31 protein-coding genes and 1 pseudogene are annotated in these 46,433 nt (G+C 54.1%); 22 read left to right on the forward strand and 10 right to left on the reverse strand.

Features of this window, described 5'->3' with window-relative positions; genetic code table 11:
- The 8 genes from BXP70_RS25865 to BXP70_RS25900 form a co-directional block, all read right to left on the reverse strand.
- On the reverse strand, nucleotides 1-299 hold a 299-nt coding region (locus tag BXP70_RS25865), incomplete at its 3' end, for a hypothetical protein (protein ID WP_143436696.1).
- An 80-nt stretch (nucleotides 300-379) separates the two neighbouring features.
- Entirely contained in the window at nucleotides 380-1,255 is an 876-nt protein-coding gene (locus BXP70_RS25870) for a hypothetical protein (protein ID WP_086597028.1), read from the reverse strand.
- Nucleotides 1,256-1,331: 76 nt separating this feature from the next.
- Nucleotides 1,332-1,742, reverse strand: coding sequence for a response regulator (locus BXP70_RS25875; RefSeq protein WP_086597029.1), 411 nt, complete (start codon nucleotides 1,740-1,742; stop codon nucleotides 1,332-1,334).
- Between the two features lie 9 nt (nucleotides 1,743-1,751).
- Entirely contained in the window at nucleotides 1,752-3,854 is a 2,103-nt protein-coding gene (locus BXP70_RS25880) for a sensor histidine kinase (RefSeq protein ID WP_086597030.1), read from the reverse strand.
- A gap of 224 nt (nucleotides 3,855-4,078) precedes the next feature.
- A complete protein-coding gene (locus tag BXP70_RS31140; protein WP_086597031.1) occupies nucleotides 4,079-4,336 on the reverse strand; it encodes an ATP-binding protein in 258 nt (85 codons plus the stop codon).
- A gap of 114 nt (nucleotides 4,337-4,450) precedes the next feature.
- Entirely contained in the window at nucleotides 4,451-5,356 is a 906-nt protein-coding gene (locus BXP70_RS25890) for a manganese catalase family protein (RefSeq protein WP_086597032.1), read from the reverse strand.
- A 1,983-nt stretch (nucleotides 5,357-7,339) separates the two neighbouring features.
- Nucleotides 7,340-7,693, reverse strand: a complete 354-nt coding sequence (locus BXP70_RS25895; protein WP_086597033.1) for a hypothetical protein — start codon at nucleotides 7,691-7,693, stop codon at nucleotides 7,340-7,342.
- A gap of 199 nt (nucleotides 7,694-7,892) precedes the next feature.
- The gene (locus BXP70_RS25900; RefSeq protein ID WP_086597034.1) at nucleotides 7,893-8,093 is read right to left on the reverse strand and encodes a hypothetical protein; all 201 of its coding nucleotides are present in this window, start codon (nucleotides 8,091-8,093) and stop codon (nucleotides 7,893-7,895) included.
- Nucleotides 8,094-8,727: 634 nt separating this feature from the next.
- Between BXP70_RS25900 and BXP70_RS25905 the strand changes: the two genes are divergently transcribed.
- Nucleotides 8,728-9,120, forward strand: coding sequence for a VOC family protein (locus BXP70_RS25905; protein WP_086597054.1), 393 nt, complete (start codon nucleotides 8,728-8,730; stop codon nucleotides 9,118-9,120).
- Nucleotides 9,121-9,298: 178 nt separating this feature from the next.
- Here BXP70_RS25905 and BXP70_RS31145 read toward each other — a convergent pair whose 3' ends face one another.
- Together BXP70_RS31145 and BXP70_RS25915 are read right to left on the reverse strand one after the other, a co-directional pair.
- Nucleotides 9,299-9,454, reverse strand: coding sequence for an XdhC family protein (locus BXP70_RS31145; protein WP_086597035.1), 156 nt, complete (start codon nucleotides 9,452-9,454; stop codon nucleotides 9,299-9,301).
- A gap of 207 nt (nucleotides 9,455-9,661) precedes the next feature.
- Nucleotides 9,662-10,702 carry an MBL fold metallo-hydrolase gene (locus tag BXP70_RS25915; protein ID WP_086597036.1) on the reverse strand — a complete coding sequence of 347 codons (1,041 nt, stop codon included), beginning with the start codon at nucleotides 10,700-10,702 and terminating at the stop codon, nucleotides 9,662-9,664.
- Between the two features lie 353 nt (nucleotides 10,703-11,055).
- On the opposite strand from BXP70_RS25915, the gene BXP70_RS25920 reads away from it, so the two are divergent.
- The 21 genes and pseudogenes from BXP70_RS25920 to BXP70_RS26020 all read left to right on the forward strand — a co-directional run bounded on the left by BXP70_RS25920 (nucleotide 11,056) and on the right by BXP70_RS26020 (nucleotide 46,090).
- Nucleotides 11,056-11,967 (forward strand): helix-turn-helix domain-containing protein, encoded by a 912-nt coding sequence (locus BXP70_RS25920; RefSeq protein WP_086597037.1) that lies wholly within the window; start codon nucleotides 11,056-11,058, stop codon nucleotides 11,965-11,967.
- Nucleotides 11,968-12,045: 78 nt separating this feature from the next.
- The gene (locus tag BXP70_RS25925) at nucleotides 12,046-14,370 is read left to right on the forward strand and encodes a xanthine dehydrogenase family protein molybdopterin-binding subunit (protein WP_179197846.1); all 2,325 of its coding nucleotides are present in this window, start codon (nucleotides 12,046-12,048) and stop codon (nucleotides 14,368-14,370) included.
- Between the two features lie 18 nt (nucleotides 14,371-14,388).
- Nucleotides 14,389-14,919 (forward strand): (2Fe-2S)-binding protein, encoded by a 531-nt coding sequence (locus BXP70_RS25930; protein WP_179197847.1) that lies wholly within the window; start codon nucleotides 14,389-14,391, stop codon nucleotides 14,917-14,919.
- Nucleotides 14,916-15,905, forward strand: a complete 990-nt coding sequence (locus BXP70_RS25935; protein WP_086597057.1) for an FAD binding domain-containing protein — start codon at nucleotides 14,916-14,918, stop codon at nucleotides 15,903-15,905. The genes BXP70_RS25930 and BXP70_RS25935 overlap by 4 nt, the downstream gene beginning before the upstream one ends.
- Before the next feature lie 456 nt (nucleotides 15,906-16,361).
- Nucleotides 16,362-16,931 (forward strand): DDE-type integrase/transposase/recombinase, encoded by a 570-nt coding sequence (locus tag BXP70_RS25940; protein ID WP_086597038.1) that lies wholly within the window; start codon nucleotides 16,362-16,364, stop codon nucleotides 16,929-16,931.
- 78 nt (nucleotides 16,932-17,009) lie between these two features.
- Nucleotides 17,010-17,177: pseudogene (locus tag BXP70_RS25945) on the forward strand (IS110-like element ISCaa14 family transposase); the annotation flags it as partial.
- 616 nt (nucleotides 17,178-17,793) lie between these two features.
- Nucleotides 17,794-18,231, forward strand: a complete 438-nt coding sequence (locus tag BXP70_RS25950) for a response regulator (RefSeq protein WP_086597040.1) — start codon at nucleotides 17,794-17,796, stop codon at nucleotides 18,229-18,231.
- Between the two features lie 39 nt (nucleotides 18,232-18,270).
- The gene (locus tag BXP70_RS25955; RefSeq protein ID WP_086597041.1) at nucleotides 18,271-18,999 is read left to right on the forward strand and encodes a polysaccharide biosynthesis/export family protein; all 729 of its coding nucleotides are present in this window, start codon (nucleotides 18,271-18,273) and stop codon (nucleotides 18,997-18,999) included.
- A complete protein-coding gene (locus BXP70_RS25960) occupies nucleotides 18,996-21,116 on the forward strand; it encodes a GumC family protein (protein ID WP_086597042.1) in 2,121 nt (706 codons plus the stop codon). The genes BXP70_RS25955 and BXP70_RS25960 overlap by 4 nt, the downstream gene beginning before the upstream one ends.
- Nucleotides 21,091-22,368 carry a lipopolysaccharide biosynthesis protein gene (locus BXP70_RS25965; RefSeq protein WP_143436697.1) on the forward strand — a complete coding sequence of 426 codons (1,278 nt, stop codon included), beginning with the start codon at nucleotides 21,091-21,093 and terminating at the stop codon, nucleotides 22,366-22,368. Before BXP70_RS25960 ends, BXP70_RS25965 begins: the two co-directional genes overlap by 26 nt.
- Nucleotides 22,365-23,489 (forward strand): glycosyltransferase family 4 protein, encoded by a 1,125-nt coding sequence (locus BXP70_RS25970; RefSeq protein ID WP_086597044.1) that lies wholly within the window; start codon nucleotides 22,365-22,367, stop codon nucleotides 23,487-23,489. Before BXP70_RS25965 ends, BXP70_RS25970 begins: the two co-directional genes overlap by 4 nt.
- Nucleotides 23,482-24,765 carry an O-antigen ligase family protein gene (locus tag BXP70_RS25975; protein WP_086597045.1) on the forward strand — a complete coding sequence of 428 codons (1,284 nt, stop codon included), beginning with the start codon at nucleotides 23,482-23,484 and terminating at the stop codon, nucleotides 24,763-24,765. Before BXP70_RS25970 ends, BXP70_RS25975 begins: the two co-directional genes overlap by 8 nt.
- Before the next feature lie 909 nt (nucleotides 24,766-25,674).
- The gene (locus tag BXP70_RS25980) at nucleotides 25,675-28,149 is read left to right on the forward strand and encodes a hypothetical protein (RefSeq protein WP_086597046.1); all 2,475 of its coding nucleotides are present in this window, start codon (nucleotides 25,675-25,677) and stop codon (nucleotides 28,147-28,149) included.
- On the forward strand, nucleotides 28,146-28,877 hold the full coding sequence (locus BXP70_RS25985; protein WP_086597047.1) for an acyltransferase: 732 nt from the start codon (nucleotides 28,146-28,148) through the stop codon (nucleotides 28,875-28,877). The genes BXP70_RS25980 and BXP70_RS25985 overlap by 4 nt, the downstream gene beginning before the upstream one ends.
- Nucleotides 28,874-30,109 (forward strand): glycosyltransferase family 4 protein, encoded by a 1,236-nt coding sequence (locus tag BXP70_RS25990; RefSeq protein ID WP_179197848.1) that lies wholly within the window; start codon nucleotides 28,874-28,876, stop codon nucleotides 30,107-30,109. Before BXP70_RS25985 ends, BXP70_RS25990 begins: the two co-directional genes overlap by 4 nt.
- Complete coding sequence (locus BXP70_RS25995; protein ID WP_086597049.1) at nucleotides 30,106-31,254, forward strand: glycosyltransferase family 4 protein; 1,149 nt, start codon at nucleotides 30,106-30,108, stop codon at nucleotides 31,252-31,254. The genes BXP70_RS25990 and BXP70_RS25995 overlap by 4 nt, the downstream gene beginning before the upstream one ends.
- 61 nt (nucleotides 31,255-31,315) lie before the next feature.
- Nucleotides 31,316-32,530 carry a DUF1972 domain-containing protein gene (locus BXP70_RS26000; protein WP_086597050.1) on the forward strand — a complete coding sequence of 405 codons (1,215 nt, stop codon included), beginning with the start codon at nucleotides 31,316-31,318 and terminating at the stop codon, nucleotides 32,528-32,530.
- Nucleotides 32,531-32,648: 118 nt separating this feature from the next.
- Nucleotides 32,649-38,063: a T9SS type A sorting domain-containing protein gene (locus BXP70_RS26005; protein ID WP_086597051.1), complete on the forward strand. Its 5,415-nt coding sequence runs from the start codon at nucleotides 32,649-32,651 to the stop codon at nucleotides 38,061-38,063.
- Nucleotides 38,064-38,752: 689 nt separating this feature from the next.
- Nucleotides 38,753-40,111 carry a sigma-54-dependent transcriptional regulator gene (locus BXP70_RS26010; RefSeq protein ID WP_086597052.1) on the forward strand — a complete coding sequence of 453 codons (1,359 nt, stop codon included), beginning with the start codon at nucleotides 38,753-38,755 and terminating at the stop codon, nucleotides 40,109-40,111.
- Nucleotides 40,111-43,716 (forward strand): PAS domain-containing hybrid sensor histidine kinase/response regulator, encoded by a 3,606-nt coding sequence (locus tag BXP70_RS26015; RefSeq protein ID WP_086597053.1) that lies wholly within the window; start codon nucleotides 40,111-40,113, stop codon nucleotides 43,714-43,716. The genes BXP70_RS26010 and BXP70_RS26015 overlap by 1 nt, the downstream gene beginning before the upstream one ends.
- A 1,243-nt stretch (nucleotides 43,717-44,959) precedes the next feature.
- Nucleotides 44,960-46,090: a glycosyltransferase family 4 protein gene (locus tag BXP70_RS26020; protein ID WP_245849755.1), complete on the forward strand. Its 1,131-nt coding sequence runs from the start codon at nucleotides 44,960-44,962 to the stop codon at nucleotides 46,088-46,090.
- Nucleotides 46,091-46,433 lie beyond the last annotated feature (343 nt).

Here is a 46,433-nt window from a genome sequence, read left to right on the forward strand (position 1 = left end):
AGGTGCTGGTGCCCGGCGTAGCTGCCCGGGGTCTGCTCAGCGTTCAGCACCCTGCTTTCTACTTCCGCTATCTGCTCCAGGAACTGCTGCCGGGTGAGCGCCAGGCCGTGGATTTGCCGCCGAGACAGCGATTCCGGCGGCTGTCTTACCGGCCAGTCGTCTGCTGGCCAAGCTTGCCCCACGTAGTCCAGCTGTTGGGTGATGCGCAGTAGCCGGGAGTAGTAGTAAGGGGCGGTTACCGACAAAGAAAGGAGCTGGAGACGCAAGGTCTCCAGCATAGCGCGTAAGTCAGCGGGCATAAACACAAGCGTAACAAGCGTACCTACGTACCCCAACCGAAGGGCGGATTTTGGCTGTTCCCCATTCGGCGATTCGGCCCCTACCAGGATATTCCTGGTGACTGATCCGGCTTTGCTTCTTGTTCTCGTTCCCGTTCGAGCATGGAAGCCGCTCGCGTCCGCTCGTGCCGCGTCGTGCTCTCCTCCTGCAGGTGCACCCCCGGTGTGCGCCGCACCTCGTCCAGCGCGTGGCTGATGCCTTCGATGAGCTTCCAGTCAAATCGGTAGCTCACCCGCATCTCTAGCGGCTGATCGGGCAAAGCCTGCACCTGCCATACGTTCGCACCCGCTTGCGTTAAGAGGGCCCCGAAGTGCTGTGCTTGTAACAGATCAACGGCTTGAATAACGGCGTGTATGGCTTGGGGATGCTGCGCCAGGGCGAGTCGGCGGGCTTGCTCCTGCTCGCGCTGTGTGCGCTCGATCGCTTGCTGCAGCTGCTCAGCCAAGGGGTGTCCGTTTGGCTGTAAAGACGCGAGCGCAAACAAGGCATGCGATTGTTGTCCTCGTACCAGAACCTCCCCGCTCGGTAGCTCCTGCACGGAGTAGCCATTCTCTTGTAACGCAGTGTGCACTTGCTTCGACTCGGTCACTGCTCCTGGCAAGGTTTGCGCAATAATCGCGGTAGCCTTCTGCCGGCTACGTTCTTGTGTTTGGGCGGCCAGCTGCTTTTTCAGGATCTTGGCCCGCTCGCGCTGCAGGGTGTTGGCCGTGGCGATGGTGGCTACTTCGGCGAGCTTGGCATTGACTAATCCTACTTGCTGGGCGAGGTGCTCGTTCATGCGAGCCAGTTCCCGCTCGATATACGCCCGCGGGTTCAGATGTTCGCGCCACTTCTTCTCCCCCAGCACGAAGGGGGTATATTCCAGGGGAGCGGCTGTTTGGGCGAGCTGTTCCTTAGTGGCACATACGCTATACATACTAATCGCTACATGGCCACTCATTGATCAACGAGACGGTCATACCAGAGTATCGATTTAGCACTCCAGCCGCAGTTTACTCACCCGGCAACTGCCGCTGAAAGTGCAGTTGCAACAGCGTACTAATTTTCTCCCGGTTCAGGGGCTTACTGACTAAGCCCGCAATGGGCAACTCATTGATGCGCCCTAGGTCCTGAGAATCCATCGAGGTTGTCAGCATGACGATCACCGTGGCCTCTTGCTGCGCTTGGGGCAGGCGCAAGTAAGCTTCTAGAAACGCTATGCCGCCCATGCCCGGCATAGCTACATCTAGCAACAAGAGGGTGGGCACACAAGGCAGGGGTTGGGTCAGCAGGGTTAACGCCTCTTCCCCACTGGCGGCGACCTGCACCTGGTCGGTCACTTTTAGCTTTTTGAGCAGGTGCTCGTTGAGAAAGTTGGTCGTGTCGTCATCATCGACGAGCAAAATGCAGGGAAGTTTTTCCATCAATGGAGACTAACACGAGGCGAGTGGTAAGGTTACGGTAAAGGTGGAGCCTAGGCCCAGTTGGCTGTACACGGTGATGGTGCCACCCGCGTTTTCAATCAGGCGTTTAATTAAGTACAGACCCACGCCAGAGCCTTCCACGTGGGTATGCAGGCGGCGGAACATGGTGAACAGCTGGCTTTGTTGCTGCTCGCTCAACCCTAAGCCATTATCCTGTACCGTCAGCACGAGGTGCTTGTCCGTACACTGAGTACGCACCTGTACGAGGGGAGTGCGGTCGGGAGCTCGGTACTTCACGGCATTGCTGAGCAGATTGAACAGGATACTGCGTAGGTCTTTGGTCGAGAAGTGGCTGCTGGGACAGTCCGTTACCGTACTGTGCACCTGCGCACGGGTGCTTTCTAGTAGGGGCAATAGATCGAGGAGGGCCTCCTCCAGCACGCGGGTCAGGTCGAGGGCTTCCGCTGGCTCCTCGGGCGCGAGTTGCAGGCGCGAGATGGCGTTGAGGTGACCCACCGTCTGCTGGAAACGGGTGATGGCCCCCTGCATCATGCTTACTAGGCGCGCCACCATCGGCTCGTGGTCTTCTGGGGGCAAGTACTCGCGCAATGCGTCTAGCAGCCCTTCAATATTAGCAATGGGGGCTTTCAAATCGTGCGAGGCAGCGTAGACGAACGTGTCCAAGTCCACGTTGGTGTGCCGGAGTTGCATGTTGGTGCGATGGAGCGCTTGATTAGTAACCTGCAATTCCTCATTGAGGACCGCTAATACTTCGTTCAGTTGGTGCGTTTGGTGACGACCCTGCACCAGCACGCTCACCTCAAAGGCGAAAATGACCAAGCCGTCAATGGCGCCCGCCGCGTCGTAGCGAGCCTGGTAGATGAGATTGAAGTAGCGATCCTCTAGCTGCCCATCGCTCGGGCGCGCAAAGGACATAAGCACTTCATTGCCCTCGAAGGTGACCCCAGTCTGGTACACCCCGCGCAATATCGTCTCCACTGGCCCGCCCGCTAGCTCAGGTAGGCCTACCAGCACGGGCTTACCGAGCAGGATTCGGTCTGGGAATAGCTGTTGATAGCTTGGGTTGACTAACTCAAACACCATTTCCGGTCCATCCAGCATGCAGATGGCGGCTGGGGCCTCCTGAAGCAGCCGCCCTAAGCGGGCACTTTGCTGCACTAGCTGCTGGGTGCGCTCCTGCACCTGGGTTTCTAGTTCTTGGTTAAGCCGTTCGACCTGGCGACGGGCAAGTACCTGTTCGGTAACGTCATACGAGAAATCTAATACCCCATCCACCTCGCCCTGGGCGTTGCGCAACGGGTGGTAAAACGTGTTGATAAATACTTGCTGATCCCGGCCTGTAGCAGTAAAGTCTAGGTTCACTACCTCTTCGTGCCCGTAATACGGCTCTCCGGTGACATATACATGCTCCAGTCGCGCAAGGAACCCTTGTGCCGCCGTCTCCGGGAATGCTTCCCGGACTGGGTAACCGAGCAGCTCATGCCTAGGAAAGTAAGCTTGGTAGCGTTGGTTGACCAAGGTGTAAACATGATCGGAACCATAGTAGGTAGCTACTTGCGCGGGCAAGTCCATCAACACTTGGTACAAGCGTTGGCGTTGCGCTTCCGCATCGGCCCGCGCCGCCTGCTCCGCCGCTTGGGCCTCCCGCAATGCTAGTTCTACGGGACTACGGGGCTGGTCAGCCGTATCTGTGAAGCTGACCAAAAGGCCCGCGCCTACCCGGCGGGCGGCCAGGTGATAATAGTTGTTGTAGCCATCAGCCTGGTAGTTGATGGCGTAGTGGCGGGGCTCTCCTATTACAAAAGCCTGCACGTGGAAATCAAACGTGCCGTGCTCTTTGCTGTGGGGCCACTGCTCTAAGTGGGTACAGGTCGGCCGCTCAGACATGCGCATCATGCGCTGGGCAGTGGCGTTGAGGTATTCGAAGGCGAAATCGATTATTTCTCCTGAACCGGCCGGGTCGTAGAGCGGGGTGTAGAAGATGACACCTGTTAGGGAAATAGCTAACAATTCGTGTAGCACGTCAGTGGCAGAGCCAAAGGGGGCGAGGAAGGCAGGATCAGTAGGGGACGAAGCTGGAAGTAGAGGCATTACAGCATGATGACTAGAGGGCTGAACGAACAAAGTGATAAAACGTTGTTAATAAAGGTTTTATCTCGCAATATTTTCTGCTTCCGCCCAAGTACAAGCAAGGCGAACTTGAGTTACCAGAGGGCCTAACCAGCGAGTTGATCTTTTGGTGCTTGAAAGCTACCTGCGTCCTCACCTAGTGTAGGGCTTTGGTGCTATACTAGAAAGCTAAGCGCCTTGTCTAATTAGACAGGGCGGCAACTCGATCGTAAAGCTGGTACCTTTTCCTTCCTGGCGAAAGTGATATGGCCTTGGTGCAGCGCAACAATAGGCTGAGTGATGGACATGCCTAATCCGTTGGTCTTCTCTCCCCGCAGACCAGGGCGTCGAGCTTTCGTAAACTTGTCGAAAAGCACAGGCTGTGCTGCTGCGGGAATGCCTACCCCCGTATCTGTCACAGTGACCACGGCCGAGGCTCCTTGCTGCGCCAGGGACACAAGGATGCGTCCGCCATCAAGGAAAAAGAGGTGATTTCCCTTAGGAAGCCACCTCTTTTATGATCCAGGCGAAAGAAGATGGGTAACCTAGCTCCCCAGAGTAATAAGGAAGTCGAGGTGTTACAGGGTAATGCCCAGCTTTTTAGCGATGTCGGCGAACATTTGCGGATCGTAGTCGTCAGCCCCGGGGGAGTTGAGTTGGGGCTCTTCCTCCAACACCGGGTACGGCACCCCCTCAAAGCCCCCCTGGATCAGTTCCAGCGGCTGCCCGTCTTCCGGGTGCGTGCCATTCCAGATAATACCCGCCTGCTTGTAGTCCTGCTCACTGAAGGTGTAGAGCTTCAGATGGAGCTTTTGCTCGTCCTGCAGCTTCTTGGCTTCGGGGAAAGCATCGTTGCTCAACTCGGGCACCGGTACCAACTTGGTTACTGCCACCCCCGTCAGGTGCTCAAGCGCTTTGGCATACGCCACCACGTGCAGCCCTCCGCGCACCAGCAAATAGCCGATCATAGTGCGGGCGCACGGATCGGTTACCATTTCGTAAACCCGCATCTTGTTGGCCCGCGCGCCGCACTCCAGAAAGAAGTTATGCAGCAAGTCCAACTTCAGGTTGCCGCTGGCGTGCACATTTTGACCCGTCCAGGGGTTGCCCATCGAATCGACGGGTAGGGCGGCCTGAGCACTGCTGAGGAAATGATAACTGTTGCGCGCATCTTTGGCCTCCGCCAGGGGACCCGGTACCGGGTCTTTGCCCCGCGCCGTCTGGCCGGTAAGCAGCAAGTTAATGGCGTAGGAAACGGCTTCAATGTGACTGTATTCCTCGGCGGCAATACTGCAGGTCAAGTCGTAAAAGGGGCGCAGGCGGTTGCGGCCCCGGAAGTTGAACGACTGAAACGTATAGTTCATCAACGTCGACATCTCCCCGTACTTACCACCGAGCAATTCCTGCAAGGCGGCCGCATCGTTGGGCGAAGGGTTTTTGGGTTTGGGCAGCTCGACGGCCAGCCGGTCGTAACGCAAAATCATGAGAAAAAAGTAAGAGGTGAACGTCGGGCGGGCCAACACCCGGCCCGCCCGATTACCCGCTCTACGGTCCCGCCAGGTTCGTGTTGTAGGCCGCGGGAAGGGCGGCAAGCCCGTCGGGTCGCTTTACGCCTCCTAGTAGCCGGTAGATAAGGGGTTGAAAGCAAGTCACTTGCCAGGTAAACGCAGTGCTTTTGGCGGCGCTCTACGTAGCAGCTACCGGCCTAGCTGCCGCTCTCCGGGCCCGTATGTTGTTGAAACTTATAACTCGGTACAGGTCTGGTAGCCTGCTCCGCTGGTGTAACTAGCCACGCGGGTGGAGCTGCACGCGCTTCCTGCGACAGGATGCCTACGCCGCTTGCATCTCCGGCGAAGGGTAGTAGAGAAAGATTCGAAATCGTTGAGTTGAAAAGGGCGCAGACGACGGAAGAGCAACCGTGCTCCTTGCGCTTGCTTCGGTGGCAAACAGCCTGATGCGGCTAACGCCTGGTACTAAGGTGTGGGTGAGCTGACCACGGGTTTGCTGGCGGGATTGCGGCAAGTGGCTAAGGAGCCGCCTGGCCTGAGCGCGTAGCGGCTGCACGGGGGTAGGCACTGCGGAGTCAGTAGCCTGGTCAGGGGTGAGTAGTTCAGCAGTGAGAACGGCCCAATTCCGTAGGATGGCACCAAGGGCACTGGTTTGCGGCTAGACGGGTTAGCAGTTAGGTCAAGCTTACTCCCAGCGCCTCTAACTCCTCCTTCGCTCAAAGACTACGTTTTGCTCGGTCAGCGTTCCTTCTACGTAGCCATCGGCTCCCGCTACACTGCCCTATAAAAAAGCCTGTGGGTAGTACCCACAGGCTTTTCAGACCTCAAAATGAAGTAGACACCTGTGCGGGGGCCGTTACCTTCTACGCGGAGCCGCGAGCGTGGTTCAGCAGGACCAGAACGATCCCTACTTCCAGGGCTGTTAGGTTGATGCAGTTCTTAGCCAAGTCGTTAAGCAGGATGTCGATGTTTCGCTCCTCGTTCAGCGTTTCGCCCAGCCAGGCGGCGGCTTTCGCTAGGCGGATACTCTCGGTCTAGGAAGCGGCGGTGCTGTAGCCCGCAAGCTACTAAAGCAGATCATTCTTCTACCGAAGCGCTAGCAGACTGGACCCCGCTAACGCTTCGGTAGGAACTTCCTAGAGTTCAGGCCGTACAGCGAACGCAGCATCTCTTTTAGCTTAGGTCCTGCGTTTTGGTAGGGAAAGCCTACTGGTCCTGTCAGTAGGCTTTTTGCATCGCGGCCCCCTACCTTCTACTCAGGCGCCGTACCCTAACATTTACCGTCCTGGCCCGCGTCATGGACACCCGGTAACCCGAAGTAGCCGCCCGCCAGGAAATTATTGGCTTGCTTGTGCCATGTGGAGCGTCCCGGAAGCCTGCTAGAGAGGTGCTGACGGTATTCGTGCGCAACCGCGGCGCGGTAGAAGAATCTTGCGCTGCCCTCAGGCGACCGTGTCCGCCCGTAACGCCTGACGCGTGGTCATCCGTGAGGTAGCCAACTATAGTATCTCCTGCTGATCTTTATACCGTTGACGACGGTACCTGGGCAGAAATGGAAAGCGGTTTGCACTACCAAGGGTGCATTACGACCAACTATTGATTGCTGATGGCCTTGGGCGGCCTCAGTACCGCCGTAGGGCTGGCGTTCTAGTGGTTGGCGAGCGGTTCCAGCCGCTGACGGCGCAGCAGGCTACGTCGTAGCGTCTGCTGTGGCCGAGCATGGCAGCAAGAATCCAGCGTTTTTAGCTGTGTAGTCCGTAAAAGCGCAGATCGAACCCAAGAAGGTTGACCCCGTGCCGCTCGACCCACGAGAAGCCTACCAGGACTACAGGCCAGCTGCAAAGACACTTGCCGGAGAACCTGGAAAGGTGACGCAGGTGCTGCAGCTGCCACTTGCTGCTGACCTGGACTTGATGATGATCTCAACGGCACAACGAAAGAAGCGATTGGCACGAACACTCACCGTAAGTAGAGCACAATGTCGAGTAATTGCTGCTGCCTGTAATACGCCCATCGGGATTGGTCACCCTCATGTAAACAAGCGGTAAGCTGCTGCAGCGGCGCTAGCACTTGGTGCTGGGCGGGAACCAGCGGTTGGGCTTGCCGCAATAAGCGGGGCGGCGCCACCTGTTGCGCGGCAGGCCATCGCGCCGCGGGCCAGCTGCGCACCACCCACGCGAGTTGCTCGGCAATACGCAACAGGCGGGCGCGGTAGTAAGGCGTTGTAGCCCGTAAGGAGAGCAAGTGCAGGCGCAACGTATGCAGCATCGCTGCCAGGTCGGCGGGAATAGCAGGGCGAGAAGATGTAGGCATGGTACCGCAATAACAGCGCTTGCCATACGCACCCGGCCGCGAAACGTTCCCTTACCAAAACCCTGCGCCGAAGCGCTTGAGCGAGCGAACTCGGGGGTTGTGTTTATAAACGGAGCTAAGCTGCCGTTAAACAGTCAAAACGCACAGTAGGCTCTTTAAAGTAATTAGGTACGTAAGCGTGTCAATAACACCTGGTTAGCTAGTGGTTGGAATAACGGTCAAGTAAGGTGCTACTTGGCTTCCGCGAGGGCTCCTGTAAGCCTTTCAGAAATGGCCTGTTAGTTAGCCTCAGGAAATGGCCGTTACGGCCTAGCGTCAACTTAGATACGTTTACAAACAGCGCCTCGAGTTGCGCCAGGGCCGGGTCAAGGTGGCCCATGGCGCCCAGAAGGAGGTGCATAGGCAGGTTGCGTAGGTGAAACACTACGGCAAAGCAACTTCCCCCGGTGACAGCCCTATGTCACACGGGGGTCCCGTACATAAGCCGAAGTCTAGGAGGCGCCCCTGCCGCCTGCAGGGTAACAGGCAGCATGGTCGTTCCTACCGCCGGCTCCAAGACAGGAGTCAATGGTGGTCGAGATCAAAGTAAAGTCTGCCCAAGAATAAGCGGTAGAAAGGAGAAAAATATTTCATGTAGCGTGGGAAGCTAGATAAAAGAGTATGGAAACAGTCGCCTCGACAACGCCGCTATACGCGACCAGTGCCGCTAATGTCGAGCAGGCAGCCGGTGCATTATTTTACGGGAATCATAGCAGTAAGAAAGAAGTATGAGCTACGCGCAGGTAAGTGGACCAGTTGATCGGCAATTCTCTACGTATAGGGTGGTTGGGAAGAATATGCTCGTGGACACCTTCTAGGAGACCCTTTGTCCTCTGGACTGCTGGAGCTTAGGCGCATGCTACGTATACTTGCGGTATCCTGTGCCGCAACCCAGCTAGCGGCGCAGGCACGAGCTAACTGTTTGTTTCGTAGACTGGCTAGCCAAGGTGTCCGCTTTACCGTTTAATAAGGCCAACACTTTCTTTTCTTTCGGCATGGCCATTCACCCCAAAACCAAGGGCTTAGCGCACGTCGCCCTGCGCACCACTGACTTTGCCCGCGCCAAGGCGTTTTATCATGACCTGCTGGGCTTCCCTATCGCGCTGGAAACGCCCGAGATCCTAGGCTTTCTGATCGGGACCACCTTCCTTGGCTTTAAGCAGGCGCAGCCCACCCATGCCGGTGGGGGCACATTCACGCCCTTCAACGTGGGCCTGGACCACCTCGCCATTGCCTGCGAGGACGAGGACGAGCTGTATCGGGTCGCCGAGGCCTTGCAAGCAGCTGGGGTGGAGAACACGGGGGTAAAAGTAGACACCGTGGCTCCGTTGAAGTATGTGGCGTTCAAAGACCCTGACCGCATCGCTTGGGAGTTTTACATGGTGTAGGCGAAGTGGGACCACTCCGTTGACGTGGAGTCGCGGTCGGTCGTGTGGTGACGCCAATAATTATGGCGCTGGGTTTTAACAGCGTGGGGCCAGAACATTTGCTTAGTTCACCGAAATTGTGGTTTAGGAAGACCGAGCGACGCCAGCGTATAAGGAAAGGTTGGGGCTTAGAGTAATTTTACCCCCTTGCTGCTATAAGAGGGCATACCAGCATCCGGGCACCCCGCCGCCGGTATGCAGAGCCTGACACATCTACTACCGACGCCAGCGCGCACGCTTGGCCGACGGTGCGGTGCGCGTCATAAGCAAGCAAAAGGCGTTGCAATTCGGTCATGTGGAATTGATTTGCTGTAGTCCCTCACATGTGCTTGGTCGTCCGCTTGCCGAAGCAACTCTGTCGCTTCGTTGCAGCGCTACTTCGGCGAAGTGGTGGTAAGATATTGAATAATTCAGGCCAAAACGTTCTGTCAGGTTGTTGGGCTTCCGGCTCAAGGCAACACTCTGTCAACTGAATTTAGCACGGCAGTTTTCCGCCCTTATTTTAGGACAACTCCTGAATCCACCACGCTGCTTGCGGGTACGATGTGCCGAGTACCATCGGCTCCCCAATGCGCGGAGTAGTGACGGCAAGGTTGTCCTGCTCCGCCTTTTTCATGAGCCGTCGGATGGGCTCGTCCCAAGAATGCGACGCGAGGGCAAATTTGGCCCAATGAACGGGCAGTAGCATCTTAGTCCGCAACTCCTGAGCGGCCTGGACTACCTCTTCAGGAAACATATGGATGTTCGGCCAATCTTTACCATACTGGCCGCATTCGAGAATAGCCAAATCAAACGGCCCGCACTTCTCGCCAATTTCCCGTATGTGCGGGCCGTAGCCTGAATCGCCGCCCAGAAAGAGCGTGTAGCCGTGTAATTTCAGGACGAAAGAACTCCACAAGGTTTTGCCGCGGGTGAGGCCCCGCCCGGAGAAATGCCGTGCCGGAGTAGCCGTTAGCTGCAGACCCGGCACGAGGATTAGCTGCTCCCACCAATCCAATTCAGTAATGCGGTCGGCAGGCATGCCCCAGCTTTCCAAGTGGGCCCCCACGCCCAATGCTGTATAAACTCTTTTGACTTTGGGCAGTAACCGGGTAATGGTTTTGTAGTCCAAGTGGTCGTAGTGGTCGTGCGAAATAAACAGGTAATCAATGGGGGGCATGTTATCGACCCCGTACACATCGGTTCCGGGAAACGATTTGCTGAATCCAGGTACCGGCGCCGCATTACCGCTAAACACCGGGTCCACTAGGATGGTAGTATCTGCCGATTTAATAAAATACGAGGAGTGACCGAACCACACGATGGTTGGTTGGCTGGCCGGTAATGTGTGCAAATCAGTGCTGACCGATGGGAGCGCGAAGGACGGCACGCTGTCTTTTGGTCGATGAAAATAGTCCGTGACCATCTCGCGGTAGGAAGCATCCTGTCGGGTGACGGCTGTACGCTCTAAATTTTGGAAGGCCCCATCGCGGTAATGAGGGGAGTCTTTTACTCGTTCCAGACGAGTGGCAGTAGGATTGCTGCCAAAAATGGATAGCCACATACTTCAAGGAAGAAAATAGCCCTCCACTCCCCACATGCCAGTGAGTGCGGGAGTGACAAGGCTTCAGGTTGGCGTTTTGCTGATTCTCAACGACAATAAATTTGGTCGTGTTACTCTCTGCGAATCCAGCCATTAGGTGTCGAATACCGCCGCCATTGTTGTGCTATACCTCGTAATAGCCCTAGCAGCGGGTTTATCCATCGAAGCAAAATACACCGCGTCAAAGCGCATCAGTAGAATGTATTCAACAAACAGGAGTTTGTGTATTTTTTATCTGCTCGTTAGTTCCAAACATTGTAGAGCGTAAGCAAGGGTCGCCGTAAACTATCCCCACCTGCCTTCCCTGTAGCTGTATGAGCGAATTTCAAACTATCAACAGCATCAGCCAACTGCATGGGTTGCTCGGCCTGGGCCCACCTATGCATCCACTGGTATCCGTTATTACCAAAGACCAACGGCGCTCAGATAAAGAATTAGACAGCGTAAAATATATATTTAATCTATATATAATCGCTCAAAAGTCAGGCGAGTCCGGTTCATTTGGATATGGTCGCCACTCCTATGATTTCCAGAATGGAACGCTGGTGTTCACCAGTCCCGGCCAAGTAGTCAACAATCAACAATTGGTAACACAGGCTTCGCAGCGCGCCGCCTGGGTCTTACTGTTTCATCCGGACTTACTGCGCAAATCAGCGTTAAGCACGACTATTGAAGCCTACAGCTTCTTTTCATATCAAGCTCGCGAAGCCCTGCCTATTTCCCAAGAGGAAGGCGCGATACTGCAGACGTTACATCAGCAGATACAACAAGAATACAGCCGGCCTTGTGATGACTACACATCCAAGCTCCTGTCTTCCACCATCGAACTGCTCCTGGACTACTGCGCCCGCTACTTCGACCGACAGTTTGCCCGGCGAAGCCCTTACCATCAAGACACGTTAAGCCAGTTTGAGACCTTTCTCAAAACCTATTTCGCGTCCGACCAGCTCTCGAAGCGGGGCCTACCAACTGTCCAATACTGCGCTCAAGAACTGGGAATGGCACCTAACTACTTAGGCGACATTCTGAAGAAAGAAACCGGTCAAAACGCGCAGTATCACATCCACGCCCTGCTACTGGAGAAAGCTAAAACACTGCTCATCAGTTCCTCACTGCCAATTAGCCAGGTGGCCTATGCGCTGGGGTTTGAGTATCCTCAGCACTTCAGCAAGCTGTTTAAACAGAAGACGGGAGTAAATCCATCCGCTTACCGCAATGCCAGCTGAAATCCTGAGTTGGTTGGCAAGGCGCTGTTGCTATTCTACGCATTTCCCTTCACTCCCTGGTACCAAACACCTTTAGCCATGAAAAGTATCAAGGCCGCCCTTATTGATGCTACGCTCAATACGGTCGAAACGCTGGTGGGTCATCTGCCGGACCCCGCGCCGGACCCCCTCCGCAACGCCCGCGAGTTTATTGGCAAACCGTACCCGCGCGTGGATGGCCGGCTGAAGGTAACGGGGCAGGCGCGCTACGCCACCGAGCATCCCATCGCCGGCATGACCCATGCAGTAGTGGTTCACAGCAGCATTGCCAAGGGAAAAATAAGCCACCTCGATACCCAGGCCGCCGAAAGTGTGCCAGGCGTGCTGGCGGTGATGACGCACCGCAACGCCCCGCGCATGAAGACGCCCGAAACAGCCTCCCTATTCAACCCGGTGGCGGGGTCTAATACCTCGGTGCCGGTGATGCAATCGGCCGACATCACCTGGAACGGCGAAGCCGTGGCCGTGGTAGTGGCCGAAACGCTGGAACTGGCTAATTACGCCGCCGGCCTGGTGGGCATCCGTTACGAAGAAGAGCCGGCCGCCCTGTCGCTGGAGGCTGAAAAAGGCAACGCCACCATCCCCACGCTGGTGGTTACGCAGTCGCCCGAAGTAAATATAGGGGATGCCAAAGCGGCACTGGCGGTGGCCCCGGTGGTGAGCGACCAGGAGTACGAAACGCCCTGGCAAAACCAACACGCCATGGAGCCCCACGCTAGCATTGCGGCGTGGATGGGTAAGGACCAACTGCTGGTGTACGATTCCACCCAGTCGCCGCCGGGCGTGCAACACAACCTGGCGCGCATGTTTGACCTCAAGCCCGAGCAAGTGCGGGTGGTGACCGAGTTTGTGGGCGGGGCCTTCGGCGGGAAAGTGGCCGCGTGGTCCAACGTTCCGTTGGCGGCGGCGGCGGCTAGGCTCGTGGGCCGGCCAGTGAAGCTGGCGCTCAGCCGCGCTGGGGTTAGCATGGTGGTCGGCGGCCGCACCCTGACGCAGCAGCGCGTGGCGCTCGGAGCCACCCTCGATGGGAAATTAACCGCCATGATTCACACGGGCTACGGCATGCGTACTACCAAGGACGTGTGGGCCGAACAGTACACGTTTCCCATCCGCCACCTCTACGCGTCGCCCAATATCCACGTGTTGCAAAAGGTGGTGCGGCTCGACCGCGTGCAAAACTCCTACATGCGGGCTCCGGGCGAGACCCCGGGTTCGTTTGCACTGGAATCGGCGATGGATGAGTTAGCCCATAAGCTCGGCCTAGACCCCGTGGAGTTGCGGATGCGCAACGAGCCCGACAAGGACCCCACCCACGGCACGTACTTTTCGAGTCGCCACCTGCGCGAAGCCTATGCTTTGGCCGCCGGCAAGTTTGGCTGGGACCCCCAGCGCCCCGAACCGGGCACGCAGCGCGAAGGCGACTGGCTGATTGGCACCGGCGTAGCCACCGCGTTTTACCCCGTGCAGCAGTTGCCCGTCACGATTAAAGCGCGCATCACCGCCGACGGCCACGTGGAAGTGAGCACCTCCAGTATTGAAATGGGGGTAGGCCTAGCCACCGTGCAGACCCAGCACATTGCCGAGCGGTTCGGGGTGCCCTATGAGCGGGCCCGCTACCTGCACGGCGACACGGACCTGCCCATGTCGCAGGCATCGGGCGGTTCGGCGGCCACTTCCTCTGTGGGCGCGGCCATTCACGCAGCGGCCGACAAGCTGACCGAAAAACTTCTTAAACTGGCGCAGCGGAATAAGCAGTCGGTGCTACGCGGGGTGAAGCGCAAAAACGTCGAGCTGCGCGCCGGGGGGCTGTACCGCCTTGACCAGCCGGCGGTGGGCGAGTCGTACGAGCAACTGCTGGGCGCGAGCGGCCAGGCCTTCGTGGAAGCGGAGGGTTCGGTGCCGGCTTCAGCGCTGGTGCTGAACATGAAAACCTCCATGGCCTCGTACGGCGCGCATTTTTGTGAAGTTCGGGTGCACGCCCGCACCCGGCAAGTACAGGTGCGGCGGTTCATGTCGGCCTTTGACTGCGGCCGGATTATGAACCCGCAAACCGCCCGTTCGCAAATCGTCGGGGGCATCATCATGGGCATTGGCATGGCCCTGATGGAAGAGGCAGTATACGACGAGCGCACTGGCCGCCTGATGACCCCGAGCCTCGGGGAATACCACGTGCCGGTCCACGCCGACGTGCCGGAGTTCGAGGTGTACTTTCTGGATGAGCCCGACCCAGTGATGCCGATGGGCACCAAGCCCGTGGGCGAAGTCAGCATCGTAGGAACCGCCGCCGCGGTGGCCAACGCCGTCTTCCAAGCGACCGGCATCCGGGTACGCCACCTGCCCATCACCGCCGACAAACTACTGTAAGCATAAGATATAAAGCTGATGACGACCACCTTTCCCATTAATCCACCGGCCCCGGCCGCGCTTTTACTGCCGGAGCCTGGACCCGTTACACTTCACGTGAACGGCCAATCCATTGCGCTGACCATTGCCCCCTGGACTACGCTGCTCGATGCCCTGCGTGAGCATGCCCACCTCTCGGGCACGAAAAAAGGCTGTGACCACGGGCAGTGCGGGGCTTGCACGGTGCTGATGAACGGCACGCGCATCAACTCCTGCCTCTCGCTGGCTGTCATGCATCAGGACGACGAAATCACGACCATCGAAGGCCTGGCCCACGGCGACGAGCTGCATCCCTTGCAGCAGGCATTCATCGACCACGATGCCTTCCAGTGCGGCTACTGCACGCCAGGGCAGCTGTGCTCGGCGGTCGGCCTGCTTAGCGAAGGCCACGCCCGCACGGCCGAGGAGATTCGGGAGCTGATGAGCGGCAACATCTGCCGATGCGCGGCTTACCCGCACATCGTTTCTGCCATTCAAGAAGTGATGCATGCCCAACCCCTGCGCCCATAAACGCCTTTGCTTACTCTCGCCCCGCCGACATTGATAGTGTGCTGACGGAAGCCACCGACCCCATTGCAACCCGGTTCATTGCCGGCGGCACCAACCTGCTCGATTTGATGAAGCAGCAGGTGGAACAGCCCGCCAAGCTGGTAGATATCAACCGTCTGCCTCTGTCCGCCATCACCGAGCTTCCCAACGGTGGCCTCCGCCTGGGAGCTCTGGTTACCAACGCCGACACGGCGTACCATCCGCTGGTGCAGGGGCGCTACCCGCTCCTAGCGCAGACCATCTTGGCCGGAGCATCGCCGCAATTGCGCAACAAAGCTACCAACGGCGGAAATCTGATGCAGCGCACCCGCTGTTACTACTTCTACGATGTGGCGACACCTTGCAACAAGCGGATGCCCGGCTCGGGCTGCGGGGCCCTGGGGGGCTACAACCGCGTGTGCGGCATCCTGGGCACCAGCGAGTCGTGCATCGCCACACATCCCAGCGACATGTGCGTGGCCTTGGCTGCTTTAGAAGCGGTAGTGCAAGTAAGCGGCCCTCACGGGGAGCGAACCATTCCCATGGCCGACTTTCACCGACTTCCCGGCAATGAGCCACACCGGGACAATACTCTTTTGCCGGGAGAATTAATTACAGCGATTGACTTGCCGGCGCAAGGCTTCGCGCAGCATTACACTTACCTCAAGCTCCGCGACCGCACGTCTTACGCCTTCGCCCTAGTGTCGGTGGCCGTGGGGTTGGAGTTAACCGATGGCCTGATAACACAGGCCCGCTTGGCGCTGGGCGGGGTTGCCCACAAGCCCTGGCGCAGGCCCGCAGCCGAAGCGATGCTTGTCGGCCAACCGGCCGAGCCGGAAACGTACCGGGCCGTGGTTCAATCCCTGCTGGCCGGGAGCCGGGGGTACGACCACAACGCCTTCAAAATTGAACTAGCGGAGCGAGCTATTGTGCAGGCGCTGAGCCAAGCGCTAAATCGGAGTGCCTGACCCGCTGCTTCCATAGAATAGTACTTTATAACACAAATATATAATTAATATAATATATTTGTGTTTAACAAAGTTTTACATAGTTAATCCGTAATTACTTGTCTTGTCTTGGAATAAGTTGACAGTTTTTCATCCTAAACACTGTCCTCATGCAAGACCACCTTCAAGACCTACTGCAACGCTTTCAGTACAGCGAACAACTAGCAGCGCAATACCGAACTCGAACAGGCCTTGCAGCAGGCCAACCTCTTGATTCTGGCACTGAACACCATGATCGAGGTAGCAGAGAAGGAACTCAAGATTCCGATCCGAAAAAAGTTTGGTACCAAACAGTTCAGAAGCTCCGTTACAACGAGATTGCCAAGGTGAGCGTCGGCCGCCTTCCAACTGTTTGGTGTGAGCCGACAAGCTTTTCCTCAACGGGAACACTATACCCAACACGCCCATAGTCAGTCTATGCTCGTCTTGGATTTGGTCGTGGCCCTGCGCAAAGAAATTCTAGGGTTAGGAACCCGCAAGCTCTACTTGCTCCTGCAGCAACCTTTCGCACAAAGCGGGATTCGAATGGGCCGCGATAAGCTGCACAGCTTGCTGCAAGCCCATAGCCTTACGCTTCGGCACAAACGGTCGGTACCCAAAACCACGAATTCAGCGCATAGCTTGCAGAAATATCCCAATCTGCTAGCCGACCAGCTGATCACGGCACCCCAACAAGTCTGGGTCTGCGACATCACGTATCTCTGTAGTGGGCTTGGCTTCGGTTACTTGTCCTTGATCACGGATGCGTATTCCAAGCTGATTGTGGGCTACTGCTTGCATCCTTTACTGACTAGTGAAGGATGCTTACGAGCGCTGGAGATGGCCTTGCACCGAAAACGACCCCAGGCAACGACGCTGATTCACCATTCGGACCGAGGGAGCCAGTACTACGGCTTCCTCTACATCAACAAACTCAGAGAGGCCGGTATTGCCATTAGCATGAGCCAGTACGGTGACCCTACAAGAATGCCATTGCCGAACGAGTGAATGGCATTCTGAAAACCGACTTTCGACTCAATCAGGTCTTTACCAGCTTTGAGGAAGCGGCTTGGGCAGTGGAAACGGAACGCAGCCTGCCAAGCCCTATATGATCGACTGGTGGCGAAAGGCAAGAATGGCAAAGTGGCCCTGATTGCCGTCTGCAACAAGCTGCTTAAGCAAGCCTTTGCCATCGTCAAATCGGGGGTGCCTTACCAAGCGAATTTTACCTCCAAATTTGCCTTGAATCCTTGACTTTTAACACAGTTTATTTCTGGACAAGACAGAACGGCCTTGGGAAATCGCATAGATTGTTCTAAGAAATAGTCGATAAACGGCCAACTTAATTTATGGCTAGACAGAAGATATTCGCTAGCTAGACCGATCGATTGCCCGTTGCTTCAACAAAGCGGACCGTTGGCCCGACAACTTTATATAACTGCTGCGTGGTAAATGAGCCCTACCACATAGCGAAACTGCTCATCGGGCACGCAGTACAGGCTACCAGAACGTGGTAGTCTAATCTACTACGAGGTACGCTGTAGTACAGACAGGTCAAAGTAGTTTCTTCCATCACTTTACCGCCAACTCTGTGGCGCGGCTACCTTATCCGAACGGCGAAACCTTGAGCGCGGAAGGCAGATGTAACCCTAGGTTAAGCGCTGACAACTGCATAGCCCTAGTTGCCATATGTTGCTAGGCTAATCATTTTGTTACCTATGCTCAAAGAAATGATCTACATCCTGGACTCCAGTCCACAAAGCAGAGGCGCGTATTTATTGGTAAAAACATAAATATTTAGCTTTCAAATACATATAACCAGTTGTGGTTTTGGTATGCAACTAGACTATTGCATACCAAAACCACAATCATGATAAAACAGCAGCAAAGAATATTTCTAGTCGATGATGACCCCTTCTGTCTGAGCCTTATGGAGCATACCCTGAAAGCAAATGGGTATCAAGAGGTACACACATTCGACAGTGGGGCAGCTTGTCTGAACGCGCTAACCGACGAGCCAGATATCGTTTTTCTGGATCAAGTAATGAACGATGTTTCTGGCACCGACACGCTCAAAGCTATTAAGCGCTTCAACCCGGACATCTACGTGGTGTTCGTGAGCGGACAGCAACAGGTAGAGGTAGCCGTTGAGTCGCTCAAGTTTGGCGCCTTTGACTACATCGTCAAAGACGAGCAGCTAGTCGCAAAAGTTGGTGCGGTGCTCGGTAAAATCCAGGTCGTGCGCATCATGCTTACCCGCAAGCAGAATAGTCGCCCCTCTGGTCTCCTATCCTTCTTCAGCCTTTAGCCCCTACCCACGGTACTATACGTTTCCTTAACTAGTGATATGCAACGATTATTCATCTTAGGAGCAATGCTGCTCTGCTTGCTGACGGGCTGCACGCAAAACTTATTTCGCCCAGCCAGCAAGACTACTTATCAAAAACTGACAGTAGCACCGAATTACCAATACCGCATCCGGAAAGACGACAAATTTACCCTCAGCGTATGGGACCACGAAGAACTCAGCGTGGGCTCCATCTACTCCATAACTCAAGCCGATAGCAAGTGGGTGCTGGTGGATGCGCAGGGTAAAGTGACCCTGCCCCGAGTGGGCGCTTTCCCCGTGCAGGGGTTGACCATCAACGAGGCCGAAACCAGCTTGAAGGAAGTGCTAGGCAAATGGATTGTTAATCCTCAGCTGACCATCAAAATACTCAATCGGCAAGCCACTGTGCTGGGCGAAGTATATGCTCCGGGACCCGTGTTGCTGGAAAAAGAGCGGAATACGCTTGTGGAAGTGCTAGGCCGAGCCGGCGACTTCAAGGACTACGCCGACAAAACGCACGTGAAAGTATTGCGCACTTCTCCAGAAGGCGCCGTGAACGAAACCGAAATTGACCTGACCAGCATCGCCCGCACCGAACTCAACAGCTTGGAAGTACTCCCAGGCGATGTGGTGTACATACCCGCTCGTCGTGGCAAAGAATTTAGCTTACGAGCTGGCTCGGCCGTGGCCGTGGCCTCCGGTGTTTCGGCTTTACTACTCCTCACACGCATTATTCTTGCTCTATGAACGAACTATCTAAAAACTTACGTCTTATACGCCCATTGTGGCGTGGGCTGCCGATCCTGCTGCTATGTGTTGGCGCGGCTGTAACGCTTGCTCTTCAGTACCTGCGCTATGCGACTCCGCTCTACGAGAGTACTTCCAAGATTAAATTGGCCGAGACCAACGAAGGCCCCATCCATACCACGCTCTTGCAGAGCACGGATGCTTTTTCGTCGAATAATAAGATCGGCACGGAGGTCGAGTTGCTGAAGTCGCAGTTTCTGGTCGACAAAGCATTGCAGCACCTTTCCTTTGGCATTAGCACGTACCGCGTGGGCGAAATTCGCACCTCAGAGATGTATAAGCAGAGCCCCTTCCTAGTGACGCTACGCCTGCCTAGCCACCGCTGGGACGACAAGCGCTTTAAGCTAACAGTTGGCGCCCAGGATGACATCACCCTGGAAACTCCGGATAAAGAGATGGTTATAGGTCATTTCGGGGAGCCCATGCACGTGACCGGCGGCGAGGTGCTTATCACCAAAAATGAAGCTCTGCTGCGCACCAAACCTAGCCTAGCGCTGGCAGACAAGTACGAGTTTGTGCGGCACTCGCACGATCAGCTCATGAGAGCACTACTTGACCGCCTCGATATCACTAGCGTGGACAAAGACGTGGCTGTTATTCGGGTGAGCTTTCGCAGTGCGGTGCCCGAAAAAGCCGCCGACCTGGTGAATGCGCTGGCGACGGTGTACATGGCCGATTACCTCGAAAACAAGTACAAAGCAGCCAATTCTTCGGTCGACTTCATCGATAAGCAACTCAAAGCGGTGGGCCAGAACCTGTCGCAGTCAGAAAATGCGGTAGCTGGCTACCGCGACCAGAAGCGCATCGTGAACACGGAACAAGAGACCAGCACGGAGCTGCACAAGATATCGGAGCTTAAGCTACAGCGCGCCAACTTGCACCTGCGCCTGGCCACAGCCAGCAACTTGTACCAGTACATGAAAATGGGCAGCAAAAAAGTGCTGGAGCTAGCCCCTGCATTTGAGGCCTTCAACGACCCCCTTTCCAACGACATTGTAAAGAATATTAAGGAGCTGCAAGCGCAAAAGCACGACCTACTGCTCCGTTTTCGCCCGCAAGATGAGAAGGTAGTAGCCATTGACGACAAGCTAACCGACCTGAACGCTTACTTGCTGGAAAGCATCAACAACACGCGTAATACGCTCACCATTCAGTTCCATGAGATTGACAGCGCCATCCGCCAATCGGAGAAAGGCTTTGTCGGCTTACCTACGCGCGAAAAAGACCTAGCTGTGTTGCAGCGTAACTTCCAGCTAAATGAAAAACTCTTCCTGCTGCTGCACGAAAAGAAAACGGAAGCTGAAATTGCGCGGGCTTCTCCTACTTCCTTCCACCGCATTATTGCGCGCGGGGTTGCGGTCAACGAACCCATTGCACCCAACCGAGTGCTCGTGCTGGCCGTTTCGGGATTTTTGGGGTTGATAATAGGCTTGCTGCTGGTGTACTTGTTCGCTGGAATACGCGCTACGCCGACTGACTCAAATCGCGTGCAGAAGGAATCGAACCTGCCACTGGCGACGACCATTCCCTACCTAGGCACCGGCCCACAGCGCGTAGCTTTCTTCCGCCAGCTGGTTACTCGCCTAGAGCTTAAAGGCTTGCTTAATCTAGGCACCAAGCTGGTGATCAGCTCCTTCACCGACCAGGAAGGGCAAGCTTTCTTCACGGAGCACCTAGCTGCTGCGTTAAATGCCCAAGGCAAGAAAGTACGCGCCATACGTATTCTCGACGCGAATACACTGAACCCTGAGGTGCTGGACTCGGAACTGATGCTGGTGCAGAATATGCCTCTAGAGCAAGACAGCCACAGCTTGGCCGTGATGCACGGCGCTACTATCAACCTGGTACTCGTAGATAGCCGTAGCACGCCCTTGGCACGCCTGCAAGAGCTGGAGCAACTCACGACCGAGTATCAACTACCTAATGTGCAGCTCTGTCTGAACCGCGTCAACTACCAGCCTAGCCTGCTACGCTGGCCTTGGAAGCGCACGGCACGGCGTGAAGCGGCGTGGACGTTTGCCACGGATGGCCATGCTGGTGCGCCCGCCACGGCTTAAGCTAGCTACCCTGCCGGCCCGCTACTGGGTAGTAGCGGGTCAGGCAGTAGTAAGCGCTACCTCCTTCCTGACCAATATCTTTCTGGCCCGACTGTGTGGCCTGAGCGTCTTTGGTGAATACAGTGCTTGGCAGATGGTGCTGCTGCTGGCCCTTGCCGCGCAAGGCGCCCTTATTACTCAACCCATGCAAATCGTGTACGGGCAAACACCTTCGAGCCAACATCTCGCCTATCGGCAGGCGCTGCTCGGTATACAGCTGCTCTTCAGCCTGGTAGCCGTAGCGGCCGTAGCGGCGGGCGCAACCCTACTGCACTACGCCACGCTTGCGCTACCTGCCTTTCTGGTGTGCTTGGTAACCACCTGCGGTCAGGATACAGCTCGCAAGTTGCTGTTGGCCGAGGGCCGCGTACAGCTTGCCTTGCTGAGCGACGTAGTATCGGGCGGAGGGCAGCTGCTGTTGCTGCTGTATTGGGCCGCGACCAAAGTGACGCCTACCTTACCCGCCGTGCTCTGGGCTGTGGGCCTGACCACCGCACCGGCGCTGCTCCTTTCAGGGGCAGCACTAGGCCTAGGTTGGGGCCGGCCGATGCTACGGCAGTTTATGGCCTCCCATTGGCAGCAAGCGCGCTGGCTACTACCTACTGTGTTACTGCAATGGGCTTCCTCGAATGCGCTGCTGGTATTTGCCGGCTGGACGAGTAATGTCGCCACACTGGGCATCCTGCGGCTGGCTCAGACTATTATGGGCTTGTTCAACGTGGGCCTGCAAGCCGCCGAAAATTACGCCATGCCTCGCCTAAGCCAGAGCTTCTACCGGCAGCCGGCGCAGTTTCGGCAGGAGCGCACCCGCCTGACGCGCACAATGCTGCTGCTGGCGGCGGGGCCTATTCTGCTGCTCTTCTTACTAGCCGAGCCGATTGTAAGCTGGCTACATGTTGGCAGCGCTGAGTACGCTTATGTGCTGCGCTGGTGTTGCTTGCTGTACGTCATCATTCTACTGGTGTACCCCCTGCGCCTGACCGTACGTCTGCTTGCCCACGCTCGGCCCTACTTCGTGGGCTATGTCCTGAGCATTGCCGTCTCGTTTGCCCTAGCGCGTTGGCTGGTAGGGCACTGGCAAGCCAGCGGCGTGGTACTCGGCTGGATAGTGGCCCAAATGGTACTAGGACTATACTGGGCGCTGGCCGTATGGCGCGCCCGGTCCTCATATGAAAACGAAGAATATCGCGGCCTAGCCGCCGAATCGCTATGAAAGTTATTCATCTTATTCTGGGCAAAGCCAATCCTGAGCGCATGAACGGCGTGAACAAGGTGGTACATGCCCTAGCGACGCAGCAACACCGCGCCGGTTGGAACGTGGAAGTCTGGGGCATCACGGCCGATGTCACGTCCAACTATCCGGCGCGGGAGTTCAGCACCCGCTTGTTTCGGGCCCAGCGTAACCCCTTTCAGCTAGCTAAAGAGCTGATAGCAGCCTTGGCAAGCGAGTTTGAACAAGCTGTGGTGCACCTGCACGGCGGCTTTGTGCCGGCGTACTATGCGGCAGCCCGGCAGCTAAATACGCTGAGCATCCCATACGTTGTGACGCCGCACGGCAGCTACGGCGCGCAGGCTATGCGCAAAAATGGGCTGGTTAAACGCCTCTACTTGCGCTTGTGCGAAAGCTATCTGCTGCGCAATGCGGCGCAGATTCACTGCCTAGGTTTAAGTGAAGTACTGGGCGTGCAGCAGCTGCATTCCTCGTTGCGTACTTGCCTGCTGCCCTACGGGTTTGAATTGCCTGCGTTGGAAACTATCCATCCTTCGGTCGAAAAGCCGGAGGTATTTCGGGTGGGTTTCTGCGGCCGACTCGACGAAAACCATAAGGGGCTGCACTGTCTGATTACGGGTTTCGGCGAGTTTGCCCGTCAGCATCCGTCCGCCGAGCTCTGGCTTATTGGCGACGGTCCTGACCGCGCCCGGGTCGAGCGCTGGTCCGCAGAGGTGCCCGCCGGGACGGTGAAGGTGTTGGGCAGCCGCTACGGCGAGGATAAGCTTGCCTTGCTGCGGCAGCTGAATGTGTTTGCACATACCTCCTACTACGAGGGACTACCCACGGCGGTGCTAGAAGCGGCGGCCCTAGGGTTGCCTTGCGTCGTAACGGAAGCTACTAACCTAGGTTCCTACGTGCGCCAGTTTGCGTGCGGGCAGGTGCTAGCCGAGGCGCAGCCTGCCCAGCTAACGCACAGTTTAGAGCAACTCTACCAGCAGTGGTGCAGCACGTCCCCGGCCCACGTCAGCCAGCGCAGCCGAGAGATGGTAGCGAAGGCCTTTGCCTGGCCTTCGCTGCTGCACGAATACAACCAGATGTACCAGCAAGCTTACTATGCGTAACCGTGACCACCGCCGCTTTCTGCGCGCTATTCAATTGCTACTCACGCTGGTGTTGCTGATCAAGCTAGCTGGCTTTTTCACCTGGAGTGAGGGAGTAAATTTTACGCGCGTCTTCAAAATGACCAGCCGCCTGACTATGACGGCGGCAGTCTATGGCACGTACCGTTTGATTCTGAGCCGTGGTGCCGTCGATTCGTTTCGTTGGCAAAACAGCCTGGCCCCGCTGCTCTATGGCGCCTACTTACTGTTAGGAGTTGTTTCGTTGTTGTGGTCGTCGGATGCTGGCTACTCGCTGCTACAATTGGTGATGGACGCCGAAAGCTTTGTTTTCGCCTTCTACTTTGTGAAATGCTTTCTGTTGCTCGATACCTTCTTTCCGACCGGTGATATTCGTCTGTACCGCGTGCTGGGTGATGCGGCACTGGTGCTGATTTTAATATTTGTAGTAGGAGCAGTCGTAGCTCCTGAAACCTTTTTCCGGCTTACCCATGCTGGGGAGGAGGCTCGACTTGGGGGCTTTATAATGAACCCCAATGAGCTAGGTATGCTCTGCGTCGTAGGAATTTCCTGCCTCAGCTTCGACCTCTATCACCGTCACCGCCCCACTCGGACAATCATCAAAATGATGCCGCTGCTGATTGCATTGTTGCTGACAGGCTCGCGGTCTTCGTTGGTGGGGCTGCTGCTACTAGTCCTGCTCCACATTCAGCAGTCAGGCAGCCGTCGCTTGCAGCTCGCAGGCGTGGTGGGTTTGCTGCTGGCCGTGCCGGTGGCTATACAAAAGCTGTTTATTAAGCAAGGTGGCCTGGAAGAAGTGCTAAGCCTGACCGGCCGTTTACCTTTCTGGAAGGCGTTGCTTACTGAAGGACTGCCCAAAGAGCCCTTGTTAGGCTATGGTTTTCAACGCATTGCCTACACCGACTACTTCCAGAGCACGCACACCTATGCCGCCCAGATGACGCACAATACTTTTATCCAGGCGCTGCTCAACCTAGGGTTAATTGGGTTGAGCCTAGTAGTCATTCAGTTGCTGCTTACCCTTCGTGGCTTTGCTGCTTACCCAGTGCGGGAAGCACGCCTGATTTTTCTGGGGCTGCTTATTCCTATTCTGATTAACTCATTCACGGAGTTCGGCATTTTCGGCCAAACGAACTATGGCATCCTCTTCTATCAACTTCTGATCTTCCTAATTAGCCTGCACTACAATCCGTTACTGACGACTGCCGAGAAATTGTTTCTCCAGCGTTGTCGCCCCGAATTGATGTTTGCGCAATAGAGAGCACTGCTTGCGCCGGACGTTCTATATACCCTAGCTACCTAACCTCCTTCCCTTGCCTTCTATTATGATTACTATTTTCATCCAACGAAAGATATTTACAAAGTTTGTATCTGCCTGCCGCCCCGTGGCCCTACTTTGCTTGCTGCTACTCGGGCGCTCTGTCGTGCTGCCCTCTTACAGTACTTCCGTACCGACTGCCTCAGCACAACTCTCGGTTCACCCTAGCGTCGCTCAGACGCCGCGTCGTCACTCTCAGGCGCTACCACAACAAGCGCGTCGAGCCGTACATACATTGCCTAAGGTTGCTTACCATGCCACTGGTGTGCCCCTGCTTCAAACGCTGGAATTAACACTGCAAAGCTACCATACCAATGCCTCTGAGAGTCCTGCTAGGTATCTGACGCAGTAGCTGACATAAACTATTTGCTTTAATATTAATTACTTGATGAATAAGATACTAATCCTAGTATACTACACGAGTAATTTGCCAGCTTGAAACACTTCAAGCACTCTATAGTAGGATCTTTATTGATCCTACTGTGCAACAAACAGCCTGTTTTGCCCACCTTTGTAAAACTTGTGTGGGCAGAACAGGCTGTTTGATATTGCTAGCTAGCATACAGGCAGACCTAATAATAGACAAGCGGCTCTTTGTTTTAAATGATCTCTTCTTGCGCTCTCCATCATAAAAGCCTCTATGTAGGGCTCTACACGCCTCGCGCTGCCCTATAGCCTACCACCCTAGCTGAACAAAGCGTTTTAGACCAACTGTGTTGCACACTCCAGAAGCTGGATGGCATCTCCAGCTTCTGGAGTGCATGCTTTCCTTAGCTAAAAACAACGCTTTGAATAACAAATAGTTATACCTTAAAACAGATCTGGCTTTGCCTTGGCAATAAGGCTGGCATGACCACATCTGCTATACTATACCCGGATCAGGAGCAGCTCACCCTTCTGCTGGCAAAACTAGGCTACCAACCGGCCTCCACCGATGACCAGCAGGCTCCTATGCAATTGCGAGGGCTGCGCAACCCCGACGGCAGCCTGCGCTGGGTTTGGTCGGCTACGTTACGCCAGCCGCTTTTCCTGGATTTCTACAACGCATCTTCGCTTAAAGCGCAACTCTTCTGCGCACTTATTCGCCTTCTTTTTGCCTGCGGGCTGCATCGTTGGTTTTTTCGCCCCCTGCCTGGGCGCTGGATGTGCACCGGGGTCGCCGAATGGCTACCTACCGATTTTGCCTTATTTACGGGTACGCCGGGTCCTTACCGTAAGGCTGTAGGCTGCTACCTCGACGAATCCGGACAGCGTGTCTTCGCCAAGCTTCCGCTAACTCCCGCCGCCGCGGCGAAAGTACAGACTGAGGCGAAGATGCTGCTGCAATTGGCCACTCGGCCAAGTATTTCCTTCCGCGTGCCCACGGTGGTTGCCGCTGAGCCTACGGTGCTCCTTCAGCGTGGCGTACAGCCTGCCCGGCGGGCTAGCCGTTCGGGGCATTTTCAGCCGCAGCATCTTGCCTACCTGCGCGAACAGCTACGCGCTACGAGCGTAGAACGTTCGTTGGCAATAACTGCCTTCTGGCAAGCCGTACAGCAACAAGTAGAAATGCTGCACAGCCTTGCCGATACTAGAATTCCTTACGGCATTCGTACCAAGTTGCAGCGCCTGCTCGAACAGGTGCAGCCGGAGCAAACTATTACCCTAGCTTTTGCGCACGGCGACTTCACCCCGTGGAACTGCTGGCTCGCCCCCGACCACCTTGCCTTGTACGACCTAGAGTTTGCTTTGCCAGAAGCGCCGCTGCTCTACGACTTATTTCACTTTCACGTGCAGCAAGGCATACTGGTTAGCCGGCAGTCGGCGGCTGAACTCCGGAAGCAGCTGTGGCAACAGGCGCGTACACACTTCGCTTCCATTTCGGAGCAGCAGTTACAGCTAGCCTTGCGCCTTTACCTATTGCATCAGATTTCGCACTTTCTTCTTGTGTATCATGCGCAACAAGAGTGGCATACGCAGGTACAATGGCTGCTGACAGGCTGGAACGAGTTGTTGACGCTAGAGCTAGCCACATATGTGGAGCACCGCCAACTCTGCCTCTACGACCTGCTCGACACCTTACAGGTACAAAGTGCTGGGGTAGTGCTTAAACAGCGCGCTGCCAATGCCTACTACCCTGCTCCTACTTCTGATGTTGATTTGCTGCTACCCCTGGCGCAGGCCAAACAGCTAGCAAACCGCTTACAAAGCTACCCGCTCGTGCGTTCAGCAGGTGTGCGCCAGCAGGCACACATGGTATCGGTCGACTGCCTCTTTCTAGACGGCTCCTTCCTTTCTGTCGATTTGCTGCACCAAATGCTGCGCAAAGCAGTGCAAATGCTTGACGAAACAGAAGTACTCGCGCATGCAGGTCAGGCTGCTTTCGGCGTACCAGTACCTGCCTTGCGCCACGACTTCGAATACACTTGGCTGTTTTATTGGTTGAACCAGAGCGACATGCCTACTGGTCATCTACAGCATTTCGAACGTTGTGCTCCCCAGGACCAACGCATGCTGCTGGATTATTTAGTAGATAAATACGATCTGCATTTTGAAAGCTTAGCTTCTGTCGCTCGCTATCAGCCTCTTATTGCGGAGCACTTGCACTATCTGGTGAGCACACAGCCCGGCAATAGCTATCTGCGGCGGCAATGGCGTACTGTGCGCTACGCATTAAGCACTGTAATATCCTTTTTCCGGCCCAAGGGATTTGTCATCACCTTCAGTGGGGTTGATGGAGCGGGTAAGTCTACCGTTATCGAGCATATCAAGGAAAGACTCGAAAAGAAATGGCGCAAGCGCGTGGTGGTTATCCGCCACCGGCCGTCAGTGTTACCCATTTTGAGTGTATGGAAGTACGGCCGCGCTGAAGCGGAGAAACGCGCTGTTCAGACGCTGCCTCGCCAGGGTGCCAATCAAAAGCTTAGCTCCTCGCTGCTGCGGTTTAGCTATTACTACCTCGACTATCTGTTGGGGCAAGTGGTAGTGTGGCTGAAGTACACTTGCCGGGGTCACGTGGTGCTCTACGACCGTTACTATTTCGACTTCATAAATGACAGCCGACGCAGCAACATCTGCCTGCCCGAGCGGCTCACCAGTGCCCTGTACACCTTTGTAAACAAGCCACGGCTGAACTTCTTCCTCTACGCCGCGCCCGAAGAAATCCTGCGCCGCAAGCAAGAGTTGTCAGGCGACACCATCCGGGAACTGACGCAAAAGTACCAAGCCTTATTCGGCCAGCTTTCCGGCCGCTACCGCCAGTCGCAGTACGTGCCCATCGAAAACAACAGTCTGGACGCGACGCTCACGCTGATCGGTCAGTACATCCAACAAGAAATCAAGTGAAACGCTTCATAGAACAATGGGTGCGGCGGCGCAACCCGCACTTCGCCATTCATCCGGCTGTGCCCCTAGGATGGCTCGTAGGCTTCGCAGCCGATACAACTGGCGCGCTGCTGCGTGGCAGCACACTCTGGCTGCGTGGCCGCAATCCACACGGCGCCATGCTCGGCCGAAATGTACGCTTCAACTACCTGAGCCGCATTCGTTTTGGACGCTGGCTCAAAACCGGCGACCAGGTCCGGTTTAGCGGCCTCTCCACGGGGGACCTCACACTCGGTGATAACGTCAGTATTGGTGCTTATAGCCAAGTGATTGTTTCGACCTCCTTGCAGGAGCCGGGCGCTTACATCCGCCTCGGCCATCGCGTCGGCATTGGCGAGTTTGCCTACTTAGGTGGCGGCGGCGGCCTGCGCATCGACGACGACTGCATCATCGGGCAGTACTTCAGCTGCCACCCCGAAAACCACCTGCACGCTGATGTAGAGCAGCTTATCCGCCAGCAAGGCGTAACGCGGCGTGGCATCCATATCGGTCCTAACTGCTGGATCGGCAGCAAGGTAACCGTGCTCGATGGCGTGACTATTAGCGAAGGATGTGTGGTAGCTGCTGGTGCCGTTGTTACGCGCTCAGTGCCTGCCCGCAGCATTGTGGCTGGGGTACCCGCCCGCGTTATCGGCACGCGCGAGCCGCAGGATATTGCTGTTTCTCACCTTTCTGCCCTAGCCTCATGAAAAAGGTACTGATTACGGCTTATGCTGTTAACCCTTACAAAGGCTCGGAAGATGGCATGGGCTGGAACTTCATTCTGCAAGCGGCGCGCACGCACCGCGTGATAGCCGTCACGCGTGAGAATAACCAGCCGCCCATCGACAAATACCTAGCTGAACATCCCGAACTGGCGACAGTGGCGGCCAACATCACCTTCCGATACTTCGATCTGCCCGCCTGGATGCGTTGGTGGAAAAAAGGTCCCCTGTTGTCGGTACTGTATTTCTACATGTGGCAATTGGGGCTAGGTCTACAGCTATGGCGCTGCCGCCCGGCCATAGACTTGGTGCACAACCTCAACTTCCACAACGACTGGACACCTTCCTTTTTGTGGTTACTGCGTCGCCCACTAGTATGGGGCCCAATTGGTCATCACCCGCCCATTCCGGCTAGTCACCTCCGCCAGTACGGAACAGCTGCCTATTGCAAAGACCGCCTGCTAGGCTTGATGAAGCACAGCTTTTGGTTGTTTGATCCCTTCCTGCGCGTAACGCGGCGTTCGGCCGACCGGGTATTGTGCATGAACTCTACCGTGGCGCCTCGCTTACGACTAAGCGCAAAAAGCTTCGAAATCGTGCCCTCTGTGGCTGTTGATCTGCCGGCTGAAGCTCCGCGCAGCACCGCTGGGCCGTTCACGGTAATGATAGCTGCTCGCATGGTGCCGCTGAAAGGCTTTGACATGGTGGTTCAGGCTTTCGCTCGCTTCCTCTACCGGCTTCCCCCCTCTCAACAGGTCAATACCCGACTGCTGCTCATTGGCAGCGGTCCTGAACAGGAGCGTCTACAACAACTAGTAGACTGGCATGGCCTAGCGCTGTATACCGAGCACCGCCCTTGGCTCGACCGCACCGAGCTGCTGCAGCTCTACCGCGAGGCCTCTGTGTTCTTCTTTCCTTCGCACGAAGGCGCCGGTATGGTGGTGGCCGAAGCCATGAGCTATGGCGTGCCAGTACTGTGCTATCAGAACGAAGGTCCTGGTGAGCTGGTACCGCCTACGTCGAGCCTCAAGGTGCCTTATGCCTCATTCGAGCAAAACATCAATGACTTCGCGGTCCAATTGCAACGGCTGTATACCGATCCTAGGCTGCTGGCGACGGAATCAGTACTAAGTCGCCAACACGTAGCCACGCATCACACCTGGACCCGCCGCGGCCAGCAGCTAGAACTCATTTATCAACACGTACTACTCCAATGAAACGCGTGCTTGCTGTTCACTTGCTCAACGACCGTAGCGGCAGTCCATTAGTGCTACGCAATGCGTTGGAAGCTCTGGTGGCCGATGGCTACCATGTAGACTTGCTCACGGGTACTCCATCGGGCCAATCGGGTTTTCTTAGCCATTTGCCGGGCGTTACGACGCATGCCTTGCCTTACCGCTGGACGTCCAACCGTTGGCGCACCCTACTGAATTTTGCCTGGGTGCAGGTACTGCTTTTCGTAAAGGTGCTGCGACTGGCCACACCCGCAACCGTCGTCTACGTCAATTCTCTGTTGCCTTGCGGTGCAGCCCTAGCCGCTAGGTGCCTCGGGGCGCGTGTGGTATATCACTTGCACGAAGTATCTATCCGGCCGGCTTTGCTGAAGCGAATGCTGTGCGCTGTCGTCAACCTCACCGCTACTCGGGCAGTGTTTGTTTCGCACTACGTGAAAGAAACTCTGCAACTACGCGTAGCGCAGCAGCAGGTAATCTACAATGCGCTGCCGGCTTCTTTCGTCGCTACTGCCCAACGGCAGCTTGCGCCTACTGCCCAAGCCTTTGTGGTGCTCATGGCCTGCTCCCTCAAAGACTATAAGGGCGTGCCAGAGTTTGTGCAGCTAACCCGCTCGATGCCGGAGTTGCAGTTTGAGCTGGTGCTGAATGCCCCAGCTACCCAGGTTGAGCAGTTCTGTTCCGAGCAAGCTGTACCTGCCAACCTAGATGTGTTCGCCTCCACCACCGACATGCATCCGTTCTATCAGCGCGCGGCAGTGGTCGTTAATCTGTCGCGCCCCTCCGAATGGGTGGAAACCTTCGGCATGACTATTCTGGAAGCCATGCAGTATGGCAAGCCCGTGATTGTGCCGCCGGTGGGCGGCGTGAGCGAGGTAAACCAAGCTGAGCAGACCGGCTTCGCCATCGATGGCCGCGACTTGCCAGCCCTGCAAAAAGCCTTAGAGCTACTGCATAGCCCCTCTCTCTACACCCGCATGGCTGACGCCTGCCGCCGCCGCGCAGCCGAGTTTGCCCCTAGGTGCTTCACGGAACAAGTGCAACACTGTTTCCGCACCGAATTCGCTTTTACCCATTGCGCTGCCCTCACGCAGCAACCTGTGGCAGCTACTCACGCTGCCCGAGCCTAGCTAGGGAGACATCTTCCCGTTTTGTTTTATTCTTAATCGACTTCTATCCTCTTCTGTATCCATGAATCCGAAGAAAGTAGCTATTATCGGCACAGTAGGCCTGCCGGCCTGTTATGGTGGCTTCGAAACGCTGGTAGCTTTCCTGGTGAAGCACTTGCACCAGGAGCAACAGCTTACCGTGTATTGTAGCGGTAAAAAATACCCCAAAGAAAAGCGCCAATGGGAGTACGAAGGTGCCCGTCTGGTATACCTGCCTTTTGATGCAAACGGGGCGCAAAGCGTTATCTATGACTGCCTATCTATCCTGCACGCCCTGTTTTATGCTGATGTCTTGCTGATTCTTGGTGTACCAGGCGGCATTCTGCTTCCCTTTGTGAAGCTGTTCACCCGCAAGAAAATTATTATTTCTATTGACGGCTTAGAGTGGCGACGCGACAAGTGGAGCCGCTTGGCCAAGTGGTATTTGCGTTGGGCAGAGAACCTAGCCGTGAAGTACTCCCACGCCGACATCTCCGACAACGATGCTATTCAAAACTACACGGCCCGCACGTACAGCACGCGCAGCCGCGTTATCGAGTACGGCGGCGACCATGCCGTGTATCAGCCTATTACCGAGGCATATAAGCAGAAGTACTCCTTTCTGGCCCGTCCCTACGCCTTCAAGGTTTGCCGTATTGAGCCTGAGAACAACGTACAGATGATTTTGGAAGCCTTTGCCGAGCTACCTAGCTATCCGTTGGTGTTTGTCGGTAACTGGAACAACAGCGAATTCGGCCGGCAGCTCAAAACACAATACAGCACGCACCCAAACTTGCACCTACTCGACCCTATTTACAACCAGCAGGAGCTTGATGTGCTGCGCGGCAACTGCTTTGTCTACGTGCACGGCCACAGCGCCGGCGGCACCAACCCGTCGTTGGTGGAGGCCATGTCGCTGGGATTGCCCGTACTGGCGTTCAATGTATCGTTCAATAAAGCTACCACGGAACATAAGGCGTTGTTCTTTGGGTCGAAGGAAGAGTTGAAAGAGCAGATTAAGAATACCAGCATCACAACTTGGCAGCACCTCGGTCAAGAAATGGGAGCCATTGCCAAGCGGCGCTACACCTGGAAAGTTATTGCGCGCAAGTACAATTACTTGTTCAACAAGGTGAGTGCAACAGAGCCCAAAGGCGTACTGCACCCGCAGCTGAGTCAGTTGAACCAGCAAGAGCTCATTCAGCATCAGCTGGGACATTACCACGCGCTTACCCCGGTGTACGAGGAAGAATTATAGTGCAATCAATCCTTGGTTAAATAATCAGTTATAGCCTGAATACCGTGGCTACCTGCTTCGCTATGCCCTGACGGGTTGGGGACAGCTGCTTCTGTTATTCTCGCATAACCCATCAAGTATGATATTTTCTACTCTATACTCTTTATACAGGGTTGCCACTCGTAGTCGCCGTTGGCTACTCACGCTGGCCCTGCTAGGTGGCACGAGCCCGCTGGTACATGCCGCCGACTACTACTGGGTGGGCGGTACCGGCCGCTGGAGCGACCTCAACCACTGGGCCACCAGTAGCGGCGGCACCATTCATCCGTCGCAGGTGCCACAGAACACAGATAACGTGCGCTTTGATGCCAACTCGTTCACCGCTAGTACCCAAACCGTCACGATTCCGACTACTGTTACGTGCTTGGACATGGACTGGACCGGTGCAGTGCACCCATCTCCCAGCGGCACTCTCATCAACGGCATGCGGCTAATTGGTGGCGGTACGGTAGAAGTCAACGGCAACCTTCGACTGATGGCTGGCCTGGGCCAACAAGATGCTAGCTTCCGAATGCTCGCCAGCAACAGTGGACACGAACTTGATTTGCAGAATGTGCCCATTAACGGCCGCCTTAGCTTTGATAATGAGGCGGGTGGCTGGGTTTTCGTCAGCAATGCCAACCTCGTGCAGTACGGCGCTACTCCGGGGCTCATCATTACGGCAGGAAGTATCGACTTCGGCGACGTGACAATCTCGTGCTATGGCTTCCGTAGCACGGGGGCGCGCCCGCGCAGCCTTGACCTGAACGCCAGTACCATTAACTTGCTAGGTCCCGTAAACAGTTGGGAAGTAGCCGGCTCTAACCTTATCTTGGACGCGGGCACCAGCACCCTGCGGTTGGGAAGCACCGCGCGCAGCACTGCCAACGGTTACTCCTTTGCTAGCACCGCGCAAATCTACAATGTAGTGGAGGTAGCAGCTGGCGCCAACGCTACCCTGAACGTAGCAGGATCTACTTTCAAAACACTAACTGTCAACGGTAACGCCACGCTTACTACTGCCGCAGCCATCACGAGTTCCTTAGTTCTAGGGCGTGAGGCGGTGCTGCGGGCGGCGAGCAATCAGGTGCTGGCGTTTAGCTCAAGAGCTACACTGACTACCAGCGGTGATTGCGCGGGTTTAGCCCAGTTGCAAGCTAACATTCCGGGGCGGGCTGCTACCCTCCAACGGGCCGGCGGCTGGGGCAGCACCTCGTTGCGCTACGCGGCCGTGCAGGATATTACCTTCACTGGCGGCGGCAGCCTACCAGCTACCAACTGCCTGGACCGGGGCAACAACCAAGGGGCAACGTTCACCAGCCTTCCCATTGCAGACCTGTACTGGGTGGGTGGCGCCGGTACCTGGCACGACCCTAGCCACTGGGCCACGACAAGCGGAGGCAGTGCTGCTGGCAATACTTGCTTGCCCACGCTGGCCACTAATGTGCACTTCGACGCCAACTCGTTTTCGGCCCCTGGTCAAATGGTAGTTCTCGACGGGGCTAATGCCTTCTGCCGCGACCTAGATTGGACCGGGGCCAATGCGCCGGTGTTTCGCACTGCCGCTGCTGATGTGGCCCAGAAACAACTCGGCATTGGTGGCTCGCTGAATTTTACTAGCTCTATGACCCTTAACCTAGGTACTACGGACGTGGTATTCTACGGGCACGAGGCTGATCAGCCCGCTTCCTCGGTCACGACGGCTGGCCGCGTGCTCACCGGCAACGTATATTTCCGGGCGCCGGGCAGCACCTATTCTTTGCTTGATGCTCTAACCTTAGCACCGGGCGCTAACTCCCCTAACGGCCGCTTATACGTGGAAGCGGGTACTTTTAATACTAATAGCCAAGCTATTACAGCCCAAGGCTTTACTAGTGGCTACGCGGCTAGCTCCTCCATCTTCACGACGGGCTCTGGCAGTGGTGGCCCCGTGAGTGCCGCCGTCACTACCGTTACCCTTGGTAGCAGCACAATTACCCTGACTCCGGCTTCCGCGACCAGCGACGTGGGTTCGCGCACCACTTATACTTGGGACGTAGCTCCGGGCGTGGTACTGAATGCCATCAGCAGCAGCATCCGTATCAGTAGCAACAGTACGCGCAACCAGCCGGCTTACTTCCGTGCCGGCCTAGGTATGCAGTATAATGTTGTGACCTTCACTGACGCGGCGGCCCTATCGCTACCCACGCTGGTGTCGGGCGGCGGAGCGGTGGCTACGTTTGCCCAGCTTAGTTTTGCCGGGTCAGCCAACATCAACGCCAGCAACAACTTCACGCAACAGCTCATCCTTACAGCGGGTAGTTCTTACACATTCAATAACACAACGCAGAGTTTTGCGGCCGATGCGCAACTGAACGCCATTGGCGGCTGCCCAGGCTACGTAGGCATCAACGGCACGAGCAGCACGGCTAGGGCTACATTCAGCAAACCGGCTGGTGGCTTACAAGCTAATCTGCCGCTTCAGTACGCTGCGCTACGCAACGTCGCTTTTACAGGGGGTGCTGGATGGGAGGCTACCCGTAGCCTCGACAATGGTGGTACTTCGGGTATTGTGTATACCCAGCGGCCCGTACCGCGCACCTTGTACTGGGTAGGTGGCACGGGCCGTTGGAGCGAGCAAGCGCACTGGGCTCTGAGCAGTGGCGGCACAGGCGGCAACTGCATTCCCAACCAACTCGACGAGGTAATCTTCGATGCGCAATCTTTCTCCTCAACGGGCCAGATCGTGACGCAGGACGTAACACTGGCCGTCTGTGCTAGCCTGAGTTGGGCTACTGTAACCAATACGCCTACTTTCAGCGGCATTGCCACCAACAAGCTGAGCGTGTATGGCTCCCTGACTTGGAGCCCGGCTATGAACCAGCTGCTATTAGGGGAAACCCAGCTGCTAAGTGCGGGCAACCTCACTAGTGCTGGCCAGCCTTTTGGCGGTGCATTAACCATTGATGCACCTGATGCTACTGTGATGCTAACAGATGCGCTGCTGCAGACTCGCAACGGAGGTAGTGGTCTGACTCTCAGCGCTGGTACTTTGCTCACCAATAATCAAAGCGTGCAAGTGCGGAGCTTCACGAGCGCGCCAGGAGCCGCCAACCTAGCTCGCGCATTGCGCCTAGGTACCTCCCAGGTAGAGATTACCTCAGGAGCCTGGGCCATCAGCCAGCCGGCTTCGCTCTCCTTCGACGCAGGCACCTCTACTATTCTGCTCAGCACCGGCACTGCTTTCAACGGCAGTGGCTTTACGTATAACAAAGTACAAACCGGCTCGAACGTAGTCCACACCCTAGGTGGCAGTAGCACCATCGCAACCCTACTGCTGGCCGGCGATAACACGGTAACGGGGAACAATACTATTACCGAGCAACTGTACCTGGAGCCAGGCTCTACGTTTTTGTTCGGTGCGGGTACCACTACCTCGTTTACCGCCGCCGCCAGCGTGCAAGCCGTTGGTACCGGCGCCAATGTTATTACCCTGCAAAGCACCGACAGCGGCGACCCGTTTATCTGGACTAAGCCAGCCAGCGCCGGCACAACGGGTACCGTGTGTGCCAGCTATATCTACCTGCGCGACAGCCAAGCCCAAGGTGGAGCCTATTTCGAGGCGGGCCAGCAAGCCAACAACCAAGGCAATACCTCAGGCTGGAGCTTTGCGTCGCTTCCTCAGGTCGCTTATCGCAGTCAGCAGGTATGTCCGCAGGCCGGGCCACACCCCTTGCGCCTTGCCTTCACAGGCCTTGATCGGTTCACCCAAACGTCAACGGCTTTGGCAGTAGCTCAATTTCCGCTGAAAGTGCTGCTCAAGAACATAACGACTGGTACTGTAGAGACGCTGACAGTTCCGAATGCTAACTACGACTACATCGTGCCTAGCAGCACCTCTACCAACGAGTATCGTGTGTTGCAAGTAGCCACTAACGACGCTAGCTGCGGTCCGTTGGTCAATGCTGGGCCCTTTCCCGTTGTTACGGACGCTCCGCTTAGCGGTACGGTAGGTCAGTGGACGGGCATTGGCGCCACGCCCAACTGGCTGGATTGTCAGAACTGGGCTAGTGGCACTGTTCCGACGGCTACTACTGACGTGACCGTTGGACCGAGCAGCGTTGCGCCTGTTCTCAATGGCCCTAGTGCTACCGTAGGCACCCTGCGCGTACTACTGGGCGGGCAACTGGTGCTCGGCAACAACGCTGAGCTCACCGTTGCCGGTGACTGGCTCAACAGTGGCACAGCCACGCTGGCCTCACAGAGCCAAGTGACATTCGCTGGCAGCAGTTCTCAAACCATTGCCGGCGGTTCATTCGGCCGGGTGGTGGTAAACAACCCGGCTGGCCTCGTGCTGCAAGCTGATGCTAGCTCTGCTACCAGCCTCACGCTCACAGCAGGCGTCATCAATACGGGTAGCTCTAAGTGGCTGCATACAAACCCGCTTGGTAGCAGCCTAAGCGGTGGCAGCCCAACTAGTTATGTGGCCGGCACCTTGCGCCGCCACTTAACCAGCGGTACTACCGATATCTATACCTTCCCAGTGGGTAATACCAGTCAATACGCGCGCCTCGACCTGCTCAGTACTCAACTCGGCGGCACCAGCTACTTAGAGGCCCGTTTTGGCCCCAAATCAGATCCTGACGCTGGTTTGAGCTGCGACGACACGACTCCGATGGTGCACTATACAGCCATACATCCGGCTGGTATCTGGACGCTTACCCCCAGCACGCAGCCAACCAGCGGCAGCTACGCTGTGCGCGCCTACCTCGCCCCATTCACGAACTTAGTTAATAACCAGTTTGGCCTCGTGAAGCGCCCCGATAACAGCACCAGCGCCGCCGATTGGACTACCGGTGGCGGCTTGATCAGCCCCGACGACGGCGAGGGGCGCCTCGTGACCGATGGCTATGCGTTGCGCAGCGGCTTGCGCAGCTTCAGCCAATTCGGCTTAGCTGTCACCCAACTCCCGAAAGTACTGCCTGTCACCTTGGTAAGTTTCAAAGCAACTATTCGCGGTAACACTGCACTATTGACTTGGACTACTGCTCAGGAGCTAGCTATTACCAAGTATGAGGTTGAACGCAGCACGGATGGCCGTACATTCCAGCGAATAGGTGAAACTCTACCTAAAGCAGGTTCGCATAACCAGTACACGTACGTAGATGAGGAAGCGGCCCAGCTTGGACAAGAGCATCAGGTGCTCTATTACCGGTTGCATGTTGTGGAGCCAGGCGCTACTACTTATAGCCCAGTAGCTTCGCTGCGGTTTACTGATCGAACGAAGGAACTAGCTGTGTGGCCGTCTATATTCACAACAGAGCTACACATTGATGGTACAAACTTGCGCGAAGATTTACTCCACTTAGAGCTGCTCAACACGCGCGGTCAGGTGGTGTATAGTCAAGCGCTACCAACCCATACTACTTCAACGGTACTATCTGGCTTGAATTTGCCGGCGGGTTTGTACTTGGTGCGTATTACTACTAAGAGCACACTACATCAACAGCGAGTTGTATACGAGCATAACAGATAAATAATCTAACAGGTATAGATAGATCCTCTTTTTAATATGCTTCTTGTTTGATCTCTCACACAAAAGATCAAACAAGAAGCATGTTGATTTTTGTTGAGAAATGGCTTGTAACTCAGATATAGTTAATTGTATGTAGATAACTGGCTAGTTACTAGAATCAAGAATTAATTATCCATGCTAAAACTTGAATAATAATTTCAAATTGGGAATAATTCATTTCAAATTAGGAATAATAGCAAATTATAATTCTGCTAGACAAACAATAGTTTCAAAATGGGAATGCTTTTTCTTTAAATTATATCTCATATAAATTTAGGCGAATAAGCTTATGACATGGACTGGTTTTTGACCTATTCAGCATCGCTTTGTCGATAAATTATTTTGTAAATATTTAAAAATCAGGACATGACTTGTTTATGCCCTGATTTTTTATATAAATAATCTTCTGTAACCGAACTCTACTGATACTTTTTAGTAAAGCCTGGTATATACTCCAACACTTTCAAAAAAATTGAGTCAATCTTTTAGCATTCATGATCAATTTTTATCGACTAAAATAACAAAAACAAGGATTGAATCAATTTTAAATTGTATTTAACTATCCCGCCTGTCAATCAAACAGTGAGATTACAGTACCGTCTTACGTTACTAAATCACTGATCTTCATTACATAATTCCTCCCCGATCATATGAAGGTCGAGACCAGTACCTCTTTCAGCATTTGTATTATTGAAGACGACCCCTGGTATGGCCAACTTCTACAATACCAATTGTCACTCAATCCCGATTATCGGGTTTCTTTATTCGCTTCAGGCAGGGAATTCTTCGATACGGTACAGGAACAGCCAGATGTAGTGACCATCGACTTCGCCCTACCTGATATTAGCGGTGATAAATTGCTGCAAAGGCTTCAAGAGCGCTTTCCGCAGTTACCCGTCATCGTCATCAGTGCGCAAAATAAGATTACTACTGCCGTAGAGCTTTTGAAACTAGGAGCAACGGACTACCTTATAAAAGACGAGTATACTAAGGAACTGCTGTGGAATGCTATTCTGAAAATTAAAGAAAATTCCAGCCTCAAGCGGCAGGTGAAGCAACTAGAGCGGCAATTACAGGAGAAGTATAATTTCAGCAACCTGCTCAAGGGTAACAGCCCCGCTATCAGAGCCACATTCGCGCTAATGGAGCGCGCCTCCCAAACGCCAGTGAATGTCTCTATTACCGGTGAGACGGGCACGGGTAAAGAATTGGTAGCGAAGGCTATCCACATGAATTCAGAACGTCAGAAAGAACCGTTTGTAGCGGTAAACATGGCGGCCATCCCCAGCGAACTAGTGGAGAGCGAACTATTCGGTCACGAGAAGGGTGCTTTTACTGGTGCAATTGGGCGTAAGATCGGCAAGTTTGAAGAAGCGAACGGGGGTACATTGTTTTTGGACGAAATCGGAGAATTACCTGCCGGTTTACAAGCCAAACTACTGCGCGTATTGCAGGAGCGCGAACTGCAGCGTGTAGGCGGCAATCAGAAGATCAAGCTCAACGTGCGCCTGATTACAGCTACGCACAAAAACCTAGCAACAGAGGTGCAGCAGGGTAATTTGCGCGAAGATTTGTACTATCGTCTTATTGGCTTGCCTATTGCGCTGCCTCCCTTACGTGAGCGCAGCCACGATATTGTCTTTCTAGCCAAACACTTCCTAGATGAGTTTTGCCGGGAGTACCAGAAACCCAATCTGAAGATCTCTCCAGCGGCTCAGCAGAAACTACTGACTTATAATTACCCTGGCAACGTGCGCGAATTGAAAACAGCTATAGAGTTGGCAGCTGTACTCAGCAATGACGGGGAGATTCAACCTGGAGATATTTTATTTACGCCACCTGCCGCGCCAAAAAGCTTTTTAGCAGAGGAGAGGACTCTACGTGAATATACTTATGTTATCATCCGCCACCATCTGGATAAATACAGTAACAACGTTCCGCTGGTGGCACAAAAGCTAGACGTTGGTCGGTCCACTATCTATAAGATGATTCAGGAGGGACAGCTGTAATGGATAACAACTACAACGCCGTAGCTACGCTTTCCATCGAGAATGCACGTCTGCAGCAAATCCTAGTACAGCAAGAAGCCGAAATTCGCGCGCTCAAAACTCAACTACAACTTCAGTCTGTCGCTGGCACGCCTACTCCGCTAGCTATCTTAGGAAATTTCGACCCTTTCCTATATTTAGTAGAGGAGGCGTTTACTGCAGTGCTGCTCAGTGACCCGGATGGCTGCATCACTTGGATTAATCAAGGCTTCAGTAAGCTCTGCGGCTATGAGTTACATGAAGTAGTAGGTGTATCCGGTAAAGAATTGCTACGCAAGTCATTGCAGGGAACCGAGGTGGAAAAGCATATCGATAAGTGCTTAGCTAACAAGCTGCCTTTTGAGTACGAGGTACCGGCGCCTTGCGGGCACTCGTCACGTTGGATTCGGGTTAAGGCACAACCCATTTTCGACAGCAACCAGCAGCTTACTCTATACGCGGGTTTGCTCGAAGATATTACGGATCGGAAGACGGCTCAACTGCAGCTAGTGGAAAATGAGCACCGCTATCGCAAGCTCATCGAAAACGCACCAGTAGTACTCCACGAGTGGCGTAAAAATGTTGATGGAACCTACGAATGGACTTACACTAGTCCGAATCTGCGAGAGATTTTTGCGCTTGAATCCTCTGATGTAAGTCAATTAGTTCGCTATATCCATCCCCATGACAAAGCGCGGTGGTTTCAGACAATCGATGAATCGGAGAGGCTGCGTAAACCCTGGCGTTTTGAAGGGCGACTAGAAGTACCTGGCCAACCGCTTCGATGGTGGCGTAGCAGTGCTATCATTGCCAGTGAAGACGAGCGCGGATTGCTATTCCTAGGTATTCTAGAAGACATTACGACTTCTATGCTGGCCCAAGAGGCGATGCGGGAGAGCGAGCAACGCTGGCATGCGGCTATGGAAGGTGTCGGTAACGATACATGGGAGTATGATGTACAGACTCAGAAAGTTTTACTCTCACCGAAGTCTCGCCAGTTCTTTGGCTGCCCCGCTGCTACTTTAGAAGAATCGCGCTATCTAGACTTAACTCAAAGCAGGATTCATCCCGATGACAAAGTGCTTGTGCAACATACAGCCGAAGCTTATTTACGCGCGGAATTACCGTTGTATGATGTCACTTTTCGCTTATTAGGCGAAAATAGTGAGATTAATTGGGTGTCAGCACGAGGAATGATTACTAAGCGCGACGAGCAAGGTAAGCCGCTCTTCATTACGGGTACCTATACTGACGTAACCGAAATCACCTGTGCGAAGCTAGCACAAGAAGCGGCTATGCTACGGTTGTCAAGTACCATTGATAGTATGCATCGAGCCATACTCTTAGAGGACGAAAACCGTAAGGTAGTACTGGTAAATGAAGCTTTCTGCAGGCTATTGGAGCCTGACAAAAAACCTAGTCAGCTTATAAATGTAGATTGCAACAGTTTGTTTGACTGTGTGAAGCAACAATTTAGCGACGAAGATGGGTTTGTGCGCAGCGTCAACGACACAGTGCTCCACCGAAAAACTATACGGGCAGAAAGCGTTACTCTAAAGGACGGCCGTATTCTAGAGAGGAACTCGTTTCCTATCTACGCCAAAGGCCGCTACATCGGGCAGCTGTGGAAATACGAAGACATCACAAAGCGCAAGGCTGATGAATTGGCCTTGAAACGACGGGAGGAAAAGTACCGTGGTATCTTAAAAAACATGAACCTAGGTCTGCTTGAAGCTGACTCTAATGGCAAAATCATCTTTGTTAATGATAGCTACTGTGATATCACGCGCTACTCGAAAGAAGAACTGATGCATAGCTATCCTGAACAGTTCTTGATTAGTGAAGCTAGTCGGGAGCTAATTAGGCAGAAGCGAAAATTGCGCACACAAGGCATTCAAGACACCTACGAAATTCCGATCAAAACGAAGGACAATGAACTCAAGTGGCTGCTAGTGAGTGCCGCACCACTCTATGATGATGATCGACAAATAATAGGTTCTATTGGGGTACACCTAGATATTACGCACCAGAAACAGCTGGAGATCAAGCTACGTGAGGCGAAGAAACAGGCGGAAGAGTCGGCTCGGGCCAAAGAAATGTTCTTGGCCAACATGAGCCACGAAATCCGCACGCCGATGAACGCCATTCTAGGCATGAGTCAGCTGCTCAGCAAAACTCCACTATCCGGCCAGCAGAATAATTATCTGCACGCTATTACATCTTCTGCTGAGAATCTGCTCGTCATCATTAACGATATTTTAGATCTGTCAAAGATTGATGCGGGCGAGATGACGATTGAAAAAATTGGCTTTAGCCTGCACAAAGTATGCGAGCAAGTAGAAAAAACACTACGTTACAAGGCCGAAGACAAAGGTCTGAGCTTGAAGGTTCAAGTCTCTCCTGACATCCCAGACGTATTGCGCGGCGATCCATACCGCATTACGCAGGTGCTACTAAACTTAGCGGGCAATTCCGTAAAGTTCACGGAAAAAGGAGAAGTTAATGTGTACTGCGAGTTGGCAGGGACCATCGGGCACGAAACAATCATTGGTTTTACTGTTAGTGATACCGGTATCGGTATCGATCCGCAGTACTTACAGAACTTGGGCAGAAATTTTAGCCAAGAGGATTCATCCGTTTCGCGCAAGTTTGGTGGCACTGGACTAGGACTGAGTATTTCACGTAGTTTAGTGAACCTGATGGGGGGTGAGATTCACATTGAAAGTGAGAAGAATTGCGGTACAACTAGCTCTTTTTCGCTGCTCTTACCTATCGGCGCGGTTACTGATCTGCCGCGCAAAGGATTTTCTGGTAGTTCCATGTTTATCCTAGAGGGCGTGAGAGGCAAACGTGTACTGCTGGTAGAAGACAACGAATACAACCGCCTGCTCGCCAAATCCTTTCTAAACCAAGCTCACATTGAGGTAGCGGAAGCCGAAAATGGCCTCGTGGCTGTAGAACTAGCACGTCAGCAACAGTTTGACTTAATTCTGATGGACGTGCAGATGCCTGTTATGAACGGCTATGAGGCCACAGCTAAATTGCGAGAAGAGCTCAAGCTGCAAACCCCCATCATTGCCTTGACTGCGAATGCTATTCGGGGCGACAACCAGAAATGTTTGGAAGCAGGTATGAATGATTACCTCTCGAAACCCTTCCACGAAGACGAGCTGCTCAAGATTATACACGAGTGGCTACTATGCGCTCCTAAACAGCAAGCAGGCAAACTTTATCGGCTTGATATTCTCAAGGAAGCGGCGCACAATGATTCTAAGTTCATCACTTTCATGCTTCGCACGTTCTTGAAAAGTAACGAAGACGTGCTCAGCAGTCTTAACACCGGTTTGCGAACTGGCAATGTGGAAGTTCTAAAAGCAGCGGCCCACAAAATCAAGCCTAGCTTACGCCACTTGCAGATCCATCAAGTATTGGTGCTGGTCGAACAGTTGGAAAGCTGGGACACTCCTTTTGATAAGCCAATCTTAACGGAGATGGTAGAATCAATTCACAAGCTACTGCGTCAAGTAATGGCACAAATAGTAGAGGATCTCGATACCATCCAACCGGAGCCAACGACTACGACATAAGCGCAAGTTACCATCTCACTAAACAAGCCTGCCTGACTTCATACTAATCAGCGGGAAGTCAGGCAGGCTTGTTTAGTACAGCAGTTCCAATAATCGTGTTGATCTATCAACACATATGCAATCTATTTTCTGGACTATTACTCTATAAACAAGATAATTACGGCATATATAATTCGTGCAAGTAATTGACAATTAGATCACTAATAGAATTGTCGGTTTTGGTACATTCATAGCTTAAAGATATATTCAGCGGCGCATTTCTGGCTGCTCTTATCACTACTTTTCGTAAGTACAAAGCACCAACTCTAGGCCAGTTATGTGAAATATATATCATTTAACGAGTTCGTTCGACTTTTGCCAAATGAAGATGTGGACGCGCTAATGATTAAACTAACATTCTGTTTTATAACAACTTAACACTATTTTTTACTATCCGTAATTTCGATACTTCGCATGACTTTTTCGTTTCAGCAAGATAAGTCGACAGCCAGATAGTGGATGTGATATCAAACAGCTATGCCTTAACAATATGCTTAAATGAATAGTCAAGAACAGATTCCATTATAGCGATTCGGTAGGCGGTGTTGTTATCGTTAACGCCGCGAAAATAGCTAGAGACATAAGCAGCAACACCATACTTACAACCAACCACGGAGGGCAATGATGAAGCAGGTGACAATGCTCGTGCTAGCCAACTCATACAGCTTGAGCGGCATGATATTATTAGCCAACGACGAGGGTAACAATAAATAGCTTAATTGATCTGATCCTCACCGCTTAAGTTAGGGCATCTTGGCAGGTGTCACCTTTGTCTCTTCGCCCTTTCAACCGCCCAGACTAGTGCCAAAAGTAACTGATTCTAGCAACGGCTTGGACAGGTTTGAGGCTACCTCTGTCACCGGCTCAAGGCACTGTTGCGTACCAATGTTTTGATCGACCAGCTCTCGATGGCTAGTCCTTCTCTATGCAGCTGTCCATCACCGATGATGCATTCAAAGGCGTAGATAGTAAATATGACACCTTACTACGCTTAACTACTGCTGCGAAGCCGTCCAATAATTGCTTCGATGTAGAGTAGAGCACTGACGGAATACATTCCGTTCGAGTGACAAGCTTAATAGACGCCAGCACTAGCACTGCTCCTTGACAGCATAATGAGTAACTATTTTCTAATTATTTAGCCTTTAGTCCAGCTGACTGATATAACAATCCGCCACCTGGGCCACGTAAAAATCAATCTTATATGAGTGCACTTGGGCTTTCCTTAAACTTAGCCTTTATCTGGTCCTTTCTAGTCGCCTTGTTTGCTGTACCGTCTATTATCTACGTAGCCCACCAGAAGAACATGCTGGATGCTCCAAATGGACGAACGGTGCACACCTCCTTGACACCGCGTCTGGGTGGCGTAGCCATCTTTGCCGGATTCATGTCGGCTCTTACCATTTTCGCTGACCTACATAACGGATTGCAACAGCTGCTGGGTGGATGCATTGCCCTCTTCTTCGTTGGAGTCAAAGACGACCTAGTCACCATTTCACCAACCAAAAAATTCGCCGGCCAGCTCGTTGCAACAGGCATTGTCATGATTATGGGTCAGCCAGCCATTCGCATAACCAGCTTCCAAGGCATCCTAGGTATTTACGAGCTGCCCCTTGGAGTTAGCTATGCCTTTACCTTCTTCGTCATCGTTGGCATCACTAATGCTATCAACCTGATCGACGGTCTCGATGGATTAGCCGGCACCCTTGTCATCATCATTGTAAGCGCGTTCGGCTACTATTTCTATAAATACGGCGGACAGAGCTACGGCAATTATGTATATGTGTCTGTCTGTGTAGTAGGGGGGCTGCTGGGCTTTTTACGCTACAACTTTCACCGGGCTAGCATTTTTATGGGCGACACGGGGTCTTTGGTCTGCGGCTTTATTGTGTCGGTACTCACCATTCAATTTGTTGAGATGGGGCACATTGTAAGTCGTCCTTTAGCATCATCAGCGCCGGCCGTAGCAGCAGGTATTTTATTTGTGCCGCTTTTCGACACATCACGCGTTTTCCTGCTGCGCATGCTGGCTGGCCGATCTCCTTTCTCCCCCGACAAAAACCATATTCATCACCGCATCCTGGCCATGGGTTTTCGGCAGATCAGCACGGTACTGCTACTAGGGGGGCTTAATCTATTCGCCATCTTCTTCATTATCAACTTTGCTGCGCTAGGCAACACGCTTCTCCTTGGCGTAATGCTCGCTTTTGGCTTAGTACTCAGTGTGTGCATTGGTAGGTTTTCTGAGCACATCGTCGCTCAAGAGCCTGCTCGCAACTGGCTAGGAAAGGGGTTCGGGCAGGCGAGCAGTAAGAAATATCTTGTGCAGAAATAAGAAGCACTTATTCAAATAAGTGGGCATAAGTGGAAAGCTCATAAGCTTAGCATCATTGCACTATACAACAGAGGAAGGAGTCCGTTTATACTTTATGCTTATATAACTTATCGGCAATCAAGCTGTGAACAACGATGTTCAGTTTATTGTACTACTTCACTGAACAATCTACCTCCAAACGGCTCTCTATGAATGTTACTGTACATTTATTGTAGTTCTAGGGCAAAGCCATTTATTCACTCAAAGGAGGCAAATGCTTTTAGGACAAGACAACAAGACAGTTTTCCGTTCCTCCTCTAGAGCGCCCCCCGTAAAGGAGTCCGAGCAGGGCCGCGAAAGCGAC

Source organism: Hymenobacter crusticola (genome assembly GCF_002154225.1).
In the GTDB taxonomy this organism is placed as follows: Bacteria; Bacteroidota; Bacteroidia; order Cytophagales; family Hymenobacteraceae; genus Hymenobacter; species Hymenobacter crusticola.

Excerpts from the sequence above, each read along its gene's own strand:
- BXP70_RS25870 (WP_086597028.1), bottom strand. The coding sequence starts at position 1,255 with ATGTATAGCGTATGTGCCACTAAGGAACAGCTCGCCCAAACAGCCGCT.
- BXP70_RS25875 (WP_086597029.1), bottom strand. The coding sequence starts at position 1,742 with ATGGAAAAACTTCCCTGCATTTTGCTCGTCGATGATGACGACACGACC.
- BXP70_RS25880 (WP_086597030.1), bottom strand. The coding sequence starts at position 3,854 with ATGCCTCTACTTCCAGCTTCGTCCCCTACTGATCCTGCCTTCCTCGCC.
- BXP70_RS25890 (WP_086597032.1), bottom strand. The coding sequence starts at position 5,356 with ATGATTTTGCGTTACGACCGGCTGGCCGTCGAGCTGCCCAAACCCAAA.
- BXP70_RS25895 (WP_086597033.1), bottom strand. The coding sequence starts at position 7,693 with ATGCCTACATCTTCTCGCCCTGCTATTCCCGCCGACCTGGCAGCGATG.
- BXP70_RS25900 (WP_086597034.1), bottom strand. The coding sequence starts at position 8,093 with ATGCACCTCCTTCTGGGCGCCATGGGCCACCTTGACCCGGCCCTGGCG.
- BXP70_RS25905 (WP_086597054.1), top strand. The coding sequence starts at position 8,728 with ATGGCCATTCACCCCAAAACCAAGGGCTTAGCGCACGTCGCCCTGCGC.
- BXP70_RS31145 (WP_086597035.1), bottom strand. The coding sequence starts at position 9,454 with ATGACCGAATTGCAACGCCTTTTGCTTGCTTATGACGCGCACCGCACC.
- BXP70_RS25915 (WP_086597036.1), bottom strand. The coding sequence starts at position 10,702 with ATGTGGCTATCCATTTTTGGCAGCAATCCTACTGCCACTCGTCTGGAA.
- BXP70_RS25920 (WP_086597037.1), top strand. The coding sequence starts at position 11,056 with ATGAGCGAATTTCAAACTATCAACAGCATCAGCCAACTGCATGGGTTG.
- BXP70_RS25925 (WP_179197846.1), top strand. The coding sequence starts at position 12,046 with ATGAAAAGTATCAAGGCCGCCCTTATTGATGCTACGCTCAATACGGTC.
- BXP70_RS25930 (WP_179197847.1), top strand. The coding sequence starts at position 14,389 with ATGACGACCACCTTTCCCATTAATCCACCGGCCCCGGCCGCGCTTTTA.
- BXP70_RS25940 (WP_086597038.1), top strand. The coding sequence starts at position 16,362 with ATGCTCGTCTTGGATTTGGTCGTGGCCCTGCGCAAAGAAATTCTAGGG.
- BXP70_RS25950 (WP_086597040.1), top strand. The coding sequence starts at position 17,794 with ATGATAAAACAGCAGCAAAGAATATTTCTAGTCGATGATGACCCCTTC.
- BXP70_RS25955 (WP_086597041.1), top strand. The coding sequence starts at position 18,271 with ATGCAACGATTATTCATCTTAGGAGCAATGCTGCTCTGCTTGCTGACG.
- BXP70_RS25960 (WP_086597042.1), top strand. The coding sequence starts at position 18,996 with ATGAACGAACTATCTAAAAACTTACGTCTTATACGCCCATTGTGGCGT.
- BXP70_RS25965 (WP_143436697.1), top strand. The coding sequence starts at position 21,091 with ATGCTGGTGCGCCCGCCACGGCTTAAGCTAGCTACCCTGCCGGCCCGC.
- BXP70_RS25970 (WP_086597044.1), top strand. The coding sequence starts at position 22,365 with ATGAAAGTTATTCATCTTATTCTGGGCAAAGCCAATCCTGAGCGCATG.
- BXP70_RS25975 (WP_086597045.1), top strand. The coding sequence starts at position 23,482 with ATGCGTAACCGTGACCACCGCCGCTTTCTGCGCGCTATTCAATTGCTA.
- BXP70_RS25980 (WP_086597046.1), top strand. The coding sequence starts at position 25,675 with ATGACCACATCTGCTATACTATACCCGGATCAGGAGCAGCTCACCCTT.
- BXP70_RS25990 (WP_179197848.1), top strand. The coding sequence starts at position 28,874 with ATGAAAAAGGTACTGATTACGGCTTATGCTGTTAACCCTTACAAAGGC.
- BXP70_RS25995 (WP_086597049.1), top strand. The coding sequence starts at position 30,106 with ATGAAACGCGTGCTTGCTGTTCACTTGCTCAACGACCGTAGCGGCAGT.
- BXP70_RS26000 (WP_086597050.1), top strand. The coding sequence starts at position 31,316 with ATGAATCCGAAGAAAGTAGCTATTATCGGCACAGTAGGCCTGCCGGCC.
- BXP70_RS26005 (WP_086597051.1), top strand. The coding sequence starts at position 32,649 with ATGATATTTTCTACTCTATACTCTTTATACAGGGTTGCCACTCGTAGT.
- BXP70_RS26010 (WP_086597052.1), top strand. The coding sequence starts at position 38,753 with ATGAAGGTCGAGACCAGTACCTCTTTCAGCATTTGTATTATTGAAGAC.
- BXP70_RS26015 (WP_086597053.1), top strand. The coding sequence starts at position 40,111 with ATGGATAACAACTACAACGCCGTAGCTACGCTTTCCATCGAGAATGCA.
- BXP70_RS26020 (WP_245849755.1), top strand. The coding sequence starts at position 44,960 with ATGAGTGCACTTGGGCTTTCCTTAAACTTAGCCTTTATCTGGTCCTTT.